This is a genomic window from Rhodococcus sp. 852002-51564_SCH6189132-a (assembly GCF_001665495.1).
Taxonomy (GTDB): domain Bacteria; phylum Actinomycetota; class Actinomycetes; order Mycobacteriales; family Mycobacteriaceae; genus Rhodococcus; species Rhodococcus pyridinivorans.
Genome location: NZ_LZMJ01000062.1, coordinates 57,672 through 115,342, shown reverse-complemented (window position 1 = coordinate 115,342; position 57,671 = coordinate 57,672). Strand labels below are relative to the sequence as shown.

Genomic DNA, 57,671 nt, shown 5'->3' with positions numbered 1-57,671 from the left:
AGCATGCCTCGCCCCGGCACGTGCCCGACGAGATCGTCGCCGCGCCCGGGGTGCCGCACACTCGCACCGGTAAGAAGCTCGAGGTTCCCCTCAAACGGATCCTGCAGGGAGCCGATCCCGGCCGCGTCGTCGACCGCACCGCGATCGACGAACCCGACCTGCTCGACTGGTACCGCGACCAGGCGTGATCCGGGGCACACCATGAGCGTCACCTAACTGGACAGTCCCCGTCCCGAATGGTCGGATTGCGCCCATGGACATCGCCATCAAGATCTTCCTCATCCTGCACTTCATCGGCCTCGCGGGCATCATCGGTTCGTGGCTCGCGGTCATCAAGGAACCGCGCGTCGTCGCCGGCATGCTGCACGGCGCCATCCTGCAGGTCGTGACGGGTCTGGCCCTGGTCGGTCTGCGGGAGGCGCAGGACGTCGTCGAGGTGAACCACATGAAGATCGGCATCAAGCTGCTGGTCGCCCTCGCCGTGCTCGTCGTGGCGTTCATCGGCCTGAGGAAGGAGAAGCAGAATCCCGGCTCGACCGCGACGCTCGCCCACGTCGCCGGTGGTCTGGGCATTCTCAACGTGATCATCGCCGTGGCGTGGACGTGATCGTCCGCACTCGGGTGACAGCTGGTCGGCGCCGGGTGGGCACCCTGTAGATTGGGACCGATGCGTATGTCATGGGCTCCGGTGATGACCGGCGGGTAACCTGCTTCGGGCGCCTCGGCCGAAAGGCCGGGGATTCGTTTCTGCGTCCGGTCCTGCGGAGAGTCCTACCGCCCGGCCGCGCCGTAACGATTCCCACCTGGTCAGCAGATAAACCGAGAAGGTTGTGCGCTGCGCAAGCTGCCGCCGATGGGGGTTGCGCGACGGTGAGAGAGAGGTTGGGGATTGGACTCGCTGGGTAGCGGCGGATCGGAAGCGGCGAACGCGCAGGGCATCGTGCCGCCCGGGGCCTTTCCGCTCTCGCCGGCACAGCTGGGCATGTGGTTCGCTCAGCACGTCGATCCGACGGTGCCCGCCAACATCGCTCAGTACGTCGAACTCGAGGGCGACCTCGACCGCGACCTGCTGCGTGCCGCGAGTGTCCGCGCCGCCCACGAGATGGGATCGGGTTTCCTCCGGTTCATCGAGGTCGACGCCCAGCCCTACCAGCTCGTCGACCCCACTCTCGAAGAGTCCGTCGGGTACGAGGATCTTCGGGGCGAGCCCGATCCTCGCCAGGCCGCGCTCGATTGGATGCGCGACGACCGCAGCCGTCCCGTCGACGTCCTCCGCGACCGGCTGATCTCCGCGACGGTCCTGCGCATCGGTGACCGTCGTTACTTCTGGTACAACCGCGTCCACCATCTCGCGCTCGACGGTTTCGCCGCCGCGACCTTCATGACCCGCATCGCCGAGCTCTACACGGCGTCGGTCGACGGCGTCGAACCGTCCCCGAGCCTCGCGTCCGATCTGCGAAAGGTCCACGACGTCGAGATGGAGTACCGCGGATCGAAGCGGTTCGCCGACGACCGCGAGTACTGGGTGCAGCAGATCGAGGGCATCGAGGAACCCACGAGCCTCGCCGGCCGCACCGCGGCGCCCGCGCCGGTCAGCCGCATCGACAGCGCGGCGTTGTCGGACGAGACCGAACGTCGCGTCGAGCAGCTGTCGGAGCGGGAGAACACGAGTCTGGCGACCGCCGTCATCGCGGCGTTCGCGGCCTACGTCGCCCAGATGACCGGGCAGACCGACGTCGTCCTGAGCCTGCCCGTCGCGGCTCGCACGACCGCCCTGTTGCGCCGCTCCGGCAGCATGGTCTCGAACGTCGTCCCGCTCCGGCTGAGCGTGACCGACGAGACCACTGTGCACGACCTGATCGCGGCGTCCGGTGCTGCCGTCTCGGGCGCGCTGCGTCACCAGCGCTACCGGCACGAGGACATCGTCCGCGACCGCGCCGCGACCTCGGCGGGTGGAGCGCAGTCCACCTTCTTCGGACCGTGGGTCAACATCATGCTGTTCGACAACGAGGTCCGACTCGGCGACATGGTGGGACGGATCAACATCCTGTCCACCGGTCTGATCGAGGATCTCGGCGTCAACGTCTACACCAGCGGCGACAACACCCACATCGACTTCGAGTCGAACCCGAATCTCTACGGACCCGACCGGGCCGCCTCCGACCACGCGCGGTTCGTCGAGTTCTTCGACCGCTTCGTCGGTTCGGCCTCCGACCGGCCCGTCTGGGACATCCCGCTCGCCGGCGGCACCGAACTCGACCGGGTCGTCCGCGACTGGAACCGCACCGACCATCCCGTGCAGCGCCGCGACCTGCTCGCGGAGTTCCACGACCGGGTCGCGACCTCTCCCGAGGCGACCGCGCTGGTCTTCGAAGGCGAATCGCTGACCTACGCCGAATTCGCCGCGCGGGTGAACAGCCTTGCCCGGGCACTGGTCGATCTCGGTGTCGGCCCCGAGTCCCTCGTCGGACTGGCCATCCGACGCTCGCTCGAGCTCGTCGTCGGCATGTACGCGATCGTCGAGGCGGGTGGTGCCTGGGTGCCGATCGACCCCGACCACCCCGCCGATCGCACCGCCTACATCCTCGAGACCGCCCACCCCGCGGCGGTGCTCACCACGGCACGCGACGACGTGACGCTGCCCGAGGGCATCCCCACGATAGACGTCGACACCTTCGACCACGCGCGGTTCGGCACGACACCGCTCACCGACGCCGAACGACGCGGACCGATCCTGCCGGACACGACCGCCTACGTCATCTTCACCTCCGGTTCGACGGGCCGGCCGAAGGGCGTGGCCGTGAGCCACGTGGCGATCGACAACCAGATCCAGTGGATGAACGACCAGTACGGTCTGACCTCCACCGACGTGTACCTGCAGAAGACCGCGACGACCTTCGATGTGTCGCTGTGGGGCTTCTTCATGCCCCTGCGCGTCGGCGCGACCCTCGTGATCGCGACGCCCGACGGGCACCGCGACCCGGTCTACGTCGCGAACAAGATCGCCGAGCACGGCATCACGATCACCGACTTCGTGCCGTCGATGCTCACCGTCTTCGTCGCGAATGCGCCTGCCGGGACGTGTGATTCGCTGCGGCACGTCTTCGTCATCGGTGAGGCCCTGCCGTCCGAGACCGCCGCGGACTTCGCGCGCATGTGCCCGGCCGGGCTCCACAACCTGTACGGACCCACCGAAGCCGCGGTCTCCATCACCTACCACCGGGCCGCTCCCGGCGACGTGCACAGCGTCCCGATCGGCGTCCCGCAGTGGAACAGCCGCGCATACGTCCTCGACCGGCGGCTGCGGCCGGTGCCGGTGGGCCGACCCGGCGAGCTCTACCTCGCCGGCGTCCAGCTCGCGCGCGGATATCTCGACCGTCCCGACCTGACCTCCGACCGTTTCCTCGCCGACCCCTTCGGGGCGCCCGGCGAGCGGATGTACCGCACCGGCGACCTGGTGCGGTGGGAGACCGCCGCCGACGGCACGGGTCTGCTCGAATACATCGGCCGCACCGACTTCCAGGTCAAGTTCCGCGGCCAGCGCATCGAACTCGGCGAGATCGAAGCGGTGCTCCTCGCGCACTCCGCCGTCTCGCAGGCCGTCGTGCTCGTGGTGGAGACCCCCACCGGGGACCAGCTCGTGGGGTACGTCGTCGCGGCTCCCGGCCGCACCATCGACCCTTCCGATCTCGCCGATCATGCCGGCCGGTCGCTGCCGTCGTACATGGTTCCGGCGTCGCTCATGGTGCTCGACGCGCTGCCGCTCAACACGAGCGGCAAGCTCGACCGGAAGGCGCTGCCGGAGCCGGTCTTCAGCAGCACCCGCGTCTTCCGTGAGCCGCGCACCCCCGCCGAGCGTGCCGTCGCCGAAGCGTTCGGCGAGGTCCTCGGTGTCGAACGTGTCGGTCTCGACGACGACTTCTTCGAACTCGGCGGCAACTCCCTCGTCGCCACCCAGGTGGTCTCCCGCATCGGAGCCGCGCTCGACACCCAGGTGCCCGTGCGTGTGCTGTTCGAGGCGTCCACGGTCGTGGGTCTCGCGACCCGGCTCGCCAAGCAGATCGGTACCGGCGCGCGGTCCCCGCTCGTCGCCCGACCGCGACCCGACGTGCTGCCGTTGTCGACTGCGCAGCAACGGATCTGGTTCCTCAACCGCTTCGACGTCAGCACCGCCGCCTACAACCTTCCGTTCACGGTGCGGCTCACCGGCGCCGTCGATCCCGCAGCGGTGTCCGACGCCTTCGCCGACGTGGTGGCGCGGCACGAGAGCCTGCGGACCGTCTACCCCGAGGTGGACGGCGAGCCGCAGCAGACGATCCTTCCGGTCGAGCAGGTCGTCGTCCCGCTCGAGCCGATCGACGTCGACGAGCAGGACCTGCACGCGGCCGTCGTCGACCTCGCGAGCCGCGGTTTCGACGTCGTCCGCGACGTCCCCTTCCGGGTCGCGCTGTACCGGCTCGCCCCCGACGACTACGTCCTGGCCATGGTGCTGCACCACATCGCCGCCGACGGCTCCTCGTTCGGCCCCTTCGCCCGCGACGTGGTCACGGCCTACAGCGCCCGCGCCGAGGGAAACAAGCCGAGCTGGACGCCGCTTCCCGTCCAGTACGCCGACTACGCCGTTTGGCAGCGAGAGGCCCTCGGCGACGAGGCCGACCCGAATTCCGTTGCGGCGCAGCAGCTCGACTACTGGGTGAACGAGCTCGACGGTCTGCCCGACCAGCTCGACCTGCCCACCGACCGGACCCGGCCCGCCGTCTCCTCCTACAACGGCGACAAGCACCGCTTCGCGATCGACGCCGAGACCCACCGCGGTCTCGTCGACCTCGCCCGCAGGCAGCACGCGTCGCTGTTCATGATCGTCCACGCTGCCTACGCGGCGCTGCTGTCCCGCCTCAGCGGTTCCGACGACATCGCCATCGGTACCGCCGTGGCAGGTCGTGGGGAGAAGGATCTCGACGACCTGATCGGCATGTTCGTCAACACCCTCGTCCTGCGCACCAGGGTCGATCCCGGCGTTTCGTTCGAGGACTACCTCGCCGGCGTCCGGGAGACCGACCTGACGGCGTTCTCGAACGCAGACGTCCCCTTCGAGCGTCTCGTCGAGGTGCTCAACCCGCCGCGCTCGACCGCGCGGCACCCGCTGTTCCAGGCCGCGCTGTCCCTCGAACCGGGCACCGCGCGCGACGTCTCGTTCGCGGGAGTCCACGCCGTCGGCGCCGAACTGGACGTGCCGATCTCGAAGTTCGACATCCAGCTGTGGGTGACCGAGAAGACCGGTGACGACGGCGAACCCGCCGGCCTCGACGCCCTGTTCGAGTACGCCACCGACCTGTTCGACGCCGCGACGGTCGCCGTCTTCGCCGAACGCTTCGCGCGGATTCTCGCCGGGATCGTCGCCGATGCGTCGACCTGCGTGGGCGACCTGGCGATCCTCTCGCCCGGGGAGGCCGAACGCCTGCTCACGGCGACGGGGCCCGAGCCTGCCGAGGCCCGCACCCTGGTGGAACTGCTGACCACCGGCGCCGTCGACCATCCCGACCGCGTCGCCCTCCGCGACCGCGACACCGTCCTGACCTACCGCGAACTCGACACGTGGTCGAACCGCATCGCCCGGCGGCTCGTCGAGCGCGGTGCCCGGCCCGACGGCATCGTCGCGCTGGCCTTCCCACGGTCGTGGGAGATGGTGCTCGCCGTGTGGTCGGTCGCCAAGACCGGCGCCGCCTACACGCCCGTCGACCCGGAGTACCCGGCCGAACGCGTCACCCACATGCTCGACGACTCGTCGGCCGTCTTCGGTCTGACGACGGGGGAGTACGCCACCGGTCTGTCCTCGGCCACCGAGTGGATCCGACTCGACGACCCCGAATTCGTCGACGCGTGCGCGTCCTACCCGGACGGCCCGCTCACCGACGCCGACCGCGCTGCGCCGCTGCGCCTCGACCACACCGCTTACGTCATCTACACCTCCGGTTCGACGGGCAAGCCCAAGGGCGTCGCCGTCACCCACCGCGGCCTCGCCGGTCTCGTCCGCGAGACCGTCGAACTGTACGGCGTGACAGAGGAATCGAAGCTCCTGCACATCTGCTCGCCGAGCTTCGACCCGACGGTCCTCGACTGGACGCTGGCCGGGTCCACCGGCGCCGAACTCGTCGTGACACCGCCGTCCGTCTACGGCGGCGCCGAACTGCGCGCGCTCATCGAACGCACTGGCGTCACCCACACCGTCATCACCCCGGCGGTGCTCGGTTCCGTCGACCCGAGCGGACTCGACGCCCTGCGCGTCGTGAACGTCGGTGGCGACGTGTCCACGGCCGACCTCGTCTCCCGCTGGGCGCCCGGCCGCAACTTCTACAACGCCTACGGGCCGACCGAGACCACGATCGTCTCGACGCGCGCTCTGCTCGAACCGTCCGGGCCGATCACCATCGGACGGCCCGTGGCGGGCGTGCACGCCCTGGTCCTCGACAGCCGGCTCCGCCCGGTCCCCGCCGGTGTCGCGGGTGAGCTCTATCTCGCGGGCGACGTGCTCGCCCGCGGTTACCATCGGCGTCCGGCGCTCACCGCCGACCGGTTCGTGGCGAACCCGTTCGGCGCGAACGGAACCCGGATGTACCGCACCGGCGACATCGTGCGCTGGGACGAGCAGGGCCGCATCGAGTTCGCCGGACGCGCCGACTTCCAGGTCAAGGTCCGCGGCTACCGCATCGAACTCGGGGAGATCGACGCCGCACTGCTGACCCACCCCTCGGTCGCCTTCGCGACCACCGTCGGACACGAGATGCCGTCGGGCCAGACCGCGCTCGTCGCGTACGTGCACGGGGACGAGCAGATCGATCCTGCCGAACTCGCCGATCACGTCGGCCGCTCGCTGCCGTCGTACATGGTGCCGTCGCAGATCGTCGTGCTCGACGAGGTGCCGCTCAACCCGGTCGGCAAGCTCGACCGCCGTGCCCTGCCCGAGCCCGATCTCGGCATCAGCTACCGCGAGTTCCGTGCCCCGACCACTCCCATCGAGGAGACGGTCGCGAACGTCTTCGCCGAGGTGCTCGGCGTCCAGGGCGTGGGTCTCGACGACGACTTCTTCGAACTCGGCGGCAACTCGCTGCTCGCCACGCAGGTCGTCTCCCGGCTCGGTGTCGCCCTCGACGCGCAGGTGCCGGTTCGGGCGTTGTTCGAATCCAGTTCGGTGGCGGCCCTGGCGGTGCGCGTCGAGCAGGAGGCAGGTCGCGGAGCGCGCATCGCCCTGACGAAGATGCCGCGGCCCGAACGTGTTCCGCTGTCGCTCGCGCAGCAGCGCATGTGGTTCCTCAACCGCTTCGATCCGCGGTCGTCCACCTACAACCTCCCGATGGCGCTGCGCCTGACCGGCGAATTGGACGTCGCCGCACTGCAGGTGTCGATCATGGACGTCATCGATCGGCACGAGTCGTTGCGCACCGTCTTCCCCGATTCGCCGAACGGACCGCACCAGGTCGTCCGTGCCGCGGCGGAGGTCGTGCCGGATCTGACCCCGACCCGGATCACCCCCGACGAGCTGTCCGCGTCCGTGCGGCGCCTGGTCTTCACCGGACTGGACGTGACGTCGGACGTGCCGATCCGCGCCGAACTGTTCGAACTCGGCGACCAGGAACACGTGCTCGCGCTCGTCGTGCACCACATCTCGGCCGACGGCTGGTCCACCGGTCCGATGGCGCGCGACATCATGGTCGCCTACACTGCCCGCACCGAATGGGAGGAGCCCTCGTGGGCACCCCTGCCGGTGCAGTACGCCGACTACACGCTGTGGCAGCGGCAGGTACTCGGATCCGAGGACGATCCGCAGTCGCTGATCTCCCGGCAGCTCGACTACTGGCGCCGCACCCTCGCCGGTGCGCCCGACCAGCTCGATCTGCCCGCCGACCGTCCGCGGCCGGCCGTGCAGTCGTACTCCGGTGCGACCGTGGACTTCCCGATCGATCCGGAACTGCACCGCGAGCTCGTGGCGCTGGCACGTACCCGCAATGCATCGCTGTTCATGGTGGTGCACGCGGCCCTGAGCGTGTTGCTCGCGAGGATGTCCGGTCAGGACGACATCGCGATCGGCACCCCGGTCGCGGGTCGCGGCGAGCAGGCGCTCGACGACCTGATCGGCATGTTCGTCAACACCCTCGTGCTGCGCACGGATGTCGATTCGGGCAGGCCGTTCACCGCGCATCTCGCACGGGCACGCGATGCGGCGCTCGGCGCCTTCGGCCACGCCGACGTGCCGTTCGAGCGGCTCGTCGAGGTGCTCAACCCGACCCGCTCCACCGCCCGGCACCCGCTGTTCCAGGTGATGCTCTCGTTCGAGAACCTGCGCGCGGCGCACGTCGAACTGCGTGGCCTGACCCTCGACGTGCTCGACATCGACACGGCGGTCGCCAGGTTCGACCTGCAGCTCACCCTCACCGAGGACTTCGCGGAGGACGGCACGCCGAACGGTCTCGGAGCGGCGTTCACCTATGCGACCGACCTGTTCGATCACGCGACGGTGCGCGGATTCGCCGATCGCTTCGTCCGGATCCTCGAGGCCGTGGTGCGCGAGCCGGAGGTCGTCGTCGGCGACATCGACCTGCTCGGCGCCGACGAGCGTCTCGCGGTCCTCGAATCGTGGAACGACACCGCGCACGAGCTGGAACCGGCCACTCTCGTCGACCTGTTCGACGCCCGGGTCGCGACGGATCCCGACGCCGTGGCCGTGGCCTTCGAGGGCGAGCAACTGACCTATGCGGACTTCGACGCGCGAGTGAACCGCCTTGCCCGCCATCTGATCTCGCAGGGTGTCGGACCGGAGTCGACCGTCGGACTCGCGGTGCGGCGATCCCTCGACCTCCTCGTCGGCATGTACGCGATCGTCAAGGCCGGCGGTGCCTACCTGCCGCTCGACCCCGATCAGCCCGCCGACCGCAACGCGTACATCCTCGACACGGCTGCGCCGGTCGCGGTGCTGACCACCACCCGCGACGGCTTCGTGTCGACCGCGGCCGCGCGCACGATCGAGATCGACACGCTCGATGTGTCCGACCTGCCGTCCGGCCCGATCACCGACGCCGATCGCATCGCCACGCTCACGCCGGCGAACGCCGCCTACGTCATCTTCACGTCCGGTTCGACGGGGCGCCCGAAGGGTGTCGCGGTGGCGCACGGCGCGATCGTCAACCGCCTGCTGTGGATGCAGGACGAGTACGGCCTCACCCGCGACGACGCGGTGCTGCAGAAGACGCCGTTCACCTTCGACGTGTCGGTGTGGGAGTTCTTCTGGCCTCTGCAGATCGGTGCGCGACTCGAGATCGCACTTCCCGACGGTCATCGGGACCCGGCCTATCTCGCCCGGGTCATGGCCGACCGCGGAGTCACGGTCGCGCACTTCGTGCCGTCCATGCTTGCGGTCTTCGTCGCCGAGAACGCCGCGGCCTCGGCCTCGTCGTTGCGAATGGTCTTCGCCTCGGGCGAGGCCCTGCCCGCCTCGGTCGCCGCACGCCTGCGGTCGATCCTGCCGGGCGCTCGCCTGCACAACCTGTACGGCCCCACCGAGGCGGCCGTCGACGTGACCTACCACGAGGTCACCGCAGCCGACGCGGTGTCGGTGCCGATCGGCGTCCCGGTCTGGAACACCGGCGTCCACGTCCTCGACGGCCGACTGCATCCGGTGCCGGTCGGTGTCGCGGGTGAGCTCTACCTGTCGGGTGTCCAGCTGGCGCGCGGTTACGTGGCGCGGCCGGACCTGACTGCGGAACGCTTCGTCGCCTCGCCGTGCGGGGCGGGGGAGAGGCTCTACCGCACAGGCGATCTCGTGCGGTGGGTCGCCCGGGAGACCTCCGACGCACGCACGGCGCGTGCCGAACTCGAATACATCGGCCGCACCGACTTCCAGGTCAAACTGCGCGGTCTGCGCATCGAACTCGGCGAGATCGAGACGGCCCTGCTCGCGCTCGACGACGTCGATCAGGCCGTCGTGCTCGTGCGCTCGGACGCCCACTCCGGTGAGCACCTCGTCGCCTATCTCGTCGCCGCCGACGGCCGGTCGCTCGACACCACCTCCGTCTCGCGTCGTCTCGCCGGCTCGCTGCCGGCCTACATGGTGCCGTCGGTCTACGTCGTGCTCGACGAGTTCCCGCTCGGATCGTCGGGCAAGCTCGACCGCAAGGCCCTACCGGCCCCGATCTTCGAGGTCAAGGAGTTCCGCGCCCCGACGACCCCGGTCGAACAGATCGTCGCGTCGGTCTTCGCCGACGTCCTCGGACTCGAACGCGTCGGTCTCGACGACGACTTCTTCGCGCTCGGCGGCAACTCGCTGATCGCAACACAGGCCGTCTCCCGCATCGGCGAATCCCTCGGTGGCCGAGTGGCATTGCGCGCGATCTTCGAGGCGTCCACCGTCGAGGCCCTCGCCGCCGCCGTCGAGGCCGACTCGTCGGGTGCGGCCCGCACACCGCTCGTCGCCGGGCGCCGCCCCGAACGGGTTCCGCTGTCGCTCGCGCAGCAACGCATGTGGTTCCTCAACCGCTTCGACCCGGAGTCCGCGGTCAACAACATCCCGGTGGCCGTGCACCTGTCCGGTGCGCTCGACGTCGCTGCGCTCGGGACCGCGCTGCGCGACGTCGTCGCACGGCACGAATCGCTCCGCACCGTCTACCCCGATGTCGACGGCTACGGCTACCAGAAGGTGCTGCCGGTCTCGGAGGTGCCGGTCGAGTTGACCGTCACCCGCATCGACGCAGACCGCCTGCCTGCCGAACTGCGGGCACTCGCGGCGACCACCTTCGACGTCGTGCGCGACGTGCCGATGGTGGTTCGGCTGTTCGAGACCGGACCCGACTCGCACGTGCTCGTCGCGGTCCTGCACCACATCGCCGCCGACGGTTTCTCGATGGTGCCGCTGACCCGCGACATCATGATCGCCTACGCGGCCCGGGCGCAGGGCGAGGCTCCGGCCTGGACCCCGCTCGAGATCCAGTACGCCGACTTCACCCTCTGGCAGCGCGAAGTGCTCGGCGCGGAAGACGATCCGGAGTCGGTGCTGGCCCGCCAGATCGGCTACTGGACCGAAACCCTCGCCGACCTGCCGGAGAGCCTCGGCCTGCCCACGGACCGGCCCCGTCCGGCGGTCGCGTCGTACCGCGGTGCCGTCACCCGGCTGACGATCGATCCCGACCTGCGCGCCGCGGTGGAACGTCTCGCGCAGCAGCGGCGCACGACCGAATTCATGGTCGTGCACGCGGTGCTCGCGACGCTGCTCGCGCGTCTGAGCTCATCCGACGACATCGCGATCGGCACGCCGATCGCCGGGCGCGGCGAACGCTCCCTCGACGACCTGATCGGCATGTTCGTCAACACCCTCGTCCTGCGGACCCGGGTGGACGTCACCGCCACCTTCGACGAGTTGCTGGCCCACGTCCGCGAGGTCGACCTCGGCGCGTTCGCCCACGCCGAGATCCCGTTCGAGCGTCTCGTCGACGTCCTCGCCCCGGTCCGCACCCAGGCGCACAACCCCCTGTTCCAGGTGATGCTGGCCTTCCAGAATCTCGGACAGGTGTCGCTGCAGCTGCCGGAACTGTCGGTGACGAACGTGCCCCTCGACAACGGACTGTCCAAGTTCGACCTCGTCATGACGGTCCTCGACGCCGACACCGAAGGCGCATCGTCCGACGGGTGGGTCGTCGAACTCTCCTACGCGACCGACCTGTTCGACGCCGAGACGATCGACGTCCTCGGTGAGCGGTTCGTCCGTCTGCTCGCCGCCGCGACGGAGACTCCCGGCACCGGGATCGACGAACTGCCGCTGCTCACCGCCGGCGAACGCGACGCCGTCGACGCCGCCGCGCACGGTGCTCGCACCGATCTCGGCACGACCGCGACCCTGCCCGCGCTGCTCGATGCGCAGGTCGAGCGCACGCCCGATGTCCTCGCCGTCGTGCCCGGCACCGACGCGGTCGGGACGCCGCTGACCTACCGCGAGTTCGGGGAGCGGGTCAACGCGTTCGCACGCCATCTCGTCGAGTCGGGCGTCGGCCCGGAGACCCGGGTGGGTGTGGCGATCGGCCGGTCCGTCGACATGCTCGTCGCCGTCCACGCGGTGATCGCCGCCGGCGGCGCCTACGTGCCGCTCGACCTCGAACAGCCCGCCGACCGCATCGCGTACGTCCTCGAATCTTCCGCTCCCTCACTGGTTCTCGTCGCATCCTGGGACGAGTTCCGGGACCGGACAGGTTTCGGGGACATCCCGATCGTCGAGATCGACGCCGTCGACCTCTCCGGCCGCGACGGCTCGCCCGTCCGCGACGACGAGCGGATCCGTCCGTTGCGGGCCGAGCACCTCGCCTACGTCCTGTACACCTCCGGCTCCACCGGCCGCCCCAAGGGCGTCGCCGTGCCGCACGGCGCGGTGGTCAACCAGTTGTCGTGGATGCAGGACGAATTCGCCCTCTCCGCCGACGATCGTGTGCTCCTCAAGACGCCGGTCACCTTCGACGCATCGGTCTGGGAGCTCTTCCTGCCGCTGCACGCCGGCGCACGCACGGTCGTCGCGTCGCCGGGCCTGCACCGCGAACCCGCCGGAATGGCCGCCGAGATCGCCCGGGCCGGCATCACCGTCGTCCAGTTCGTGCCGACCGTCTTCGACGCGGTGCTCGAGCACCTGGGGGAGGAGGCCGCGGCCTCGCTCACCCACGTCTTCTGCGGTGGCGAGAGTCTCTCCGGCGAGAGCACCGCCCGCTTCCGCAAGCTCGGCGCAGCACCGGTGCACAACCTCTACGGTCCCACCGAGACCACCATCCAGACGATGCACCGCACCGCCGAACCCGACGACCACCCCGCGGTGCGGATCGGCTCGCCGGTGTGGAACACCGCCGCCCGCGTCCTCGACGCGCGGCTGCGGCCCGTCCCGGTGGGCGTCGCCGGAGAGCTGTACCTGTCCGGTGCGCAGCTCGCCCGCGCCTACCACGGTCGGCCGGACCTGACCGCGGAACGCTTCGTCGCCGACCCGTTCTCCACCTCCGGTGGTCGGCTGTACCGCACCGGCGACCTGGTGCGGTGGGTGCGCACCGCCGGCGGCGACCGCCTCGAACTCGACTACATCGGCCGCACCGATCAGCAGGTCAAGCTTCGCGGTCTGAGGATCGAACTCGGCGAGATCGACACCGCACTCACCTCGCAGCCCGCGATCGGTCGTGCCGTGACGGTGGTGCGCGAGGATCCCCGATCCGGACCGCAGCTCGTCTCGTACGTCGTGCCGATCGCCGGCGCCGACATCGACCCGGCGGACGTGAAGACCGCGCTGCTCTCGCGACTGCCGTCGTACATGGTGCCCGCGGCGATCGTCGTGCTCGACTCGCTGCCGCTCAACACGAGCGGCAAGGTCGACCGTCGCGCGCTGCCCGCACCGACCTTCGAGGTGCAGGAGTTCATGCCGCCGCGCACGCCGGTCGAGGAGATCGTCGCGGGTGTCTTCGCGCAGGTGCTCGGTGTCCCGCGCGTCGGCCGTACCGACGACTTCTTCGCGCTCGGTGGGAACTCGCTCGTGGCGACGCAGGTGGTCGCCCGTCTCGGCGACGCCCTCGATACGACCGTCCCCGTCCGTGCCCTGTTCGACGCCCCCACCGTCGAGGCCCTCGCGGTCCGCGTCGAACAGTTCGGGGGAGCCGGGTCGCGGCCCGCCCTCGAACGGCGCGAGCGTCCGGAGCGGATCCCGCTGTCGCCCGCGCAGCAGCGCATGTGGTTCCTCAACCGCTTCGATCCGGCCTCCGCGGCGAACAACATCCCCGTCGGTGTTCGCCTCACCGGGGACCTCGACGTCGACGCGCTGCGCACCGCGCTCGGCGACGTCGTCGAGCGGCACGAGTCGCTGCGGACGGTCTACCCGGACATCGACGGCGTCGGCCACCAGTCGGTGCAGCCGCCCTACACGGTGGAGCTGCCCGTCGAGCGGGTCGCCGAGAGCAGCCTGTTCGAGCGGGCGGAGCAGCTCACCTCGGCCGGCTTCGACGTCACGAGCGAGGTGCCGCTGCGGGTCGTGCTGTTCTCGCTCGGCGGGCGTGAGCACGTGCTGTTCCTCGTGGTCCACCACATCGCGTCCGACGGCTTCTCGCTGCGGCCGCTCGCGCGCGACATCATGGTCGCCTACGCGAACCGTTCGCGCGGGGAGGCTCCGAACTGGGCGCCGCTCGAGGTGCAGTACGCCGATTACGCGTTGTGGCAGCGCGACGTCCTCGGCTCCGAGGACGATCCGCGTTCGGTGCTCTCGCGCCAGGTGGAGTACTGGACCGCGCAGCTGGCGGACCTTCCCGACCAGCTCGACCTGCCGTCGGATCGTGCTCGCCCCGAGGTCGCGTCGAACACCGGACGCACCAGCCGGTTCCGTATCGAACCCGAGCTGCACTCGGCGCTGGAAAACCTTGCCCGGGAGCGGAACACGTCCCTGTTCATGGTCGTGCACGCGGCGCTGGCGGTGCTGCTGGCGCGACTGTCCGACAGCGAGGACATCGCGATCGGCACCCCGATCGCGGGTCGCGGCGCGGCCGCCCTCGACGACCTCGTCGGCATGTTCGTCAACACGCTCGTGCTGCGTGTCGGTGTGCGCAACGACATCCGGTTCCAGGACCTCCTCGCCGAGGTGCGCGACACCGACCTCGACGCCTTCGCGAACGCCGACGTCCCGTTCGAGCGGCTCGTGGAGATCCTCGACCCGCAGCGCTCGCAGGCGCGTCACCCGCTGTTCCAGGTGGCCCTGACCTTCCAGAACACCGGCCGGGTCGAGTTCGACCTCGACGGCGTCACCGCCGCGGCGGTCGACTACGAGGCGCCCACCGCCAAGTTCGACCTGCAGTTCACCTTCGCCGAGACCGTCGGCGAGGACGGTTCGGCGGCCGGTATGGACTTCGCCGTCACCTACGCGACCGATCTGTTCGACGACCTGCGGGTCGCGGCCTTCGCGGAGCAGCTGCTGCGCATCCTGCGCGGAGTGGCCGAGGATCCGGCCGCGGTGGTCGGCGACATCGAGATCGTCGACGACTTCGAACGCGAACTGGTCGTCTCGCGCTGGAATTCGCTGGGCGACGATGTCGCACCGGCCGGCACGACACTCGTCGACATGTTCGAGGCGCGCGTCGCCGAACGCGGCGACGCCGTCGCGGTGCGGTTCGGCGACGAGCAGTTGTCCTACCGCGAACTCGGTGCGCGGGTGCACCGCCTGGCACGTCATCTCATCGATGTCGGTGCCGGACCGGAGGATCTGGTCGCGGTCGCGATGCCGCGCTCGCTCGATCTGATCGTGGCGCTGCTCGCGGTGCTCGAGGCCGGTGCCGGTTACCTGCCGATCGACCCGAACTCGCCGGCCGACCGGATCGAGTTCCTGGTCTCGGATGCCACGCCGGTCGCGGTCGTGACCACTTCGGACGTCGAGGTCGCGTTTCCGGCCTCGGTGCCGGTCGTCGAGATCGACCGTCTGGATCTGTCGGAGGTCGACGACGCACCGATCCTCGACGCGGAGCGTCGTGCCCCGCTGACGTCGACGAACCTCGCGTACGTGATCTACACCTCGGGATCGACCGGACGCCCGAAGGGTGTGCTGATCCCGCACCGCAACGTGGTGCGGCTGATGGTCAACACCGAATCGGTGTACGGCTTCGACTCGTCGGACGTATGGACGATGTTCCACAGCTACGCCTTCGACTTCTCGGTATGGGAGCTGTGGGGGCCGCTGCTCTACGGCGGAACCCTCGTGGTCGTCGACTACTTCACGTCGCGTTCGCCGGAAGCCTTCCGCGAGTTGCTGATCCGCGAACGCGTCACCGTGCTCAACCAGACGCCGTCGGCCTTCTACCAGCTGGTCGAGGCCGACCGGGTCGCGGTCGACGAGGCGCAGTTGTCGTTGCGGTACGTGATCTTCGGTGGCGAGGCGCTCGAGCCGCGTCGTCTGGCCGGGTGGTTCGAGCGTCACGGGGATGCGGGGCGAGCGCAGCGACTGGGGATCGGCACAGCTCCGCGGTTGGTGAACATGTACGGCATCACCGAGACGACCGTGCACGTGTCGTACCGGGAGATCGGTGCCGACCTGGCGCAGAGTGCGTCCGCGAGCGTGGTCGGTGTCCCGATCGCGGGTCTGCGGGTGTACGTGCTCGACCGGCGGCTCAAGCCGGTGCCGGTGGGTGTGGCCGGCGAAATGTATGTCGGCGGCGGCCAGTTGGCGCGTGGATACCTGCGCCGTCCGGAGCTGTCGGCGGCACGTTTCGTCGCCGATCCGTTCTCGTCCGACGGTGCGCTGCTGTACCGGACGGGCGATGTCGCACGCTGGGTCGTCTCGGGCGATCTCGAATATCTCGGACGCGCCGACGACCAGGTGAAGATCCGCGGTTTCCGCATCGAGCTCGGCGAGGTGGAGGCTGCGGTGCTCGCGCAGGACGAGGTCGCCCACGCGGCGGTCATCGTGCGCGAGGACACCCCGGGAGCAGCCCGGATCGTCGCCTATGTGGTTCCGCACGAAGGCATGTCGATCGACACCGAAGCGCTGCGCAGCGGTGTCGCCGTGGTCCTGCCGGAGTACATGGTGCCCTCGGCGTTCGTGGTGATCGACGCGATCCCGCTGACGGTCAACGGCAAGCTCGACCGCCGGGCGCTGCCCGAGCCGGTGTTCGAGACGCGTGGTTTCCGCGCGCCGAGCACCCCGATCGAGGAGATCGTGGCGGGCGTGTTCGCCGACGTCCTCGGTGTCGACCGCATCGGCGCCGACGACGATTTCTTCGCACTCGGTGGCAACTCGCTGATCGCGACGCAGGTCGTCGCCCGACTCGGTGCCGCGCTCGATGCGCAGGTGCCGGTGCGGACGTTGTTCGAGGCGTCCACCGTCGCGGAACTCGCGACACGGGTCGAGCAGGAGTCCGGTCGCGGCGCTCGGGTGCCGCTCGCGGCGCGGACACGGCCGGAGTCGATCCCGCTGTCTCCCGCACAGCATCGGATGTGGTTCCTCAACCGGTTCGATCCCGACTCGACGGCCTACAACATCCCGTTCGCGTTGCGGATGACGGGCGCACTGGACGTCGACGCGTTGCGTGCCGCCGTCACCGACCTCGTCGCACGGCACGAGTCCCTGCGCACCGTCTATCCCGAGACCGAATCCGGTCCGGTGCAGCGCATCCTGCCTGCCTCGCAGGTCCGGCCGGAGCTCGAACCGGTGGACGTCACCGCCGCCGATCTCGAGCCGCGGATGCGGGAGATCGCCGCGGCCGGCTTCGACGTCACCGTCGACGTGCCGGTACGGATGCATCTGCTCCGCGTCGCCGACGACGATCACGTCCTCGTCACCGTGGTCCACCACATCAGCGCCGACGGCTCGTCGATGGTGCCGCTGGTCCGCGATGTGATGACGGCCTACGCCGCCCGGTCCGCGAACAGTGATCCGGCGTGGGCGCCGCTCGCGGTGCAGTACGCCGACTTCGCGTTGTGGCAGCGGGAGGTCCTCGGCTCCGAGGACGATCCGGAGTCCACCGCCGCCGAGCAGCTCGGCTACTGGCGCATCGCGCTCGCCGACCTGCCCGACCAGCTCGACCTGCCGCTCGACCGTCCGCGGCCGGCGCAGCAGAGCTTCCGCGGCGACCGCGTGGAGTTCACCATCGGTGCCGATCTCCACCGTGAGCTGCGGGATCTGGCGCGCAACCGGAACGCGACCGTGTTCATGGCCGTGCACGCGGCCTTCGCGGCGCTGCTCGCGCGCCTGTCCGGTTCGACGGACATCGCGGTGGGCACCCCCATCGCGGGCCGCACCGAGCAGGCCACCGAGGACATCATCGGCATGTTCGTCAACACGCTGGTGCTCCGGCTGGAGGTGGACGGTGGTGCGTCCTTCGACGAATTGCTGTCCGCAGCACGGGAAACCGATCTGCAGGCCTTCGCGCACGCGGACGTGCCGTTCGAGCGTCTCGTGGAGGTCCTGAACCCGGCCCGCTCGACGGCCCGGCATCCGCTGTTCCAGGTCGGCTTCTCGTTCCAGAACCAGAGCCGCTCCGAACTCGCCCTGCCCGGGCTCGACATCGAACCGGTCGATCTCGAAGGTGGCACCGCCCAGTTCGACATGCACCTGATCGTCGCCGACAGCTACGGAGACGACGGCGCGCCGAAGGGCATCGACGCGATCCTCACCTACGCGACGGATCTGTTCGACCGCGAGACCGCGGAGGCCGTCGCGGCCCGTTTCGAGCAGCTGCTCGAAGCGCTCGTCGAGTCGCCGGCACTGCCCGTCGGTGATCACGCGTTGCTCCTGCCGCAGGAGCGCGACACGGTGCTCGGCGCGTGGAACGACACCGCGCACGGAACCGACCCCGGCGCGACCCTCGTCGGTCTGTTCGACGAGCAGGTCGCCGCACACCGCGACGACGTCGCGATCGTGTACGAGGGCCGGCGGTGGACCTACGGCGAGTTCGACTCGTCCGTCAACCGTCTCGCCCGGCACCTGCTCGGTCTCGGTGTGGGGCCGGAGGATCGGGTCGCGCTCGCGATCCGTCGTTCACCCGAGCTGCTCGTGGGCATGTACGCGATCGCGAAGACCGGCGCTGCCTACGTGCCGGTCGACCCGGACCAGCCCGCCGAGCGCAACACCTACATCCTCGACACGGCCGCTCCCGTCGCGATCGTGACGACGAGCGGCGACCGGGTCGAGCACGGCACGGCGCCGGTCGTCGAACTCGACGGCCTCGACCTCGCCGGGCTCTCCGACGATCCGATCACCGACGACGACCGGTCGGCTCCGCTGCGGCCGGGCAACACGGCGTACGTGATCTTCACGTCGGGTTCGACCGGCCGCCCCAAGGGCGTCGCGGTCTCCCACGCCGCGATTGTCAACCAGTTGTTGTGGAAGCGTGAGTATTTCGGTATCGGGGCCGACGACGCGGTGCTGCTCAAGACCGTCGCGACGTTCGACCTGTCGGTGTGGGAGTTCTGGTCGGCGCTCACCTCCGGCGCCCGCCTGGTGATCGCCACCGCCGACGGACACCGCGATCCCGACTATCTGCTCGCGTTGTTGCGCGACGAGCAGGTGACCACGCTGCACACCGTTCCGTCCATGCTGTCGATGCTGATGACGGTCGCGGCCGGTCCGGTGGCGCCGTCGCTGCGGCGGATCCTCGCGATCGGTGAGGCGCTGCCCGCGGCGGTGGCCCAGCAGTTCCGCGCGGACAACACCGCGACGCTGTACAACCTCTACGGACCGACCGAGGCCGCGGTCTCGGTGACCGTCCACGAGGTCGACGATGCCGACCGGACCGTCGTCCCGATCGGTGTGCCAGAGTGGAACACCGCCGTCTACGTCCTCGACGACCGGCTGCGGCCGGTGGCGCCGGGTGTCGCCGGCGAGCTGTACCTCGCGGGTGCCCAGCTCGCGCGGGGCTACCACGACCGTCCCGACCTCACCGCGGACCGGTTCGTCGCCGACCCGTACGGACGCGGACGTATGTACCGCACGGGCGACATCGGCCGGTGGAACCGTGCCGGTCGCCTCGAATACCTCGACCGGGCCGACTTCCAGGTCAAGGTTCGCGGTTACCGCATCGAACTCGGCGAGGTCGAGACCGTCCTGCGCGAGCTGCCCGACGTGAAGGATGTCGCTGTCCTGGTGCGCAACACCGCCCACCTCGGCGACCGTCTCGTCGCCTACGTCGTGCCGGCCACCGACGCGTTCGACTCCGGTGCGACACGGACGGCGCTCGCGGAGCGACTGCCGTCGTACATGGTGCCGTCGGCCTTCGTCGAACTCGAGGCGCTGCCGCTGAACACCAACGGCAAGCTCGACCGGCGGGCCCTGCCCGACCCCGAACTCGACGCGGGGCAGTTCCGCGCCCCGACCGATCCCGTCGAGGAGATCGTGGCCGCGACCGTCGCCGAACTGCTCGGCGTCGAGCGGGCCGGCCTCGACGACGATTTCTTCGAACTCGGCGGCAACTCGCTGCTCGCGACGCAGCTCGCCGCCCGGCTCGGTGCCGCACTCGACACCCGCGTGCCGGTCCGGACCGTCTTCGAGTCGTCCACGGTGGTCGCGCTCGCCGCCCGCCTCCGGCCGTCGGTGGGCGAGGGTGCCCGTCCGGCGCTCACGACCGTCCCGCGTCCCGAGCAGGTGCCGCTGTCGCTCGCACAGCAGCGCATGTGGACCCTGAACCGGGTCGATCCGGAATCGGGTGTCTACAACATCCCCGTCGCCGTGCGCCTGACCGGTGCGCTCGACGTGGACGCCCTGCGCGCCGCGGTCGCCGACCTGTTCGCACGACACGAGGTGCTGCGCACCGTCTACCCGGACAGCGGTGACGGTCCGGTGCAGGTCGTGCTGCCGGTCGCGCAGGCCGTGCCCGAGCTCACCCCGGTGGACGTGACCACCGACGAACTCGTCGACCGTCTCACCGAGATCCTCGGCAGCGGATTCGACGTGACGGCATCGGTCCCGCCGGTGCGGGTCGCGTTGTTGCGTCTCGACGCCGCCGAACACGTCCTCGCGGTCGTCGCGCACCACATCAGTGCCGACGGGTACTCGATGCGCCCGCTCGTGCGCGACGTCATGACCGCCTATCTCGCGCATGCCGCGGGGGAGACCCCGGGCTGGGCGCCGCTCGAGGTCCAGTACGCCGACTACACGCTGTGGCAGCAGAGCGTTCTCGGTTCCGAGGACGATCCCGAGAGCGAGCTGTCGCGTCAGCTCGACTACTGGGCCGACGAACTCTCCGGTGTCCCGGAGGTTCTCGCCCTGCCCACGGATCGTCCGCGCCCCGCCCGCCAGTCGACCGTCGGTGAGTCGTTCACCTTCACGATCGGTGAGGAACTCGCGCAGCGGATCGAGAAGACCGCCCGCGAGCACAACGCGACGGTCTTCATGACGATGCACGCCGCCTTCGCGGTGCTGCTCGCCCGCCTGTCGGGCAGCGAGGACATCGCGGTGGGCACGCCGACCGCCGGTCGTGGTGAGGAAGCGCTCGACGACCTCGTCGGCATGTTCGTCAACACCCTCGTGCTCCGCACCCGGGTGGCCGGCTCGGCGACCTTCGCGGAGCTGCTCGCTCAGGCCAAGGAGAAGGATCTCGCGGCGTTCGGCAACGCCGATGTGCCGTTCGAGCGGGTCGTCGAACGTCTCGGTGTGCGGCGCAACAGCGCGTACACCCCGCTGTTCCAGGCGATGCTCACCTTCCAGAACATCGACACCGGCACCTTCGCCCTGCCGGGGCTCGAGGTGGCCGCGCTCGAGACGGGAGCCGACCAGGCGAAGTTCGACCTCCAGTGCACGGTGGTCGAACGGTTCTCCGAGTCGGGAGCGCTGACCGCACTCGATGTGACCTTCACCTACGCCACGGCACTGTTCGACGCCGCGACGGTCGAGACCTTCGGCGACCGCTTCGTCCGGATCCTCGAGACCGTCAGCGCCGACCCGCAGGTCGTCCTCCGTTCGATCGACATCCGCACGGATGCCGAGCGGGCGCGGGCGGCCCGGCCGAAGAAGGCACGCACCGTCGCCGATCTGCCGGCACTCGTGGCGGCAGCGGCTGCCGTGGCCCCGGACACCGTCGCCTTCCGGCACGGTGAGCGCGAAGTCACACTCGGCGAGTTCGCACAGCGTCTGGACACCATGGCCACCACGACCGGCGGTGCGCTCACCGCAGAAGCACTCGTGTCGGTGGTTTTGAACGGGCTCGTACCGGGGATGCTGCCCCAACTCGGCGCCGACGGTCTCGCACAGTTGGTGCGCGATGTGATCGCCGTCGCGGTAGGCGTCGATGCCGACGCGGTGGGAGACGCGGATTAGTCCTGTGTCGGTCACTTCGGGATAATGGAAGATCGGCTGTCGTTCGACTGCCCGGCCAGTACGGTGCCGGGTGGCAGCGGGGGGCGGTGTCGCGTGCGCAGCGTGATGCCGAGCGCAGGTTATTTCAGGAGGCTGACGTAGATGACGGGTGACATGGCGGGCAAGCCGGCGCTGGCGATCGAGGACCTTCCCCGGTTGCTCGCCGCCGTCGCGGAGATCGAACCCGACCGCGTCGCCCTCACCGACGGTGACACCCGTATCGGCTACGCGCGCCTGCGCGACGAGATCGCCACGCTCGACACCGCGATGGGTGGCGCGCTCGGTTTCGACGCGCTGTTCCCCGTCGTCCTGTCGAACATCGCGCCCGCTCTGCTGGGTGCTCCGGGTCTCGCGGGGGTGGTCGACGCCCTGCTGGCCGACGCCGTCGAGGTGCTCGGCGACGATGCAGCAGCACCGGCCACGTTCGATCCCGATACACTGGTGGCGCGTTTCGACGCCCAGGTGGCGCGGACCCCCGATGCGGTCGCTCTCGAGTTCGACGGGCAGGCCCTGACCTACCGCGAATTCGATGCCCGCGCCAACCGTCTCGCACGTCACCTGATCGGTCTCGGTGTGGGCCCGGACGCACGGGTCGGTCTCGCCGTCCGCCGGTCGTTCGATCTGCTGGTCGGCATGTACGCCATCGTCAAGGCCGGTGGCGCCTACGTGCCGCTCGATCCCGACCATCCGGCCGATCGCCTCGCCTACGTCCTCGAGATCGCCGAGCCGGTCGCCGTCGTCACCACCGAGCGCGACGCCGTCGATCTTCCCGATTCGGTCCCGGCGCTGACGATCGACGCCCTCGACCTGTCGGAGGTCTCCGACGAGCCGATCGCCCCGGAGGAGCGCCGCGGCGCGCTCACGGCCGATCACCTCGCCTACGTCATCTTCACGTCCGGTTCGACGGGACGGCCCAAGGGCGTCGCCGTCGAGCACCGGGCGATCGTCGCGAACATCGACTGGCGCCAGTCCGAATACGGGATGCGCGCCGACGACGTGGTGCTGCAGAAGACACCGTTCACCTTCGACGTGTCGGTCTGGGAGTTCTTCTGGCCGCTGCAGGTGGGTGCCCGCCTCACGATCGCGGTGCCCGACGGGCACCGCGACCCGGCCTATCTCGCGCAGACGATGATCGAACGCGGCGTGACGATCGCGCACTTCGTGCCGTCGATGCTCGCCGTCTACCTCACCGAGCCCACCGCCGCGTCGGTGAGCACCCTCCGCTACGTCTTCGCGTCCGGTGAGGCGCTGCCGCCGCAGACCGTCGCCCGCTTCTACGAGATCTCCTCGGCGCGTCTGCACAACCTCTACGGGCCCACCGAGGCCGCGGTCGACGTCACCTACTTCGCGACCTCGGCCGACGACACCGTCGTGCCGATCGGTGCCGCCGTGGCCGACACCGGCCTCTACGTCCTCGACGAGGGCCTGCGTCCCGTCCCGGACGGTGTCGAGGGTGAGCTCTACCTCGCGGGCGTCCAGCTCGCGCGCGGCTACCTCCGTCGCCCCGATCTGACCTCCGACCGCTTCGTCGCCGACCCGTTCGGCGAGCCCGGTGACCGCATGTACCGCACCGGAGACCTCGTGAAGACGAACGACGACGGGCAGATCGAGTACATCGGTCGCACCGACTTCCAGGTGAAGCTGCGCGGTTTGCGCATCGAACTCGGCGAGATCGAATCGGCGCTGCTCGACCATCCGGGCGTGCGGCAGTCGGTCGTCGTCGTACACTCCGACCCCACGCTCGGCGACCACCTCGTCGCCTATCTCGTCACCGACGGGCACGACATCGAACGGTCCGAGCTCGCCGACGCCGTGCGCCGGCGCCTGCCCGACTACATGGTGCCGTCGCTGTTCGTCGAACTCGACGAGTTCCCGCTCGGCGGCAGCGGCAAGCTCGACCGGAAGGCCTTGCCCGCACCGGACTTCAGCTCCCTGCAGCGCGAATACCGCGCACCGTCGACGGCCACCGAGCGCGCCGTCGTCGCCGCTTTCGAGCAGGTCCTCGGTATCGAGCAGCTCGGTGTCGACGACGACTTCTTCGAACTCGGCGGCAACTCCCTGAGCGCGACGCGGGTCGTCGCGCGGCTCAGCGCCGACCACAAGGTCCGCATCGACGTCCGCGAGTTCTTCGACGCCCCGACGGCGGCCGAACTCGCCTCGCTCGTCGACGCCGCCATGGCCTCGGGTGGCGACGGACGCGCACCGCTGGTCCCGCAGGTGCGTCCGGAACTGGTGCCGTTGTCGCTCGCGCAGCAGCGGATGTGGTTCCTCAACCGCTTCGAGCCCGAATCGGCGGTCGACAACATCCCCGTGGCGATCCGCCTGTCGGGGGCACTCGACGCGGCGGCCCTGCAGGCCGCGGTGACCGACGTGCTCGGCCGGCACGAGTCGCTGCGGACGATCTACCCGGACGTCGACGGTGTGGGCTACCAGCAGGTGCTGCGGGTGGACGAGGTGGTGCCCGACCTGACGCCGGTCCCGGTGGCCGAGTCCGATCTGATCGCCCGGGCCACCGAGATCGTCGGCACCGGCTTCGACGTGACGACGCAGGTCCCCTTCCGGGCCCGGCTGTTCGCCGTCACCGAGACCGGGACCGCGGCCGAGCACGTGCTGGTGCTGGTCGTGCACCACATCGCCTCCGACGGGTTCTCGATGGGTCCGCTGACCCGCGACGTCGTGACGGCCTACGCCGCACGCGTCTCGGGCGACGCCCCGCAGTGGGAACCGCTCGCGGTGCAGTACGCCGACTTCGCCATCTGGCAGCGGGAGGTGCTCGGCTCGGAGGACGATCCGGAGTCGGTCATCTCCTCGCAGGTCGCGTTCTGGCGGGAGACCCTCGCGGGTCTGCCCGAGCAACTCGATCTGCCGGCCGACCGTCCGCGACCGGCCGTCGCGAGCTACCGCGGTGCCTCGCATCGGTTCGTCCTGGACTCCGAACTCCGTTCCGCCGTCCGCGATCTCGCCCGTCGCACCTCCACCACCGAGTTCATGGTCGTGCACGCGGCACTGGCGGTGCTGCTGGCGCGGTTGTCGGGTACCGACGACATCGCGATCGGCACCCCGGTGGCCGGTCGTGGCGACGCGGCGCTCGACGACCTGGTGGGCATGTTCGTCAACACCCTCGTGCTGCGCACCCGGGTCGAGGGCGGCGAGTCGTTCGAGCAGGTGCTCGGACAGGTACGCGGCGCCGACCTCGAGGCGTTCGGGCAGGCCGACCTGCCGTTCGAGCGGCTCGTCGAGATCATCGACCCCGAACGGTCGACGGCACGGCACCCATTGTTCCAGGTGCTCCTCGCGTTCCAGAACCTCGACGCCGACTCCCTCGAACTGCCCGGCCTGACCGTCTCGGCGCTCGACGTCGACGCGGCACTGGCGAAGTTCGACCTGCAGGTCACCGTCTCGGACGACGCGACCGCCGAGGGGTATCTCGTCGACCTCACCTATGCCACGGATCTGTTCGACGCCCGGACGATGGAGTCCTTCGCCGAGCGCCTGACCCGGATCCTCACCGCGGTCGTGACCGAACCCGCACTTCCGGTCGGTGATGTCGCGCTGCTCGACGATGCCGAGCGCACCGATGTGCTCGCCACGTGGAACGCCACCGAGCACGAACTCGGCGACGCCGGGACTCTCGTCGATCTGTTCGCCGAGCAGGTCCGGCGGTCGCCGGATGCGGTCGCGGTGGAGTTCGAGGGCGAGTCGCTGACCTACGGCGAGTTCTCGGAGCGCGTGAATCGTCTTGCGCGGCATCTGATCTCGCTCGGTGTCCGACCGGAGGCGTCGGTGGGTCTGGCGATGCGCCGCTCGCTGGATCTGCTCGTCGGTATGTACGCGATCGTCTCGGCCGGTGGTGCCTACGTGCCGATCGATCCGGATCAGCCGGACGATCGCAACGGCTACATCCTCGACACCGCCGCTCCCGTGGTGGTGCTGACCACCGAACGCGACGGATTCTCCGTGCCGGCCACGGCATCGGTGCCGTCGCTCGCGATCGACGGCCTCGACCTGTCCGCGACACCGGCCGAGCCGGTCACCGACGCCGACCGCCTCGCGCCGTTGCGGCCGTCGAACACCGCGTACTCGATCTTCACCTCCGGATCGACGGGACGCCCGAAGGGTGTGGCGGTCGCCCATGCCTCGGTCGTCAACCAGATCCGGTGGATCACCACCGAATACGGGATCGGCCCCGACGACGTGGTGCTGCAGAAGACCCCGTTCACCTTCGACGTGTCGGTGTGGGAACTCTTCGGCACCCTCGCCGTCGGTGCGCGCATGGTGATCGCGGTCCCGGACGGTCACCGCGACACCGCCTATCTCGCCACCGTCATCCGCGAGCGCGCGGTGACGGCAACCTCCTTCGTCCCGTCGATGCTCGCGGTGTTCGCCGCGTCGGTGTCGCCCGACGACTGCGCGTCGCTGCGCACCGTGCTCGTCGCCGGTGAGGCCTTCCCGCTGTCGGTGGCCGAGCAGTTCTCGCGGATCAGCGACGCCGAGCTCCACAACCTTTACGGCCCCACCGAGGCCACGGTGCACGCCACCGCCCGCCCGGTCGCAGGAACGACGGGTGGCTCCGTCGCGATGGGCGCTCCGGTGTGGAACACCCGCGCCTACGTGCTCGACTCGCGACTGTCGCCGGTTCCCGCCGGTGTCGTGGGTGAGCTGTATCTCGCGGGTGTGCAGGTGGCGCGCGGTTACGTCGGCCGCCCCGATCTGACCGCCGAGCGTTTCGTCGCCTCGCCCTTCGGCGAGGGTGAGCGTCTGTACCGCACGGGCGACCTCGTGCGCTGGAGCAACGACCGCCGCGGCGATCTCGAGTATCTCGGCCGCACCGACTTCCAGGTCAAGCTCCGCGGTCTGCGTATCGAGCTCGGGGAGATCGAGACCGCGCTGCTCGACCACACCGGGGTGTCACAGGCCGCCGCGCAGGTGCGGCACGAACAGCTCGTCGCCTACGTGGTCCCGGCCCCGAACACGACCTTCGACCGCGACGCCGCGCAGGCCGCGCTGAGCGCGGTGCTCCCGGCCTACATGGTGCCGTCGCAGTTCGTGGTCCTCGACGAGATGCCGCTCGGCAGCTCGGGCAAGGTCGACCGGAAGGCGCTGCCCGATCCGGTCTTCGAGGCCCGTGGCTTCCGTGCACCCACGACTCCGGTCGAAGAAGTCGTCGCCGGCGTGTTCGCCGACGTCCTCGGTGTCGACCGTGTCGGGCTCGACGACGACTTCTTCGCCCTCGGCGGCAACTCGCTCATCGCGACGCAGGTCGTCGCGCGCCTTGGCTCCGAACTGGGAACCGTTGTGCCCGTTCGTGTCCTGTTCGAGGCGTCCGGCGTGGCCGCCCTCGCCGCCCGCGTCGAGCAGAGCGAGACCCAGGGCCGCACGCCGCTCATCGCGCAGGAACGTCCCGAGCGGGTACCGCTGTCGCTCGCGCAGCAGCGGATGTGGTTCCTCAACCGCTTCGAGCCCGAATCGGCGGTCAACAACATCCCCGGCGCGATCCGGTTGATCGGCGCGCTGGACGTCGAGGCGCTGCGCTCCGCGGTGGTCGACGTGCTCGGCCGGCACGAGTCCTTGCGGACGACCTACCCGGACGTCGACGGTGTGGGCTACCAGCAGGTGCTGCCGGTGTCCGAGGTCGAACCCGACCTCACGCCGATCGACGTCACCGAGACGCAGCTGGTGCAGAGCATCACCGATCTCGTCTCGTCCGGCTTCGACGTCTCTGCCCAGGCACCCTTCCGGGCGCAGCTGTTCGCGGTATCGGCGACCGAACACGTGCTCGCACTCGTCGTGCACCACATCGCCGCCGACGGCTTCTCGATGGGTCCGCTCACCCGCGACATCGTCTCCGCCTACGCGGCCCGCGCCGCCGGCGGCGAACCGGGCTGGGAACCGCTGCCGGTGCAGTACGCCGACTTCGCGATCTGGCAGCGGGAGGTGCTCGGCTCGGAGGACGATCCGGAGTCGGTCATCTCCTCGCAGGTCGGTTTCTGGCGGGACACGCTCGAGGGTCTGCCCGAGCAGCTCGACCTGCCGGCCGACCGCCCGCGCCCCGCCGTCGCCACCAACCGGGGTGCCCTGCACGAGTTCACCATCGACGAGACGCTGCACGACCGCATCGTCACGCTCGCCCGCGAACGCAACGCGACCCCGTTCATGGTGGTGCACACCGCGCTGGCAGTGTTGCTGGCGCGTCTGTCGGGAACCGACGACATCGCGATCGGCACCCCGGTGGCCGGTCGTGGCGACGCGGCGCTCGACGACCTGGTGGGCATGTTCGTCAACACCCTCGTGCTGCGCACCAGGGTCGAGGGCGGCGAGTCGTTCGAGCAGGTGCTCGGCCGGGTGCGCGGCGCCGACCTCGAGGCGTTCGGCCACGCCGACCTGCCGTTCGAACGACTCGTGGAGGTGCTCAACCCCGAGCGCTCCACTACACGTCACCCGCTGTTCCAGGTGATGCTGTCGTTCCAGAACCTCGAGACCCGCACGCTCGAACTTCCGCGGCTGACCGTCGAGGCCGTCGACCTCGACATCGCGACCGCCAAATTCGACCTCCAGTTCGTCGTCACCGAGACGCCCACCGCGACCGGTGCCGCCGAGTACTCGGTGGGCCTGACCTACGCCACCGATCTGTTCGACACCCGCACCGTCGAGCGCATTGCCGAGCGCTTCGTCCGTCTCCTCGATGCGGTCACCGGCGATCTCTCCGTCGCGATCGGTGATGTCGATCTGCTCGACGACGCCGAACGCGTGCAGGTCCTCGAGCAGTGGAACGACACCGACCACGCGCTCGACGGCACCTCGACCCTCGTCGATCTGTTCGCCGAGCAGGTCCGGCGGTCGCCGGATGCGGTCGCGGTGGAGTTCGAGGGTGAGTCGCTGACCTACGGCGAGTTCTCCGAGCGCGTGAACCGTCTTGCGCGGCACCTGATCTCGCTCGGCGTCGGCCCCGACGCGCGGGTGGGTCTGGCGATGCGTCGCTCGCTCGATCTGCTGGTCGGTATGTACGCGGTCGTCACGGCCGGTGGTGCCTACGTGCCGATCGATCCGGATCAGCCCGACGATCGCAACGGATACATCCTCGACACCGCCGCGCCCGTGGTGGTGCTGAGCACCGAACGCGACGGATTCCGCGTACCGGGGGAGAGGTCCGTCCCGAGCCTGGTCGTCGACACCCTCGACTTGTCCGCGACGGCGTCCGAGCCGGTCACCGACGCCGAGCGGACGTCTCCGCTGCGGGCGTCGAACACCGCCTACGTCATCTTCACGTCCGGGTCCACCGGGCGCCCGAAGGGCGTGGCGGTGCCGCACGGCGCGATCGTCAACCGCTTGCGCTGGATGCAGCACGAATACCCGCTCACCGCCGCCGACGTGGTGCTGCAGAAGACCCCGTTCACCTTCGACGTGTCGGTGTGGGAGTTCTTCTGGCCCTTGCAGATCGGTGCCCGACTGGTGGTCGCCGTGCCCGACGGTCACCGCGACCCGCGGTACCTGGCCTCGGTGATCGAGCGGCGCGGCGTGACCGTCGTGCACTTCGTGCCGTCGATGCTCGCGGTGTTCGTCGCCGAGGCATCGGCCGACGACCTCACCTCGCTCCGTCACGTCTTCGCCTCCGGTGAGGCACTGCCGCCCGCACTGGCCGCACGCACGCGGGCACTGCTGTCCGACGCCGGCCTGCACAACCTCTACGGCCCCACCGAGGCAGCCGTGGACGTGACCTACCACGAGGCCACCGACGCCGACACGGTCTCCGTGCCGATCGGCGCCCCCGTGTGGAACACCCGCGTCTACGTCCTCGACGAGCGTCTCGCGCCCGTGCCCGTGGGGGTCGCGGGAGAGCTCTATCTCGCGGGAGCTCAGCTCGCCCGCGGGTACATGCAGCGCCCCGACCTCACGGCCGAACGCTTCGTCGCCTCGCCGTTCGGCGACGGTGAGCGGCTGTACCGCACCGGCGACCTCGTGCGCTGGACGGAGGGCGCCGGCGAACTCGACTACATCGGCCGCACCGACTTCCAGGTCAAGCTCCGCGGTCTGCGCATCGAACTCGGCGAGATCGAGACCGCGCTGCTCGCCCTCGACGAGGTCGACCAGGCCGTCGTGCTCGTCCGTCAGGACCAGCTCGTCGCCTACGTCGTCCCGCAGGCCGGTGCGACCTTCGATCAGGTGGCGGCCGGTGCGGCACTGTCCGCGCAGTTGCCGGCCTACATGGTGCCCGCCACCTACGTGCTCCTCGACACCATGCCGCTCGGTGCGTCCGGCAAGCTCGACCGCAAGGCACTGCCCGACCCGGTCTTCGAGGTCAAGGAGTTCCGCGCTCCCACCACCTCCACCGAGCAGGTCGTGGCGTCGATCTACTCCGAGGTCCTCGGTGTCGACCGCGTCGGCCTCGACGACGACTTCTTCGCGCTGGGCGGCAACTCGCTCATCGCCACCCAGGTGGTCTCCCGCATCGGTGCGGCGCTGAACGCCACCGTTCCGCTGCGCCTGCTGTTCGAGGCCTCCACCGTGGAAGAGCTTGCGGCACGCCTCGAACGCGGGGTCTCCGGCGGTCCGCGCCGGCCCCTCGTCGCCACCGAACGACCTGATCGGGTTCCGCTGTCGCTCGCGCAGCAGCGCTACTGGTTCCTCAACCAGTTCGACACGGCGTCCTCCGCGGTCGACAACATCCCGATCGCCGTGCGGCTCGTCGGCACCCTCGACGTCGAGGCGCTCCGTGCGGCAGCACGCGACGTCATCGCGCGGCACGAATCGCTCCGCACCATCTACCCGGACTCGCCGGAGGGCCCGCACCAGGTGGTGCTCCCGCTCGACGGTGCGCTGCCCGAACTCGTCGTGCGCGAGGTCGCGGAGGCCGAACTCGAACCCGAGATCGTCGCCTTCATGTCGACGACCTTCGACGTGACCTCCGAGGTGCCCGTCGCGGTGCGCATCTTCCGCGTCAGCGACGACGAGCACATCCTCGCGCTGGTCGTGCACCACGTGTCGGCCGACGGTGCGTCGGTCGGCCCGCTCACCCGCGACCTGATGACGGCCTATGCAGCGCGCTCCCACGGGGACGCCCCGGCGTGGGAACCGCTGCCCGTGCAGTACGCCGACTACGCGCTGTGGCAGCGCGAGGTGCTCGGCAGCGAGGACGATCCGGAATCGCTGGCCGCCAAGCAGGTCGAGTACTGGAAGCAGGCCCTCGCCGGCCTGCCCGACCAGCTCGATCTCCCGTCCGACCGCCCGCGTCCGCCGAGCCAGAGCTTCCGCGGTGAATCGTTGCAGTTCACGATCTCGCCCGAACTGCACCGCGGCCTGCAGGAACTCGCGCGGTCGAAGAACGCGACGCTGTTCATGGTCGTCAACGCGGCCTTCGCGACTCTGCTGGCGCGGCTCTCGGGCACCCGCGACATCGCGATCGGCACCCCGATCGCCGGTCGTGGCGAGCGCGAGCTCGACGATCTGATCGGCATGTTCGTCAACACGCTGGTCTTCCGCAGCGACGTCGATCCGGCCCAGTCCTTCGAGCGACTCCTCGAAGGCACCCGTGAGACCGACCTCGGCGCGTTCGCGAACGCCGATGTGCCGTTCGAACGCCTGGTGGAAGTGCTGAACCCGGTGCGCTCGACCGCCCGCAACCCGCTCTTCCAGGTGGGTCTGTCGTTCCAGAATCTGGCGCGCACCCAGCTCGAACTGCCCGGACTGACGGTGAGCTCCACCGATTTCGAACTGCAGCTCGCCAAGACCGACCTGCAGCTCACGGTGTTCGACCATTACGACGACGACGGTGCGCCCGACGTCATCGATGCCACCTTCACGTATGCGACCGATCTGTTCGACGAGTCGACGGTCGCGGGCTTCGCACAGCGCTTCGTGCGTGTCCTCGAAGCGATCGTCACCGACCCGGCCACGGCCGTCGGCGACATCGACATGCTCGACGGATCCGAGCGGGTCGAGATCCTCGAGTCGTGGAACGCCACCGACCGTGCGGTGGAGCAGACGTCGACCCTGGTGGATCTGTTCGACGAGCAGGTTTCGCGGGTGCCGGATGCTGCGGCGTTGGTGTTCGAGGGTGGGTCGCTGACCTATGCGGAGTTCGATGCGCGGGTCAATCGTCTTGCGCGCAGGTTGATCTCGGAGGGTGTGGGTCCGGAGTCGACGGTGGCGCTGGCGATGCGTCGCTCGGTCGAGTTGCTGGTCGGTATGTATGCGGTGGTCAAGGCCGGTGGTGCGTATGTGCCGGTGGATCCGGATCAGCCGGACGAGCGCAATGCCTACATCCTCGACGCCGCGGCGCCGGTGGTCGTGCTGTCGACCGAACGCGACGATTTCGTCGTGCCGGGGGAGAGGTCTGTCCCGAGCCTGGCGATCGACACGCTCGATCTCTCGGACGTCTCGGACGCATCCATCGCAGACGGCGAACGGGTCGCGCCGTTGCGTGCGTCGAACACGGCGTATGTGATCTTCACGTCGGGTTCGACGGGCCGGCCGAAGGGTGTGGCGGTGCCGCACGCGGCGATCGTCAACCAGTTGCTGTGGAAGCGTGAGCATTTCGGTCTCGGTGTCGATGATGCGGTGCTGTTGAAGACGGTGGCGACCTTCGATCTGTCGGTGTGGGAGTTCTGGTCGGCTCTCGTGTCCGGTGGGCGTGTGGTGATCGCGTCGGCGGACGGTCATCGCGATCCGGCCTATCTGAACCGGTTGCTGACGGAGCAGTCGGTGACGACGCTGCACGTGGTGCCGTCGATGCTCGAGGCTCTGATGGTCGACGCGGGTGGCATCCTCACACCGTCGTTGCGTCAGGTGCTGGCGATCGGTGAGGCCCTCCCGCCGGCCACCGCGAAGCGGTTCGTCGAGCACAATGCCGCCCGGCTGGTGAACCTGTACGGTCCGACCGAGGCCGCGGTGTCCGTCACCGCCGGTGATGTCACGGACACCTCCGGTGCGTCGGTGCCGATCGGTGTGCCCGAGTGGAACACCCGGGTGTATGTGCTCGACGAGCGTCTGCATCCGGTTCCGGCCGGTGTCGCCGGTGAGTTGTATCTGGCCGGTGCGCAGCTCGCGCGCGGGTATTTCGGGCGTGCGGATCTGAGTGCGGAGCGGTTCGTCGCGTCGCCGTTCGGTGACGGGGAGCGGTTGTACCGTACGGGCGATCTGGTGCGGTGGACCCGTGACGGGCAGTTGGATTACCTGTCGCGCACGGACTTCCAGGTGAAGGTGCGTGGGTTCCGTATCGAGCTCGGTGAGATCGAGTCCGCTCTGCGCGCGATGGATGTGCTGCGTGATGTCGCGGTCATCGCCCGGGAGGACGAGCGGGTCGGCACCCAGCTGGTCGCCTACGTCGTGCCCGCGGACGGTGCGCAGGCGGACATCGAGTCGATAAGATCCGCCCTCGGTGCTCGAGTGCCGTCGTACATGGTGCCGTCGGCGTTCGTGACGCTCGATGCGTTGCCGCTGAACGTCAACGGCAAGCTCGACCGCAGGGCCCTGCCCGAACCGGTCTTCGAGACCCGCGAATTCCGGACCCCGGTCAGCCCGGCCGAACAGGCCGTCGCCGCGGTCTTCGCCGAGGTACTCGGCGTCGAACAGGTCGGTCTCGACGACGACTTCTTCGAACTCGGCGGCAACTCGCTGCTCGCCACCCAGGTGGCCTCCCGGCTCGGAGCCGCACTCGGTGCGAAGGTTCCGGTGCGCGCCCTGTTCGAGAACACCGCTGTCGAATCGCTCGCCGGTGCGGTCGAGTCGCAGCGTGGCGACGACCGCCGGCCTCTCGAAGCCGTCGAGCGGCCCACGCGGATCCCGCTGTCGCTCGCGCAGCAGCGCATGTGGTTCCTCAACCGCTTCGACACCGAGTCGTCGGCCTACAACGTGCCGATCGCGATCCGGCTCACCGGCGATCTCGACGTCGACGCGTTGCAGGCAGCAGTCGGCGACGTCGTGGCCCGCCACGAATCGCTGCGCACCTTCTACCCGGAGACCGAGGACGGTCCCGTCCAGGTCATCGTGCCGGCCGCGCAGGCGGTTCCCGACCTGACTCCGGTGGACGTGCCGGAGGAGGACATCGTCACCGCGGTGCAGGAACTCGCGGCGACGATCTTCGACGTCACCACGGCCGTGCCGCTGAGTGCGCGACTGTTCCGGGTCCGCGAATCCGACTACGTCCTCGCCTTCGTGGTCCACCACATCTCCGCCGACGGCTCGTCGATGGGTCCGCTCACGCGCGACCTCATGGCGGCCTACGTCGCGCGGTCGCAGGGCGACGCCCCGGCATGGGAGCCGCTGTCGGTGCAGTACGCCGACTTCGCCATCTGGCAGCGCGAGGTGCTCGGCGACGAGGACGACCCGGAAGCGCTCGCCGCCAAGCAGGTCGAGTACTGGAAGCAGGCCCTCGCCGGCCTGCCCGACCAGCTCGATCTCCCGAGCGACCGGCCACGCCCCGCGGTCCAGTCGTTCCGGGGCGGCCGCGTCGACTTCACCGTCGAGGCCGAACTCCACCGACGCCTCGCCGATCTCGGCCGGCGCACGAACACCACGATGTTCATGGTGCTGCACACCGCGCTCGCGGTGTTCCTCGCACGCATGTCCTCGAGCGACGACATCGCGATCGGCACGCCGATGGCCGGTCGCGGCGAGCGCGAACTCGACGACCTGATCGGCATGTTCGTCAACACGCTGGTGTTCCGGACCCACGTCGATTCGGACGCGTCGTTCACCGAACTCCTGGGACGGACCCGTGAGGCCGACCTCGGCGCGTTCGCGAACGCCGACGTGCCGTTCGAGCGGCTCGTCGAGGTGCTCAACCCCGCACGATCCACGGCACGCCACCCGCTGTTCCAGGTGGGTCTGTCGTTCCAGAACCTCGCGCAGGCCGCACTCGAACTCCCCGGTCTCACCATCTCCGGCCTCGACACCGACATGGAGATCTCGCAGTTCGACCTGCACCTGATCGTCACCGACCGCTACAGCGGCGACGGCACGCCCACGGGCATCACCGGCTACTTCACCTATGCGACCGATCTGTTCGACGAATCGACGGTCGCGGAGTTCGCCGCCCGGTTCATCCGCGTGCTCGACGCCGTGGTCGACGACCCGGCCCTGCCGGTCGGCGACCTGCCGATCCTCGACACCGCGGAGACCACGCGCGTGCTCGAGGCGTGGAACGACACCACACACCCCACCAGGTCGGCGACGTTGGTCGATCTGTTCGACGAGCAGGTTTCGCGGGTGTCGGATGCGACGGCGTTGGTGTTCGAGGGTGAGTCGCTGACCTATGCGGAGTTCGATGCGCGGGTCAATCGTCTTGCGCGCAGGTTGATCTCGGAGGGTGTGGGTCCGGAGTCGACGGTGGCGCTGGCGATGCGTCGCTCGGTCGAGTTGCTGGTCGGTATGTATGCGGTGGCCAAGGCCGGTGGTGCGTATGTGCCGGTGGATCCGGATCAGCCGGACGAGCGCAATGCCTACATCCTCGACGCCGCGGCGCCGGTGGTCGTGCTGTCGACCGAACGCGACGATTTCGTCGTGCCGGGGGAGAGGTCTGTCCCGAGCCTGGCGATCGACACGCTCGATCTCTCGGACGTCTCGGACGCATCCATCGCAGACGGCGAACGGGTCGCGCCGTTGCGTGCGTCGAACACGGCGTATGTGATCTTCACGTCGGGTTCGACGGGCCGGCCGAAGGGTGTGGCGGTGCCGCACGCGGCGATCGTCAACCAGTTGCTTTGGAAGCGTGAGCATTTCGGTCTCGGTGTCGATGATGCGGTGCTGTTGAAGACGGTGGCGACCTTCGATCTGTCGGTGTGGGAGTTCTGGTCGGCTCTCGTGTCCGGTGGGCGTGTGGTGATCGCGTCGGCGGACGGTCATCGCGATCCGGCCTATCTGAACCGGTTGCTGACGGAGCAGTCGGTGACGACGCTGCACGTGGTGCCGTCGATGCTCGAGGCTCTGATGGTCGACGCGGGTGGCATCCTCACACCGTCGTTGCGTCAGGTGCTGGCGATCGGTGAGGCCCTCCCGCCGGCCACCGCGAAGCGGTTCGTCGAGCACAATGCCGCCCGGCTGGTGAACCTGTACGGTCCGACCGAGGCCGCGGTGTCCGTCACCGCCGGTGATGTCACGGACACCTCCGGTGCGTCGGTGCCGATCGGTGTGCCCGAGTGGAACACCCGGGTGTATGTGCTCGACGAGCGTCTGCATCCGGTTCCGGCCGGTGTCGCCGGTGAGTTGTATCTGGCCGGTGCGCAGCTCGCGCGCGGGTATTTCGGGCGTGCGGATCTGAGTGCGGAGCGGTTCGTCGCGTCGCCGTTCGGTGACGGGGAGCGGTTGTACCGTACGGGCGATCTGGTGCGGTGGACCCGTGACGGGCAGTTGGATTACCTGTCGCGCACGGACTTCCAGGTGAAGGTGCGTGGGTTCCGTATCGAGCTCGGTGAGATCGAGTCCGCTCTGCGCGCGATGGATGTGCTGCGTGATGTCGCGGTGATCGCCCGGGAGGACGAGCGGGTCGGCACCCAGCTGGTCGCGTATGTCGTGCCCGCGGACGGTGCGCAGGCGGACATCGAGTCGATAAGATCCGCCCTCGGTGCTCGGGTGCCGTCGTACATGGTGCCGTCGGCGTTCGTGACGCTCGATGCGTTGCCGCTGAACGTCAACGGGAAGCTCGACCGCAGGGCCCTGCCCGAACCGGTCTTCGAGACCCGCGAATTCCGCGCCCCGAGCACCCCGGTCGAGGAGATCGTCGCCGGCGTGTTCGCCGACGTCCTCGGCCTCACCCGCGTGGGTGTGGACGACGACTTCTTCGAACTCGGCGGCAACTCGCTGCTCGCCACCCAGGTCGTCTCGCGGATCGGCGCGGCACTCGACACCCGCGTCCCCGTGCGCGTGCTGTTCGAAGCCCCCAGTGTCGCGGCGCTCGCCGTCGCAGCCGAGCAGCACACCGGTGCGGCGGCACGTCCGCCGCTGGTGCCGCAGCCGCGGCCTGAACGTGTGCCGCTGTCGCTCGCGCAGCAGCGCATGTGGTTCCTCAACCGCTTCGACACCGAGTCGTCGGTCGACAACATCCCAGTGGCGGTCCGGTTGACCGGGGCACTCGACCTCGGTGCGCTGCAGGCAGCGGTCCAAGACCTGCTCACCCGGCACGAGGTGCTCCGCACCATCTATCCCGAGATCGACGGACAGCCCTACCAGCTGATACTCCCAGTCGCGGAAGCCGCACCCGACATCGACGTCGAATCTGCCACTGAGGACGACCTGCTGCAGAAGGTGACGGCGGTCGTCTCCCGCGGGTTCGACGTCACCACCGAGATCCCGCTGCGCGCACGACTGTTCGAGCTCTCCGAGCGCGATCATGTGTTGGTCTTCGTCGTCCATCACATCAGCGCCGACGGCTGGTCCATCTCGCCGCTGACCCGCGACGTGATGACGGCGTACATGTCCCGCGCCGAGGGTGAAGCCCCCGGCTGGGCGCCGCTGCCGGTGCAGTACGCCGACTTCGCCATCTGGCAGCGCGCGGTCCTCGGCGGAGAGGACGATGCCGAGAGCCTGCTCGCTGCGCAGGCCGAGTACTGGAAGCGCACGCTCGCGGGTCTGCCTGACGAGCTGAATCTCCCCATGGACCGGCCGCGTCCTTCGATCCAGTCCTTCACCGGCGGCAAGATCGAGTTCGTCCTCGGCGCGGACCTGCACCGCGGCCTCGCGGCACTCGCACGCTCCACGGGCACCACGATGTTCATGGTGATGCACACCGCGCTCGCGGTGTTTCTGTCGAGGATCTCCGACAGCGACGACATCGCGATCGGCACGCCCATCGCCGGTCGTGGCGAATCGGAGGTCGACGACCTGGTCGGCATGTTCGTCAACACGCTCGTCCTGCGCACCCGGGTGGACGCGGGCAAGAGCTTCTCGGACCTCCTCTCGCGCGTGCGGGAGGGCGACCTCGAGGCGTTCGCCCACGCCGACATCCCCTTCGAGCGGCTCGTGGAGATCCTCAACCCCGAGCGGTCGACGGCACGCCACCCGCTGTTCCAGGTGGCACTGTCGTTCGAGAACCTGCCCGAGACGGCGCTGGAACTGCCCGAACTCACGGTGTCCGGAGTGCCCTTCGAGGTCGACACCGTCAAGTTCGACCTGTCGCTGACCCTCCGCGAGCATCGCGGCGGATCGGATGTCCCCGCCGGAATCTCGGCTGAATTCTCCTACGCGAGTGCGTTGTTCGACCGCTCGACGATCGAAGGATTCGCTCGACGGTTCGAGATGCTCGTCGCGGGAGTACTGGGCGATCCGCACCTGCCGGTCGGCGATCTACCGCTTCTCGACACAGACGAGTTCGACCGGCTCACGCACGTCCACGGCGACCGCGTCAGTGCAGGTGGAAGCCTCACCGACATCCTCACTTCGGGCGTCGCGCGGGCCCCCGAGGCCGTCGCGGTGCGGTACGAGGGCCGGTCGGTCACCTACCGGGAACTCGACGAGACCTCGTCGCGCCTGGCCCGCATGCTCATCGAGCGAGGGGTCGGACCGGAGGACATCGTCGCCGTCGCGTACCCGCGTTCGTACGAGATGGTGCTGAGCGTGTGGGCGATCGCGAAGGCCGGTGCCGCCCACCTGCCGGTCGATCCGAACTACCCGATCGACCGCGTGCGCTACATGCTCGCGGATTCCGGAGCGGCCATGGGTATCACCGGGGCCGAATATCGCGAGGCAATGCCGGACGACTCCGACTGGGTCGTGCTCGACGCGCCGGAGACGGCCGCGGAACTGGACGCGCGGTCCGGTGCGCCGGTCACCGACGCCGATCGCGTGCGGCCGATCCGGCTCGAACACCCGGCCTATGTGATCTACACGTCGGGTTCGACGGGTAGGCCCAAGGGAGTCGTGGTCACCCACACCGGTCTCGGTGGCGTCGTCGACACCGCCGTGGACCTCTACCACCTGCGTGCCGGCCACCGGTTCCTGCACATCTGCTCGCCGAGCTTCGACCCGTCGGTGCTCGAGTGGATGGCTGCATTCTCGAGCGGTGCGACGCTGGTGATCGTGCCGGGCCGGATCATCGGCGGCCCGGATCTTGCGGAACTGCTGCAGACCGAACAGGTGACCCACACGATCATCACGCCCGCAGTGCTGGGCACGATGGATCCTGCCGGTATCGACAGCCTCGAGGTGGTGTCGGTGGGCGGCGACGTCACCACACCCGAGCTGCTCGGTCGCTGGGCGCCGGGACGGAAGTACTTCAACGGTTACGGCCCCACCGAGACCACGATCATCTCGTCGTTCGCCCGCCTGCAACCGGGCCGGCCGATCACGATCGGCAACCCGACCCACGGTGTATCCGCGCTCGTCCTCGATGCCCGGCTGAACCCGGTGCCCGAGGGTGTCGCAGGCGAGCTCTACATGGCAGGTGGCGCGCTCGCGCGGGGTTACCACGGGCGCACCGCCCTGACCGCCGAGCGGTTCGTCGCCAATCCCTACACCAGCGACGGCTCGCGCATGTACCGCACGGGCGACGTGGTTCGCTGGCGTTCGATCGAGGGCGGTCCCGTCGAGCTCGAATTCGTCGGCCGCAGCGACTTCCAGGTCAAGGTCCGCGGTTTCCGTATCGAGCTCGGCGAGATCGACGCGGCTCTCGCCGGGCACGACAGTGTGGATTTCGCGGCTACTCTCGGCCGGACCACCGGTTCCGGCGCCACCGTGCTGGTGTCGTACGTGCTGCCGGTGCGGGGTCGAACGGTCGACACGGCGGAGTTGACCGAGTTCGTGGCACGGTCGTTGCCGCCGCACATGGTGCCGTCGGCCATCGTGGTACTCGACGAGGTGCCGCTCACGCCGGTGGGCAAACTCGATCGCGATGCGCTGCCGGAACCGGTGATCGAGGAGCGTGAGTACCGGGCCGCCGAGGGTGAGGTCGAGCAGATCATCTCCGAGGTGTTCGCGGAGGTTCTGCATCTGGACAAGGTGAGCGTCGACGAGTCGTTCTTCGCGCTCGGCGGCGACAGCATCGTGTCGATCCAGTTGGTGTCGCGGGCGAAGGCGCGCGGTGTGGTGTTCACCCCCCGGGACGTCTTCGAGCGTCGGTCGGTCGCCGGTCTCGCCGAGGTCGCGACGCGCTCCGAGGGCGGGACGACACTGCGTCCGGCCGAGCTTCCCGGTGGCGGTGTCGGCGAGGTTCCGCTGACGCCGATCATGCATGAGGTCCTGTCGTGGCCCGGTGGTTTCGATCGGTTCTCGCAGATCGTCGCCGTGACGTTGCCGCGCGGGATCGATCAGGACGTGCTCGTTCGTACGATCGGTGCTGTCGTCGATCACCACGACGCTCTGCGTTCGATCCTCGAGCGCGGAACCGATGGGGAGCATGTCCTACGCGTTCGCGCCGCGGGGAGTGTCGATCCGATGTCGATTCTCGAACGGGTCGAGCTACCCGCCGGAATCAGCGACGCAGATCTGACTGTCGTTGCGGAACACGAGATCGACGCAGCGCTGGGCCGGCTCGATCCTGCCAGCGGTTCGGTCCTCCGGTTCGTGTGGTTCGATTTCGGCGGTGAGCGTGCGGGCATCCTCGCGGTCGTCGCCCACCATCTGGTCGTGGACGGCGTCTCGTGGCGCATCCTGCTGCCGGACCTCGGCCTGGCCTGGGGGCAGATCGTCTCCGGCCAGGAAGTGTCGCTCGACGCCGTGGGCACGTCCCTGCGGCGATGGGCGCACGGTCTCGTGGCTGCGGCCTCGGAGCGCCGGGCGGAACTTCCTCTGTGGGAACGCATTCTGGAGGGCCCGGACCCGGCTCTGGGCTCACGTCCGTTCGATCCTGCCGTCGACACCGTTTCCACCGTCCGACGGGTCGAGCTGTCTCTCCCGGCGTCCGAAACCGATGCTCTGCTGACGTCGGTGCCGACATTGTTCCGCGGTGGTGTCGCCGATGGCCTGATGGCTGCGCTCGGCCTGGCACTCGTGCGGTGGCGACGCGATCGAGGCATCGAATCGTCTTCGGCACTGGTCGAATTCGAAGGTCATGGGCGGGAGGAGTCCGTCCTGCCGGGAGCGGACCTGTCGAGGACGGTCGGGTGGTTCACCAGTGCGTACCCGGTCCGGGTCGACCTGACCGGAGTGGACGTGGACGAGGCTTTCGCCGGTGGCGCTGCGATCGGATCGGCCGTGAAGGCGGTCAAGGAACAGCTCCTGGCCATCCCGGACAAGGGCATGGGATTCGGCATGCTGCGCTATCTGGATCCGGAATCGTCGGCGCGGTTGGCGTCGATCGCCCGAGTGCCGCAGGTGAGCTTCAACTATCTGGGCCGGATGTCGTCGGCGGACGTACCGGAGGGTCTCGCGGAGATCGGCTGGGCGCCGACCTCCGCGCTCGGCGAGCTGGATGTTGCTCAGGACGCCGACATGCCCGCCAACGCGAGCGTCGATATCAATGCGATCGTCTCGGACGGCGACGGCGGACCACAGCTCGGCGCGAGCATCGCCTTCCCGTCGGGGCTGCTGGATTCCGACGACGTGGACGAGCTTGCTCAGCATTGGTCGCAGGCACTGAGCGCACTCGCACAGTACGCGGCATCACCGGATGCGGGTGGCCTGACACCGTCCGACCTGCTGCTCGCCGGTCTGGAACAGAGCGAGATCGAGGAATGGGAGCAGCGCTACCCGGCGCTCTCGGACGTGTGGCCGCTGTCGCCGCTGCAGGCGGGTCTGCTGTTCCACGCGTCGATGGTGACCGAGGAGCACGTCGACGTCTACACCATGCAGGCCGTGCTGGACCTCGAGGGTGAGGTGGATCCGGCGCGCCTGCGTGCGGCCGGACAAGCACTGCTGGACCGATACCCGAATCTCAGGACCGCTTTCGTCACGGACGCGGAGGGACGGTCCCTGCAACTGGTGCTCGACGACGTCGAGCTTCCCTGGCGAGAACTCGATTCGAGCGACACCGAGGACGAGCGACGGATGGCCGCGGTCGCATCGGCATTGGCGGACGAGCAGTCCCGCCGCTTCGACATGGAGTCGGCACCGCTCATTCGGTTCCTGCTCGTGAGATCCGGAACGAACCGGTACCACCTCGGAGTCACGACCCATCACATCCTTCTCGACGGCTGGTCGATGCCGCTGCTCATGCAGGATCTGATGGCCCTGTACGTGCTTCGCGGTGATCCCACGGCACTGCCGCGCGCGCGCTCCTACCGCAGTTTCCTCGCGTGGCTCGCCGAGCAGGACAGGACGGTTTCGCTCGACGCGTGGGCCACCGCGCTCGAAGGGCTCGGAGATCCGACCGCCATCGCTCCGGTTCAGCGCGACCCCGGGAACGACACGATCTCCACGGTCCGCGTCCTGCTCGACACCGAGCGCACCGCCCGGTTGACCGCCCTCGCGGCCGATCTCGGCGTAACCGTGAACACCCTCGTGCAGGCTGCCTGGGGCGTAGTGCTCGGCCGCATCACCGGCAGCTCGGACGTCGTGTTCGGCGCGACCGTGTCGGGTCGTCCCGCCGACCTGCCCGGCGTCGAGTCGATGGTGGGTCTGTTCATCAACACATTGCCGGTGCGCGTAAGGACGAACCGGCACGAATCCGTATCGCAGATGCTCCGACGTCTGCAGGCGGAGCAGGCGGGGTTGCTCGATCACCACTATGTCGGCCTGTCCGACATCGAACAGCGCATCGGAACGCCGATCGGATTCGACTCCCTGCTGGTGTTCGAGTCGTACCCGATCGATCGGGACGCGTTGTCCGACGCTGCGGGCTCGATCGACGGCATGACGATCACGGGCGTCGGAGTGAAGGACGCCACGCATTACCCGATAACGCTGCTCACCGTCGCCGACAGCGAGATCGAACTGACCTTCAAGTACCTGGAGCGGTTCTTCGACGAGGCCGAGGTCGTTCACCTCTCCCGACGATTCGTGCGTGTGCTGGAGGCGTTCGTCGAGGATTCCGACACGGCGGTCGCCGATATCGAACTCGTCGAGGCCGACGAACTCGCGCGTATCGTGGCCGAATCCGGGCCCTCCGCGGTTGTGGGCGGTACGGGAGCGGGCACCCTCGCCACTGTGCTCGCGGAGGTGGTCGAAATGGACCCCTCGGCGCCCGCACTCGCCGTGCCCGCCGAACCCGAGGCCGACGGGCAGGGTGTGGAGATCTCGTACCGCGAACTCGACGAACGGTCTTCCCGCCTGGCCCGCATGCTCATCGATCGCGGGCTGGGAACAGGCGATGCTGTCGCCGTCTCGATGCCACGCTCGGTGGACTCGGTGGTCGCGCAGTGGGCGGTGGCCAAGACCGGCGCGGCACTCGTGATGGTCGACCCGGCTCGCCACGGCGAAGAGCTGCCGGCGGGAGCCGCGGTGGGTCTGACCCTCTCGAAGGCGGCAGGATCCCTGTCGGGCGACTGGATCGTCGTGGACGACGAGAAGGTGCAGACGGACCTGTCGGCTCTCTCGGCCGCTCCCGTGACGTACTCGGACCGGCTGCGTCCGGTGGAACCGTCGGACGCGGCGGCGGTCATCGGGTCGCGGACGTTCACGAACGCCGAACTTCTCGAGCGGATCGACGAGCTGCGCGAGAGGTACGAGCTGACCTACGAGTCGCGGAGCGCAGCCCTGGGCAGCGTCGACGTCGAATCGGTGGCCCTCGAGCCGCTGGCCGTGACCGCGACGGGTGCGGTCGTCGTGGTCGTACCCGAGAAGACGGTGTCGGGGGCCTCCCTGGACGGTGTGCTCTACAACGAGTGGGTCACGCACGTCCACCTGCCGGAAGCCTCGCTGCGCACGCTCGAGCCGGGCAGTCTCGAGGATCTCGCGGTGGTCGTCGTGGTCGACGAGGCGCCCCAGGATCTGCTCGACGAATGGGGCGCGGCGCACCGGGTGCACCGGCTCTCCGATCCGGACTGACCGCAGGTGGGGCCGTCCTCGGACGGCCCCGCCGATGCGCGAGGTGGGACCCCGGAGGTACCGCCCGGTAACGTCGAGGGCGACTCGGGAGATGAACCAGAGAGGTTACTGTCGAGTAAGGTCACGCGATTCGGGTGGATGACTATGCTTGCTCGGTTCGCAGGCGCGACCACTGGTATCGAAAGCGAAGGGTGTGGGCTTTTTCATGCGTTCACGACACGACGGCAGCGCGGACGGAGCCACTCCGGTGAACGCATCGCGATCGAGTGACGCGGACTCGCACGTATCTCCGGCCGATCGCGCTCGTGCCCGGGCGTCGCGTCCCGAACGTGCTCCCCGCCCCGAACGTGCTCCCCGCCCCGAGCGTGCCGCGCGTTCCGAGCGTGCTGCCCGCCCGGAGCGGCGTGGGCGTGGTCGTCGTGGTGTGTTGTTGCCGCAGTTGTTGGTGTCGGCGGTGGAGTCGGCCGGTGATGCGGTGGCGGTGGTGGAGGGTTCTCGGTCGTTGTCGTATCGGGAGCTCGATGCGGTGTCGTCGCGGTGGGCGCGGTGGTTGCTCGGTCGTGGGGTGGGGCCGGGGGATGCGGTGGTGGTGGCGGTGCCGCGGTCGCTCGAGTCGGTGGTGGTGTTGTGGGCGGTGGCGAAGTCGGGGGCGACGTTCGTGCCGGTGGATCCGGGTTATCCGGCCGAGCGGGTGCAGTTCATGGTGGCCGATTCGGGTGCGGTGTTGGCGTTGACGGTGGCGTCGGTGGCGCAGGTGGTGGCCGGGTCGGCGGGGTCGGTGCCGGTGGTGGTGGTCGACGAGGTGTCGGTGGCCGCGCAGGTGCGGGGGTTGTCGTCGCGGCCGGTCTCGTATGCGGATCGGGTGCGTTCGCTCGAGCCGTCGGATGCGGCGTGGATGATTTATACCTCGGGGTCGACGGGGCGGCCGAAGGGTGTGGTGGTCTCGCATGCCGGTGTCGGTGGGGTGATTGCGGCCGAGCGTGAGCATTTCGGGGTCGATGGCTCGTCGCGGGTGTTGCATGTGTGTTCGCCGAGTTTCGATGTGTCGTTGCTCGAGTTGGGGGTGGGGTTCTCGGCGGGGGCGACGGTGGTGGTGGCGCCGGCGGGGGTTGGTGGTGGTCCGGATCTGGCGGATGTGATTGCGTCGCAGTCGGTGTCGCATGTGTTCATGACGCCGGGTGCGTTGGGGTCGATGGATCCTGCCGGGTTGGATGCTCTGCGTGTGGTGGTCGTGGCGGGTGAGTCGTTCACCCCGGATCTGGTGCGGCGGTGGTCGGTGCCGGGTCGGCGGCGGTTCTTCAATGCCTATGGTCCGACGGAGACGACGATTCTGGCGACCTCGTCGGCGGAGTTGGTGCCCGATGCGCCGGTGGTGATCGGGTCGGCGATCGCGGGGGTGGGGGCGTTCGTGCTCGATGAGCGGTTGCGTCCGGTGCCCGAGGGTGTGGTCGGTGAGTTGTATGTGGCCGGGGCGCAGGTGGCGCGGGGTTATCACGGTCGGTTCGGGTTGACCGCGGCGCGGTTCGTGGCCGATCCGTTCACTCCGGGTGGTCGGATGTACCGGACGGGGGATCTGGTGCGTCGGGGCGGCGATGGGGTGTTCGAGTATGTGGGGCGCAGTGATTTCCAGGTCAAGATTCGGGGGTTCCGGATCGAGTTGGGGGAGATCGATGCGGTGTTGTCGTCGGTGCCGGGGGTCGGTTTCGCGGTGACGGTGGGGGCGGCGTTGGCGTCGGGGGAGTCGGCGTTGGTGTCGTATGTGGTGCCCGAGGCGGGGGCGGTGCTCGATCCGGCGCAGGTGCGCGCGTCGGTGGGGGAGGTGTTGCCCGGTTATATGGTGCCGTCGTCGGTGACGGTGCTCGACGAGGTGCCGCTGACGCCGGTGGGGAAGGTCGATCGGGCGGCGTTGCCGGCGCCGGTGTTCGAGGTGGCCGAGTATCGGGCGCCGCGGACACCGGTGGAGATCGCGGTGGCCGAGGAGGTCGCGCAGGTTCTGGGGGTCGAGCGGGTCGGGTTGGATGATTCGTTCGTCGATCTGGGGGGTAATTCGTTGGCGGCGACGCGGTTGGTGGCGCGGTTGTCGGCGCGGTTGGGGTATCGGGTGGCGGTGCCGGTGGTGTTCGAGACGTCGTCGGTGCAGGAGTTGGCGGCCCGTGTCGATATCGACACCGCCGGTGCCGGTGCCGGGACTGTGGTGTTGGCGGTGCGGGAGCGTCCGGAGCGGGTGCCGTTGTCGTTGGCGCAGCAACGCATGTGGTTCCTCAACCGGCTCGAACCGCACTCCGCCGTGAACAACATCCCTGTGGCCATTCGCCTTTCGGGACGACTGGACACCAACGCGTTGCAGGCGGCGGTCTCCGACGTGGTGAAACGCCACGAATCGCTTCGCACCGTCTACCCCGAGATCGACGGTGTCGGCTACCAGCAGGTGCTGCCCGCCGCGGACGCGGTCGTCGAGGTCCGCCCCGAGATCGTCGACGCCGACGAGGTCCCGGCCAGGGTCGCCGAAGCGGTCACCACCGGCTTCGATGTGACGCAACAGGTTCCGATCCGAGTGCGCCTGTTCTCCGTGGCCCCGGACGAGCACGTGCTCGTCGTCGTGGTGCACCACATCTCCGCCGACGGCTACTCGATGGGACCGCTGACCCGCGACGTGGTGACGGCCTACGCCGCGCGTGTCGCGGGCGGTGAACCCGGATGGGCACCGCTCGAGGTGCAGTACGCGGACTACACACTCTGGCAGCGCGAGATCCTCGGAGACGAGTCCGATCCCGAGTCGCTCATGGCGCGGGAGACCGATTTCTGGAAGCGGACCCTCGCGGATCTGCCGGAAGAGTCGACGCTGCCGTCCGATCGTCCCCGGCCGGCCGTCGCGAGCTATCGGGGTGCCTCACACCGGCTCACCCTCGACGAGCGCGTCCGCGCAGCGATCGCCGATCTGGCCCGCCGCAGCGGCGCAACGGAATTCATGGTCGTCCACGCCGCGCTCGCTGTACTTCTGGCGCGGCTCGGCGGCAACGACGACATCACGATCGGTACCCCCGTCGCCGGCCGCGGCGACGCCGCGCTCGACGACCTGGTGGGCATGTTCGTCAACACCCTGGTGCTGCGTACACCAGTCGAGTCCGGGGCGTCCTTCGGCGACTTCCTCGACTCGGTGCGCACGGCCGACCTCGAGGCGTTCACGCACGCCGACGTGCCGTTCGAGCGGCTCGTCGAGGTGCTCGATCCGCCTCGTTCGCAGGCACGTCATCCGCTCTTCCAGGTCATGCTCACCTTCCAGAACATGCCGGTCTCGCAGCTGGAACTGCCCGAGCTCACCGTCTCCGGTATCGACTTCGACGCGCAGGTCGCCAAGTTCGACCTGCAGGTCACCGTCGCGGATGTCGTCGACGCCGCCGGCGATCCCTCCGGTCTCGTGGTGGAGTTCAACTACGCCACCGAACTGTTCGATCAGCAGACCGTCGCCGCTGTCGCAGAACGGTTCTCGCGGATCCTCCAGGCGGTCACCACCGATCCGCGCATCGCGGTCGGCGACGTGCCGCTCGTCACCGACGACGAACTCGACCGCATCCTCACCGAGTGGAACACGCTCGGCGAATCCGTCCCGGTCGTCGAACCGGCCACGCTGGCTGCACGTTTCGACGCAGCCGTGTGCACCCACGCCGCGAATGCCGCGGTGACCCACGGCGAGACGACCCTCACGTACGCCGAGCTCGGTGCCCGCGCGAACCGGATCGCACGCCGGCTCGTCGGCGCCGGCATCGGACCGGGAACTCTCGTCGCGGTGGCCCTGCCGCGGACCGAGGACCTCGTGGTCGCCCTCACCGCGGTCGTGCTCTCCGGCGGCGCCTACCTGCCGATCGACACCGCTCACCCGCAGGACCGTGTGCGGTACATCCTCGACCAGGCGCGGCCCCGCGTGATCCTCACCTCCGATGCACTCGGAGACGAGCCCGGAGCGGAGGCGTTGCGCGGCAGCGGAATCGAGATGCTCGATGTCGCCGACGCACAGAACGACGACTCGGTCTCGGCCGATCCGCTCACCGACGCCGACCGGATCGCATCGCCGCAACCGGACGATCTCGCGTACGTCATCTTCACCTCCGGTTCGACCGGACGCCCCAAGGGTGTCGCCGTCACGCACCGGAACGTGCTGACCCTCTTCGCCAACGCCGAGCCCCGCTTCGGCTTCGGCCCGGACGACGTGTGGACGCTGTTCCACTCCTACGCCTTCGACTTCTCGGTGTGGGAACTGTGGGGACCGCTGCTGTACGGGGGTCGGCTCGTCGTCGTCGACTACCTCACCTCCCGGTCACCCGAGCTGTTCGCGCAGCTCGTGCGCCGCGAGGGCGTCACGGTGCTCAACCAGACGCCGTCGGCGTTCTACCAGTTCGACGAGGCCGATCGCACTCTCGCGGCCGACACGGCACCGCTCGCGCTGCGCTACGTCGTCTTCGGCGGCGAGGCACTCGACCCGGCCCGGCTCGCGGGCTGGTTCGATCGTCACCCCGCCGGCCCACAACTGGTGAACATGTACGGCATCACCGAGACCACGGTGCACGTGTCGTACCAGCGCATCGACCGCGCCCTCGCGAAGGCCGGTGCCGCCAGCGCGATCGGACGCTCGCTTCCCGGATTGGACGCCTACGTCCTCGACCGGCGTCTGCATCCCGTGCCCGCCGGCGTGCCGGGGGAGCTGTACATTTCCGGCGACCAGCTCTCCCGCGGATATCTCGGACGCCCCGACCTGACGGTCGCGCGCTTCGTCGCGAACCCCTTCGGTCGCGGTCGTCTCTACCGCACCGGCGACATCGCGCGGTGGAACGGCGAAGGCATCCTCGAATACGCGGGTCGCAGCGACTCGCAGGTCCAGCTCCGCGGCTTCCGTATCGAACTGGGCGAGATCGAGTCGCAGCTGCTGCAGGCTCCGGGTGTCGCACAGGCCGTCGCGATGGTCCGGGACGACGGACTCGGCGAACGTCTCGTCGGTTACGTCGTCGCCCGCACCGGTGAAACCGTCGATCCGGCCGCGGTGCGCGCGCACGCATCCGAATTTCTCACGGGGTACATGGTTCCCGACGTGGTGACCGTGCTCGACGAACTGCCGCTCACGGTGAACGGCAAGCTCGACCGGCGCGCTCTCCCCGTGCCCCGCATCGACATCGACGCCGATCGTTTCCGCGAACCGGCCACCGAATCGGAACGGATCGTCGCGCAGGTCTGGGCCGAGGTGCTGGGTATCGAACGCGTCGGTGCCGACGACTCGTTCTTCGACCTCGGCGGCAACTCCCTCGTCGCGACACGGGTCGTCGCCCGCATCAACGAGGCGACCGGAGCGAGCCTGGCCATCCGGGAACTGTTCGAAGCTCCCACCGTCGCGGGTCTGGCGGCGCGCGTCGATGGCGGCAGTTCCGATCGCGCGGTGCCGGAGCTCGTCGCACGGCCGCGTCCCGATCGCATCCCGCTCTCGCTCGCACAGCAGCGGATGTGGGTGCTCAATCAGCTCGACCCCGGTTCGTCCACCTACAACATCCCCCTGGCGATTCGGCTGCGCGGAAACCTCGACACCGAGGCACTCGCAGCTTCCGTGCGCGATGTGGTCGAGCGCCACGAGACACTGCGTACCGTCTACCCGTACGACGATCACGGTCCGTACCAGCGGATCCGGTCCGTCGACGCGGTCGAGGAACTGACGGTCGTCACCGCGGGTACCGAGGGAGAGGCGTTCGAGGCGGTCGTGGAGGTCGCGTCGCAGGGCTTCGATGTCTCCACAGACGTACCCGTGCGGGGCCGGTTGGTCTCGCTCACGCCGGACGACCACGTCCTCGTGCTCGTCGTGCACCACATCTCGGCGGACGGTGCGTCGCTCGCACCGCTCGCCCGCGACCTCGTGTCGGCGTACATCGGGCGCATCTCCGGCAGCTCCGTCGAGCTCCCTCCGCTCGAGGTGCAGTATGCGGACTTCGCGCTGTGGCAGCAGGACGTGTTCGGGGACGCCGACGATCCGGCATCGCCTGCGGGGAAGCAGCTCGACTACTGGCGTGAACGCCTGGCAGGGGTGCCGGACCTGCTGGACCTTCCCGCCGACCGGCCGCGACCCGCACAAACCAGCACCCGCGGTGCCACGACCATGATCGATGTGTCCGCGGATACCCGTGCTCGCCTCGACATTCTCGCCTCGGAACATCGTGCCTCGCTGTTCATGGTGGTGCATGCCGCTCTCGCGGTGTTGCTGTCGAGACTGAGCAGTTCGCGCGACGTCGTGATCGGGACGGCAGTGGCCGGGCGCGGTGCTCGGGCACTCGACGACGTGGTCGGCATGTTCGTCAACACGCTGGCACTGCGCAGCGACGTCGACCCGGCCACGGCGTTCGACGCCCTGCTCGACACGGTCCGAGCCGGCGACCTCGAAGCCTTCGCGAATGCGGACGTGCCGTTCGAGCGTGTCGTGGACGAACTGGGGATCGCTCGTTCGAGCTCCCGGCATCCGGTCTTCCAGACGGTGCTGTCCTTCCAGAACCTCGACCCCGTGCGTATGGAACTGCCGGAGCTGACCGTCGAAGCGCTCGACACGGGAGAGCTCTCCGCCAAGTTCGATCTGCAGGTCACGGTGGAGCCTCGGGAGGACTCCGCGAGCGGGCCGGGTGGGATGGCCGTTGCCTTCACCTACGCGACCGATCTGTTCGACGCGGACACCGCGGAGGCCTACGCGCGTCGATTCGTGGCGGTGCTCGACGCGGTGGCCGCCGATCCCGCCGCGGTGGTCGGGGACATCGATATCCGGACCGCTGACGAGGTCGCGGTGGTCACCGGTGCCCCTCGCGCCGTGCCGGAGTCGTCTTCGCAGGTCCCCGATACGACGATCGCCCAGGAACTGCGCGTTGTGGTCGAATCGGATCCGGACGCTCCTGCCGTCGTGTTCGGCGAGACCGAGTCGACCTTCGCGGAGGTCGAGAAACGATCCTCTCGGTGGGCGCGGCATCTGATCTCGCTCGGTGCGGGTCCGGGCGAGACCGTCGCCGTCGATGTCCCCGCCGGAATCGACCTGGTGACCGCGATCTGGGCAACCGTGAAGGCGGGGGCTGCGATCGCGGTGGGGACATCCTCCGAGGCTCGTTGGATTCTCACGACCTCACAGCGCACCGCCGACGGCTCGGCGGTTCTGCTTCCGATGGACGACCCGGAACTGGTGTCGAGGGTGTCGGTGCAATCGGAGCGCCCCGTCGCCTACACCGAGCGCACGTCCGTCCTCCGTGCCGGGGACCCTGCGCTGAGGCTGCCGCAGGGCGACCTCACTCAGGGACGTGCGGTGGCTGCTCTTCGCCGCGATCACACCGAGTTCGGTCTCACCTACGATGCTCGGATCCTGGTGTCAGGGCGGGCGGCAGACCCCTGGTCGGTATATGCGGTGCTCGCTGCCGCACTGGCCGGTGCTGTCGTGATCGTTCCCGAAAACCGTGACGATCTCGCCCGTGCTGCGGAAGAGGAATGGGTGACACACGCATTCGTTCCCGGTGATGCGGTGGCCGACCTCGTCGGCTGTGCGGATCTCGAGTTCGTCTCGGTCACGGACGGGATCGGGACGGCGGCTTCCGAATCGGTCGACGCCACCATCTGCGCGAGAACTCACCCGTGGTCGTCCGGTTCATGATCGACTTCTCGGGGTGACACTCAGGACGGATTGTGATCTGTGACGAACACGAGCGCCCGACGGCCCTCCCCGTCGGGCGTGCAGGACACGTGACCGGACGGTAACTTTACCGTGACCGGGGCCGTCGGGGTGCTCCGACGGGAGGAGTTGTCACGTGGCCGAGGCGGGGTCCGAACGAGGAATCGACAGGTTCGGAGGAGCCGCGACACAGTCGCGGAGTGGTCGCCGGTCCGGCGGACCCCGCCCGGAGCGGCGTGGGCGTGGTCGTCGTGGTGTGTTGTTGCCGCAGTTGTTGGTGTCGGCGGTGGAGTCGGCCGGTGATGCGGTGGCGGTGGTGGAGGGTTCTCGGTCGTTGTCGTATCGGGAGCTCGATGCGGTGTCGTCGCGGTGGGCGCGGTGGTTGATCGGTCGTGGGGTGGGGCCGGGGGATGCGGTGGTGGTGGCGGTGCCGCGGTCGCTCGAGTCGGTGGTGGTGTTGTGGGCGGTGGCGAAGTCGGGGGCGACGTTCGTGCCGGTGGATCCGGGTTATCCGGCCGAGCGGGTGCAGTTCATGGTGGCCGATTCGGGTGCGGTGTTGGCGTTGACGGTGGCGTCGGTGGCGCAGGTGGTGGCCGGGTCGGCGGGGTCGGTGCCGGTGGTGGTGGTCGACGAGGTGTCGGTGGCCGCGCAGGTGCGGGGGTTGTCGTCGCGGCCGGTCTCGTATGCGGATCGGGTGCGTTCGCTCGAGCCGTCGGATGCGGCGTGGATGATTTATACCTCGGGGTCGACGGGGCGGCCGAAGGGTGTGGTGGTCTCGCATGCCGGTGTCGGTGGGGTGATTGCGGCCGAGCGTGAGCATTTCGGGGTCGATGGCTCGTCGCGGGTGTTGCATGTGTGTTCGCCGAGTTTCGATGTGTCGTTGCTCGAGTTGGGGGTGGGGTTCTCGGCGGGGGCGACGGTGGTGGTGGCGCCGGCGGGGGTTGGTGGTGGTCCGGATCTGGCGGATGTGATTGCGTCGCAGTCGGTGTCGCATGTGTTCATGACGCCGGGTGCGTTGGGGTCGATGGATCCTGCCGGGTTGGATGCTCTGCGTGTGGTGGTCGTGGCGGGTGAGTCGTTCACCCCGGATCTGGTGCGGCGGTGGTCGGTGCCGGGTCGGCGGCGGTTCTTCAATGCCTATGGTCCGACGGAGACGACGATTCTGGCGACCTCGTCGGCGGAGTTGGTGCCCGATGCGCCGGTGGTGATCGGGTCGGCGATCGCGGGGGTGGGGGCGTTCGTGCTCGATGAGCGGTTGCGTCCGGTGCCCGAGGGTGTGGTCGGTGAGTTGTATGTGGCCGGGGCGCAGGTGGCGCGGGGTTATCACGGTCGGTTCGGGTTGACCGCGGCGCGGTTCGTGGCCGATCCGTTCACTCCGGGTGGTCGGATGTACCGGACGGGGGATCTGGTGCGTCGGGGCGGCGATGGGGTGTTCGAGTATGTGGGGCGCAGTGATTTCCAGGTCAAGATTCGGGGGTTCCGGATCGAGTTGGGGGAGATCGATGCGGTGTTGTCGTCGGTGCCGGGGGTCGGTTTCGCGGTGACGGTGGGGGCGGCGTTGGCGTCGGGGGAGTCGGCGTTGGTGTCGTATGTGGTGCCCGAGGCGGGGGCGGTGCTCGATCCGGCGCAGGTGCGCGCGTCGGTGGGGGAGGTGTTGCCCGGTTATATGGTGCCGTCGTCGGTGACGGTGCTCGACGAGGTGCCGCTGACGCCGGTGGGGAAGGTCGATCGGGCGGCGTTGCCGGCGCCGGTGTTCGAGGTGGCCGAGTATCGGGCGCCGCGGACACCGGTGGAGATCGCGGTGGCCGAGGAGGTCGCGCAGGTTCTGGGGGTCGAGCGGGTCGGGTTGGATGATTCGTTCGTCGATCTGGGGGGTAATTCGTTGGCGGCGACGCGGTTGGTGGCGCGGTTGTCGGCGCGGTTGGGGTATCGGGTGGCGGTGCCGGTGGTGTTCGAGACGTCGTCGGTGCAGGAGTTGGCGGCCCGTGTCGATATCGACACCGCCGGTGCCGGTGCCGGGACTGTGGTGTTGGCGGTGCGGGAGCGTCCGGAGCGGGTGCCGTTGTCGTTGGCGCAGCAACGCATGTGGTTCCTCAACCGTGTCGATTCGTCTGCGGCCTATAACATTCCGGTCGTCGTCCGGTTCACCGGAGCGCTCGACGCAGACGCGCTCGGCCGTGCGATCGATGACGTCGTGGCCAGGCACGAGTCGTTGCGGACGGTCTACCCGGAGGTCGACGGCCGTCCCGTACAGCACATTCTCGGTGCGGACTCGGTGCGGTCCGTGCTCCTCCCGGTCGACATCTCGCCGGATGCGCTGGCCGGCAGGATCGAACGAGTCGTCTGCACTCGATTCGATGTCACACGTGAGGTCCCGTTCCTCGTCGAACTCCTCCGGACGGCGCCGGAGGAGCACGTGCTCGTCGTCGTGGTGCACCACATCTCCGCCGACGGCTACTCGATGGGGCCGCTGACCCGGGATCTTGCGGCTTGCTACGTCGCCCGACTCTCCGGTTCGGAACCGCGGCTCCCCGAATTGTCCGTGCAGTACGCGGACTACACACTCTGGCAGCGCGAGATCCTCGGCGACGAGTCCGATCCCGGCTCGATGTCCTCCCGACAGATGGATTTCTGGCGTCGCGCCCTCGACGGAATCCCCGACCGGATCGACCTTCCCGCCGATCACCCGCGGCCGAAGGTGCAGTCGTATCGTGGTGCAAGCGTGGATGTCTCGATCGGTACGGAGGTCCACACGGCGCTCCGGGCACTTGCGCAGGATCACGGCGCCACGCCGTTCATGGTGGTTCACGCGGCGTTCGCGGTGTTGCTCTCCCGACTGTCCGGCATGCGCGACATCGTGGTCGGTACTCCCGTCGCGGGACGGAACGACCCGGCACTGGACGACCTCGTCGGAATGTTCGTCAACACCATCGTCTTCCGGGCCGAGGTAGATCTCGCGGAGTCGTTCTCCACTCTGCTCTCCCGGGTCCGGAAGGCGGACCTCGCCGCGTTCGCGCACGCCGACGTGCCGTTCGAGCGTCTCGTCGAGGTGCTCGATCCGGTGCGGTCTCTCGCGCACCACCCGTTGTTCCAGGTCGGATTGTCCTTCCAGAACCTGTCGCGCGCGTATCTCGACCTACCGGGTCTCGAGGCCGAAAGTCTCGCAGCGGAAAGGAACGTCTCCCAATTCGATCTGCACCTGATCCTCGCCGAACGCTACGACGGCGAGGGCGTGGTGGACGGGTTGGCCGGTGTGCTCACCTACGCGACAGATCTCTTCGAGGAGTCCACCGCGCAGGCACTCGCGGACATGTTCGTGCGCCTGGTTCGCGACCTCGTGACCGACCCCACGCGGCCGGTGGGCGACGCACAGATGCTCGACCCCGCGCAACGCACCCGCCTCCTGCACATCTCGGGCGGCCGGCGACACCCGGCCGACGCGCAGACGCTACCGGAGCTCTTCCGCAGAAACGTATCCCGTGTCCGGGAGGCCACCGCGGTGGTCCACCCCGGCGGACGAGCGTCGTACCGGGAATTCGCTGCGCGGGTGAACCGTACGGCACGCGCACTCGTCGCAGCAGGTGTCGGACCCGAGACCCGGGTGGGACTTCTGATGCCGAACTCTCTCGAGCTCGTCGTCGCGATGTTCGCCGTCTCGACGGCCGGCGGCGCCTACGTGCCCCTCGATCCTTCTCTGCCGTCCGGCCGGATCGAACAGATCGTGGACACCGCCCGTCCCGCGCTCGTTCTCCGTTCGTCGAAGACGACCGGCGCAACCCGCACGGTCGATACCCGTGACGCGGTTCTGTTCGACATCGACGACCCGGCGTGGGAAGAGTTGCCGGCGGACGATTTCACCGATGCGGACCGGACTTCGCCGCTGTCACCCGACAATGCGGCCTACGTGCTGTTCACCTCGGGCTCCACGGGAACACCGAAGGGAGTGGTCGTCCCGCACCGGGCGGTGGTGAACCAGCTGGAATGGATCCGTTCCCGGTTCGGAGCGGACCACCGTGAAGTGGCAGTGCTGCACACACCGCCGACCTTCGACCTGTCGGTGTGGGAGTTCTGGGGTGCACTCACTTCCGGTGGATGCCTGGTCGTTCCGCCGCCCGGACGGTATCTCGATCCTGCGGCGATGCTGGCCTTGATGGACCGGGAGGAGGTCACCACCTTCCACTCCGTACCGACCATGCTCGATATGCTCACCGCGGCAGCGACCGGCGGATATCCCGCCTCGTTGCGCCGGGTGCTGTCCATCGGGGAAGCGCTGTCGCCCGCCTCGGCCGAGGGATTCCGGAAGTGCTCGGATGCCGTGCTGACGAATCTCTACGGTCCCACCGAGGCGACCGTCTCGGTCACTGCCCACGAGGTGCGGGAGGACGACCTGCATGTCGTTCCGATCGGTGTGCCCGCATGGAACACGACCGTGCGCGTGCTCGATGGGCGCCTGAACCCGGTTCCGGTGGGGGTCGTGGGCGAGTTGTATCTGGGTGGGGTGCAGCTTGCGCGCGGATACCTCGGCCGTACGGCAGAGACCGCCGCTCGGTTCGTCGCGGACCCGTTCGGCGACGGACGGTTGTACCGCACCGGTGATCTGGTGCGGTGGGTGGAGACATCGGCCGGCACCGAACTCGAGTATGTGGGACGTCGGGACCAGCAGGTGAAGATCCGCGGTTTCCGGGTCGAACTGGCCGAGATCGAGGATGCGCTGCGTTCGTGCCCGGGGGTGATCACCGCCGCTGCGGCGGTGCAGAAAGATGCGGACCGGGGAGACCGGCTGGTGGCCTTCGTCGTGGCGGACGACGACACCGACCTCGACGTGGAAGCGCTACGACCTGCCCTCACCGAGCGGCTGCCGGGATACATGATTCCGACCGCGATCGGCCTGCTCGACCGACTGCCCCGAGGGACCACCGGAAAACTCGACCGCAATGCTCTTCCCGTTCTGCGGGCCGAAGCCGCTCGGTACCGTCCGCCACGGACGGACACCGAAGCAACTGTCGCGTCGGCATTCGCTCGCACGCTCCGGATCGAGCGAGTGGGACGTGACGACGACTTCTTCGCACTCGGCGGCACGTCGTTGCTCGCGATCGCCGTCCACGGCGAGTTGGCGGCTGCGGTGGGGCACACCGTGCCGGTCGAGTGGATCTTCGACAGTCCTGTGGTCGCCGATCTCGCGGAACGGATCGATCGCACCGACCCGACCGGCGAGGACGGGCGCAGGGCAGCTTTCGACATCGTGCTACCGCTGCGCACACCGGATGCCGATGGTCCACCGGTGTTCTTCGTGCATCCCGTCGTAGGCCTGGCGTGGAGTTTCGCCGGGCTGGCCGAGTACGTGGAGGACGGACGCCCGGTCTACGGACTGCAGTCACCGGCACTGTCGGGTGACGCGCCGTTACCCGGGACCATCGAGGAATGGGCCGCCGTCTACGTCGAGGCCGTTCGTGAAGTCCGGCCCGCCGGTCCGTATCACCTCGTCGGTTGGTCGATGGGTGGCGTCATCGCTCACGAGATGGCGGTCCGGTTGCAGCGCGCGGGCTCGATCGTCTCGTCGCTGACCCTCCTCGACGCGCACGTACGGATCGTCCTGACCGATCGGGTCGATCCGGCGGAGGTCGCGATGGCAGGCCTGATCGGGGCCGGGCAGGGTGGCGACACACCACCCGCGGGTATGTTTCGTTTCACAAACAACCCGGCGGACGACAACGGGCCGGCGCTCGGGTCGCTTCCCCTCGACGGGATTCTGCGCGGCATAACCCACTCCTTCGAGGTGCTCGAAGGTCACACACCGGGCCTGTTCGACGGGAACATGTTGTTCGTCGAGGCCGGGAAATCCTCCCGCCGGGAACAGCCTTCGCTTCGGGAATGGGATCCGTTCGTCACCGGTCGCGTGGTGCGGCACATCGTGGACGTCGATCACTGGGGCATCACCTCCGATGAAGGATGCCGTGAGATCGGGCCGATCCTGGCGAAGTTCACCAGCGGTGAGAATGTCCGAATTGCCCAGTCGGGCAACCGGGGAGGCGGAGTCGGTCCGTCCGTTCGAGTGGAGCCCTAGCCCGGCCTGTGCCAGACTCGATCACGATCGGCAGATGTGGACCGGTAGTCGGGGACCAGTCCACACAGATGCTCGATCGATGGGCGCCGCGAACTCTCGCGACGTCTGGTTCTGCGTACCCCCGGCGAGATCGGGGAGGGCATGACCACCAGTGCAATCGGGCCGGAATCGAGTCCGGCGGTGTCCGCAGACGCTCACCGACAGCGCGGTTCTCGCCGGTGGAATCACCGTCTACGCCGCCGTCCCGCGACCGCGCT

7 protein-coding genes (2 of these 7 cut by a window edge) are annotated in these 57,671 nt (G+C 69.0%); all 7 read left to right on the top strand.

What is annotated here, in order from left to right:
* Positions 1-188: the 3' end of an acetoacetate--CoA ligase gene (locus A5767_RS15165; protein WP_064852612.1), read on the top strand. The gene continues 1,774 nt to the left of window position 1, outside the view; only the last 188 of its 1,962 coding nucleotides appear in the window; its start codon lies off the left edge, out of view; its stop codon occupies positions 186-188.
* 65 nt (positions 189-253) lie between these two features.
* Positions 254-607, top strand: a complete 354-nt coding sequence (locus A5767_RS15160; RefSeq protein ID WP_006553525.1) for a hypothetical protein — start codon at positions 254-256, stop codon at positions 605-607.
* A 282-nt stretch (positions 608-889) separates the two neighbouring features.
* Positions 890-21,790 (top strand): non-ribosomal peptide synthetase, encoded by a 20,901-nt coding sequence (locus A5767_RS15155; RefSeq protein ID WP_064852611.1) that lies wholly within the window; start codon positions 890-892, stop codon positions 21,788-21,790.
* 141 nt (positions 21,791-21,931) lie between these two features.
* The gene (locus tag A5767_RS15150) at positions 21,932-43,678 is read left to right on the top strand and encodes a non-ribosomal peptide synthetase (protein ID WP_064852610.1); all 21,747 of its coding nucleotides are present in this window, start codon (positions 21,932-21,934) and stop codon (positions 43,676-43,678) included.
* Positions 43,679-43,883: 205 nt separating this feature from the next.
* A complete protein-coding gene (locus A5767_RS15145; protein WP_082937711.1) occupies positions 43,884-51,332 on the top strand; it encodes a non-ribosomal peptide synthetase in 7,449 nt (2,482 codons plus the stop codon).
* Between the two features lie 274 nt (positions 51,333-51,606).
* Complete coding sequence (locus tag A5767_RS15140; protein ID WP_064852608.1) at positions 51,607-57,414, top strand: amino acid adenylation domain-containing protein; 5,808 nt, start codon at positions 51,607-51,609, stop codon at positions 57,412-57,414.
* A 141-nt stretch (positions 57,415-57,555) separates the two neighbouring features.
* Positions 57,556-57,671, top strand: the start of a protein-coding gene (locus A5767_RS15135; protein ID WP_064852607.1) for an amino acid adenylation domain-containing protein. It continues 5,743 nt past the right edge of the window; the window shows 116 of its 5,859 coding nt (coding positions 1-116); it begins with the start codon at positions 57,556-57,558; its stop codon lies off the right edge, out of view.

What these genes read in the sequence shown, in the direction of transcription:
- A5767_RS15160 (WP_006553525.1), top strand. Translation starts at nt 254, where the DNA reads ATGGACATCGCCATCAAGATCTTCCTCATCCTGCACTTCATCGGCCTC.
- A5767_RS15150 (WP_064852610.1), top strand. Translation starts at nt 21,932, where the DNA reads ATGACGGGTGACATGGCGGGCAAGCCGGCGCTGGCGATCGAGGACCTT.
- A5767_RS15145 (WP_082937711.1), top strand. Translation starts at nt 43,884, where the DNA reads ATGCGTTCACGACACGACGGCAGCGCGGACGGAGCCACTCCGGTGAAC.